General features: G+C 54.4%; 37 protein-coding genes and 1 tRNA gene. 16 read left to right on the top strand and 22 right to left on the bottom strand.

Annotation, left to right across the window (positions count from 1 at the left end; genetic code table 11):
- Window positions 1–270: 270 nt before the first annotated feature.
- From AC2LB6_RS20715 to msrP, 14 genes are all read right to left on the bottom strand, one after another.
- A complete protein-coding gene (locus AC2LB6_RS20715) occupies window positions 271–1,032 on the bottom strand; it encodes an amino acid ABC transporter ATP-binding protein (protein ID WP_090966293.1) in 762 nt (253 codons plus the stop codon).
- A gap of 8 nt (window positions 1,033–1,040) precedes the next feature.
- A complete protein-coding gene (locus AC2LB6_RS20710) occupies window positions 1,041–2,141 on the bottom strand; it encodes an amino acid ABC transporter permease (protein WP_490094939.1) in 1,101 nt (366 codons plus the stop codon).
- A gap of 15 nt (window positions 2,142–2,156) precedes the next feature.
- A complete protein-coding gene (locus AC2LB6_RS20705) occupies window positions 2,157–3,335 on the bottom strand; it encodes an amino acid ABC transporter permease (protein WP_490094938.1) in 1,179 nt (392 codons plus the stop codon).
- Between the two features lie 67 nt (window positions 3,336–3,402).
- Window positions 3,403–4,428 (bottom strand): amino acid ABC transporter substrate-binding protein, encoded by a 1,026-nt coding sequence (locus AC2LB6_RS20700; RefSeq protein WP_419140007.1) that lies wholly within the window; start codon window positions 4,426–4,428, stop codon window positions 3,403–3,405.
- Window positions 4,429–4,972: 544 nt separating this feature from the next.
- A complete protein-coding gene (fis, locus tag AC2LB6_RS20695) occupies window positions 4,973–5,269 on the bottom strand; it encodes a DNA-binding transcriptional regulator Fis (protein WP_003855228.1) in 297 nt (98 codons plus the stop codon).
- Between the two features lie 23 nt (window positions 5,270–5,292).
- Window positions 5,293–6,258 (bottom strand): tRNA dihydrouridine synthase DusB, encoded by a 966-nt coding sequence (gene dusB / locus AC2LB6_RS20690; RefSeq protein ID WP_031592707.1) that lies wholly within the window; start codon window positions 6,256–6,258, stop codon window positions 5,293–5,295.
- A gap of 366 nt (window positions 6,259–6,624) precedes the next feature.
- Window positions 6,625–7,506 carry a 50S ribosomal protein L11 methyltransferase gene (gene prmA, locus AC2LB6_RS20685; RefSeq protein ID WP_490094937.1) on the bottom strand — a complete coding sequence of 294 codons (882 nt, stop codon included), beginning with the start codon at window positions 7,504–7,506 and terminating at the stop codon, window positions 6,625–6,627.
- Window positions 7,507–7,526: 20 nt separating this feature from the next.
- Window positions 7,527–8,972, bottom strand: coding sequence for a sodium/pantothenate symporter (gene panF / locus AC2LB6_RS20680; protein ID WP_490094936.1), 1,446 nt, complete (start codon window positions 8,970–8,972; stop codon window positions 7,527–7,529).
- On the bottom strand, window positions 8,962–9,204 hold the full coding sequence (locus tag AC2LB6_RS20675; protein WP_490094935.1) for a YhdT family protein: 243 nt from the start codon (window positions 9,202–9,204) through the stop codon (window positions 8,962–8,964). The genes panF and AC2LB6_RS20675 overlap by 11 nt, the downstream gene beginning before the upstream one ends.
- Before the next feature lie 71 nt (window positions 9,205–9,275).
- Window positions 9,276–10,625, bottom strand: coding sequence for an acetyl-CoA carboxylase biotin carboxylase subunit (gene accC, locus AC2LB6_RS20670; RefSeq protein WP_136196658.1), 1,350 nt, complete (start codon window positions 10,623–10,625; stop codon window positions 9,276–9,278).
- A gap of 11 nt (window positions 10,626–10,636) precedes the next feature.
- Window positions 10,637–11,098, bottom strand: a complete 462-nt coding sequence (accB, locus tag AC2LB6_RS20665) for an acetyl-CoA carboxylase biotin carboxyl carrier protein (RefSeq protein ID WP_090966277.1) — start codon at window positions 11,096–11,098, stop codon at window positions 10,637–10,639.
- 25 nt (window positions 11,099–11,123) lie between these two features.
- On the bottom strand, window positions 11,124–11,576 hold the full coding sequence (aroQ, locus tag AC2LB6_RS20660; protein ID WP_490094940.1) for a type II 3-dehydroquinate dehydratase: 453 nt from the start codon (window positions 11,574–11,576) through the stop codon (window positions 11,124–11,126).
- A 232-nt stretch (window positions 11,577–11,808) separates the two neighbouring features.
- Entirely contained in the window at window positions 11,809–12,414 is a 606-nt protein-coding gene (gene msrQ, locus AC2LB6_RS20655) for a protein-methionine-sulfoxide reductase heme-binding subunit MsrQ (RefSeq protein ID WP_283546960.1), read from the bottom strand.
- On the bottom strand, window positions 12,415–13,419 hold the full coding sequence (msrP, locus tag AC2LB6_RS20650; protein WP_136196656.1) for a protein-methionine-sulfoxide reductase catalytic subunit MsrP: 1,005 nt from the start codon (window positions 13,417–13,419) through the stop codon (window positions 12,415–12,417).
- A 284-nt stretch (window positions 13,420–13,703) separates the two neighbouring features.
- Between msrP and csrD the strand changes: the two genes are divergently transcribed.
- The 8 genes from csrD to tldD all read left to right on the top strand — a co-directional run bounded on the left by csrD (window position 13,704) and on the right by tldD (window position 26,212).
- Window positions 13,704–15,653, top strand: a complete 1,950-nt coding sequence (gene csrD / locus AC2LB6_RS20645; protein WP_490094934.1) for an RNase E specificity factor CsrD — start codon at window positions 13,704–13,706, stop codon at window positions 15,651–15,653.
- Between the two features lie 310 nt (window positions 15,654–15,963).
- Window positions 15,964–17,007, top strand: coding sequence for a rod shape-determining protein MreB (mreB, locus tag AC2LB6_RS20640; RefSeq protein WP_004385136.1), 1,044 nt, complete (start codon window positions 15,964–15,966; stop codon window positions 17,005–17,007).
- Between the two features lie 148 nt (window positions 17,008–17,155).
- The gene (gene mreC / locus AC2LB6_RS20635; RefSeq protein WP_090966270.1) at window positions 17,156–18,178 is read left to right on the top strand and encodes a rod shape-determining protein MreC; all 1,023 of its coding nucleotides are present in this window, start codon (window positions 17,156–17,158) and stop codon (window positions 18,176–18,178) included.
- A complete protein-coding gene (gene mreD / locus AC2LB6_RS20630; RefSeq protein WP_090966267.1) occupies window positions 18,175–18,663 on the top strand; it encodes a rod shape-determining protein MreD in 489 nt (162 codons plus the stop codon). The genes mreC and mreD overlap by 4 nt, the downstream gene beginning before the upstream one ends.
- A gap of 8 nt (window positions 18,664–18,671) precedes the next feature.
- On the top strand, window positions 18,672–19,265 hold the full coding sequence (locus AC2LB6_RS20625; RefSeq protein WP_490094933.1) for a Maf family protein: 594 nt from the start codon (window positions 18,672–18,674) through the stop codon (window positions 19,263–19,265).
- Entirely contained in the window at window positions 19,255–20,724 is a 1,470-nt protein-coding gene (rng, locus tag AC2LB6_RS20620) for a ribonuclease G (protein WP_003855268.1), read from the top strand. The genes AC2LB6_RS20625 and rng overlap by 11 nt, the downstream gene beginning before the upstream one ends.
- 147 nt (window positions 20,725–20,871) lie before the next feature.
- Window positions 20,872–24,702: an AsmA2 domain-containing protein YhdP gene (yhdP, locus tag AC2LB6_RS20615; RefSeq protein ID WP_490094932.1), complete on the top strand. Its 3,831-nt coding sequence runs from the start codon at window positions 20,872–20,874 to the stop codon at window positions 24,700–24,702.
- 64 nt (window positions 24,703–24,766) lie between these two features.
- Window positions 24,767–26,212: a metalloprotease TldD gene (gene tldD, locus AC2LB6_RS20610; protein WP_136196652.1), complete on the top strand. Its 1,446-nt coding sequence runs from the start codon at window positions 24,767–24,769 to the stop codon at window positions 26,210–26,212.
- A 33-nt stretch (window positions 26,213–26,245) separates the two neighbouring features.
- Here tldD and aaeR read toward each other — a convergent pair whose 3' ends face one another.
- Window positions 26,246–27,163 (bottom strand): HTH-type transcriptional activator AaeR, encoded by a 918-nt coding sequence (gene aaeR / locus AC2LB6_RS20605; RefSeq protein WP_031592720.1) that lies wholly within the window; start codon window positions 27,161–27,163, stop codon window positions 26,246–26,248.
- A gap of 232 nt (window positions 27,164–27,395) precedes the next feature.
- On the opposite strand from aaeR, the gene aaeX reads away from it, so the two are divergent.
- The 5 genes from aaeX (at window position 27,396) to AC2LB6_RS20580 (ending at window position 32,391) form a co-directional block, all read left to right on the top strand.
- Complete coding sequence (gene aaeX, locus AC2LB6_RS20600; protein ID WP_003855277.1) at window positions 27,396–27,599, top strand: p-hydroxybenzoic acid efflux pump operon protein AaeX; 204 nt, start codon at window positions 27,396–27,398, stop codon at window positions 27,597–27,599.
- A 7-nt stretch (window positions 27,600–27,606) separates the two neighbouring features.
- A complete protein-coding gene (gene aaeA, locus AC2LB6_RS20595; protein WP_490094931.1) occupies window positions 27,607–28,539 on the top strand; it encodes a p-hydroxybenzoic acid efflux pump subunit AaeA in 933 nt (310 codons plus the stop codon).
- A 9-nt stretch (window positions 28,540–28,548) separates the two neighbouring features.
- A complete protein-coding gene (gene aaeB / locus AC2LB6_RS20590; RefSeq protein ID WP_490094930.1) occupies window positions 28,549–30,501 on the top strand; it encodes a p-hydroxybenzoic acid efflux pump subunit AaeB in 1,953 nt (650 codons plus the stop codon).
- 113 nt (window positions 30,502–30,614) lie between these two features.
- Window positions 30,615–32,066, top strand: coding sequence for an NAD-dependent succinate-semialdehyde dehydrogenase (locus AC2LB6_RS20585; protein ID WP_490094929.1), 1,452 nt, complete (start codon window positions 30,615–30,617; stop codon window positions 32,064–32,066).
- Window positions 32,067–32,121: 55 nt separating this feature from the next.
- Complete coding sequence (locus tag AC2LB6_RS20580) at window positions 32,122–32,391, top strand: barstar family protein (RefSeq protein WP_090966317.1); 270 nt, start codon at window positions 32,122–32,124, stop codon at window positions 32,389–32,391.
- A 65-nt stretch (window positions 32,392–32,456) separates the two neighbouring features.
- Here AC2LB6_RS20580 and yhcN (AC2LB6_RS20575) read toward each other — a convergent pair whose 3' ends face one another.
- From yhcN (AC2LB6_RS20575) to argR, 4 genes are all read right to left on the bottom strand, one after another.
- A complete protein-coding gene (yhcN, locus tag AC2LB6_RS20575; protein WP_090966252.1) occupies window positions 32,457–32,720 on the bottom strand; it encodes a peroxide/acid stress response protein YhcN in 264 nt (87 codons plus the stop codon).
- 93 nt (window positions 32,721–32,813) lie between these two features.
- On the bottom strand, window positions 32,814–33,080 hold the full coding sequence (locus tag AC2LB6_RS20570; RefSeq protein ID WP_490094928.1) for a YdgH/BhsA/McbA-like domain containing protein: 267 nt from the start codon (window positions 33,078–33,080) through the stop codon (window positions 32,814–32,816).
- Window positions 33,081–33,168: 88 nt separating this feature from the next.
- Window positions 33,169–33,432 (bottom strand): peroxide/acid stress response protein YhcN, encoded by a 264-nt coding sequence (gene yhcN / locus AC2LB6_RS20565; protein WP_090966248.1) that lies wholly within the window; start codon window positions 33,430–33,432, stop codon window positions 33,169–33,171.
- Window positions 33,433–33,907: 475 nt separating this feature from the next.
- Window positions 33,908–34,378 carry a transcriptional regulator ArgR gene (gene argR / locus AC2LB6_RS20560; RefSeq protein WP_009087485.1) on the bottom strand — a complete coding sequence of 157 codons (471 nt, stop codon included), beginning with the start codon at window positions 34,376–34,378 and terminating at the stop codon, window positions 33,908–33,910.
- Window positions 34,379–34,806: 428 nt separating this feature from the next.
- Here argR and mdh point away from each other — a divergent pair, with 428 nt between their 5' ends.
- Window positions 34,807–35,745, top strand: a complete 939-nt coding sequence (gene mdh, locus AC2LB6_RS20555) for a malate dehydrogenase (protein ID WP_490094927.1) — start codon at window positions 34,807–34,809, stop codon at window positions 35,743–35,745.
- A 48-nt stretch (window positions 35,746–35,793) separates the two neighbouring features.
- On the opposite strand, the gene mscM is transcribed toward mdh, so the two are convergent.
- From mscM to rsgA, 3 genes are all read right to left on the bottom strand, one after another.
- Window positions 35,794–39,123, bottom strand: coding sequence for a miniconductance mechanosensitive channel MscM (mscM, locus tag AC2LB6_RS20550; RefSeq protein ID WP_490094926.1), 3,330 nt, complete (start codon window positions 39,121–39,123; stop codon window positions 35,794–35,796).
- A 14-nt stretch (window positions 39,124–39,137) separates the two neighbouring features.
- The gene (gene asd / locus AC2LB6_RS20545) at window positions 39,138–40,037 is read right to left on the bottom strand and encodes an archaetidylserine decarboxylase (protein ID WP_090966242.1); all 900 of its coding nucleotides are present in this window, start codon (window positions 40,035–40,037) and stop codon (window positions 39,138–39,140) included.
- Window positions 40,038–40,207: 170 nt separating this feature from the next.
- The gene (gene rsgA, locus AC2LB6_RS20540) at window positions 40,208–41,257 is read right to left on the bottom strand and encodes a small ribosomal subunit biogenesis GTPase RsgA (protein ID WP_490094925.1); all 1,050 of its coding nucleotides are present in this window, start codon (window positions 41,255–41,257) and stop codon (window positions 40,208–40,210) included.
- A 101-nt stretch (window positions 41,258–41,358) separates the two neighbouring features.
- Here rsgA and orn point away from each other — a divergent pair, with 101 nt between their 5' ends.
- Both orn and AC2LB6_RS20530 read left to right on the top strand, forming a co-directional pair.
- On the top strand, window positions 41,359–41,907 hold the full coding sequence (gene orn / locus AC2LB6_RS20535; RefSeq protein WP_090966237.1) for an oligoribonuclease: 549 nt from the start codon (window positions 41,359–41,361) through the stop codon (window positions 41,905–41,907).
- A gap of 154 nt (window positions 41,908–42,061) precedes the next feature.
- Window positions 42,062–42,137: transfer RNA gene (locus tag AC2LB6_RS20530), tRNA-Gly, on the top strand.
- The last annotated feature ends 1 nt before the right edge of the window (window position 42,138 follow it).

The raw sequence follows: 42,138 nt of genomic DNA, 5'->3' as shown, positions 1-42,138 counted from the left end.
CAGAAGTGAAACGCCGTAGCGCCGATGGTAGTGTGGGGTCTCCCCATGCGAGAGTAGGGAACTGCCAGGCATCAAATAAGAGAGAGCCCTTCGCGTATGCGAAGGGCTTTTTTCGTTACGGCAATCCGATAATCGGCCATAAGATCCCCTCATATCAGCCCGGTTTCCTGTGCATTTATTCGTACGTCAGTCAGTTAGCTGATTGGACCTGCTTTTAAAGCCATAAAAAACCCGGCTCCAGGCCGGGTAGTAAGATAACTGAGCCGGTAATCAGTGAATAACCTGCGATAAAAACGCCCGGGTACGCTCCGATTTAGGATTCGCAAAGAACTCCTGCGGTGGCGCAACTTCGACGATCTCACCCCGATCCATAAAGATCACCCTGTCAGCCACCGTTCGGGCAAAGCCCATCTCGTGGGTCACGCATAGCATGGTCATCCCATCCTCTGCCAGACCAATCATCGTATCCAGTACCTCTTTAACCATCTCAGGATCCAACGCTGACGTTGGCTCATCAAACAACATAATTTTGGGCTTCATACAGAGTGAGCGGGCGATGGCTACACGTTGCTGCTGTCCGCCAGAGAGCTGACCCGGAAACTTATGCGCATGCTCGGCAATTCGCACGCGTTCAAGATAGTGCATAGCCAGCTCATCTGCTTCTTTCTTAGGGATCTTTCTCACCCAGGAAGGTGCCAGCGTACAGTTCTGCAATACGGTCAGATGCGGGAAGAGATTGAAGTGCTGGAATACCATGCCGACTTCAGTGCGAACGCGTTCAATGTTACGAACGTCATCGTTGAGGTGGATACCATCAACGACAATGCGGCCCTGCTGATGCTCTTCCAGATGGTTGATACAGCGGATCGTCGTCGATTTGCCGGAGCCGGAAGGTCCGCACAACACGATGCGTTCACGGGGTTTAACCTGCAGGTTGATGTCTTTCAGTACATGAAACTGGCCGTACCATTTATTCACGTTCTCAAGGGAGATCATCAACGCGTCGGAAGAGTGTGTCATAGAGTCAGTCATGTAAAACCTCAGTGCGATGTACGCCCGGTGTGAAAGCGCTTTTCCAGATACTGGCTGTAGCGCGACATGCTAAAACAGAAGATCCAATAGACCAGTGCAGCGAAGACATAACCTTCAGTCGACATACCCAGCCAGGTCGGATCGACCGTTGCCTGCTGGACGCTGCTGAACAGATCGAAAAGACCAATGATGATGACCAGGCTGGTATCTTTGAATAGTGCAATGATGGTGTTAACCAGGCCGGGGATGGTGAGCTTCAGCGCCTGCGGCAGGATTACCAGCATCTGCGTCTTCCAGTAGCCCAGCGCCAGAGACTCAGCCGCTTCATACTGACCTTTCGGCAGTGCCTGCAGGCCACCGCGAACCACCTCAGCCACATAGGCTGACTGGAACAGGATCACGCCCACCAGTGCGCGCACCAGTTTGTCGATGTTAGTGCCTTCAGACATAAACAGCGGCAGCATCACTGATGACATGAACAGCACGGTAATCAGCGGCACACCACGCCAGAATTCGATAAAGATAATCGACAGGGTACGGACCACCGGCATACGTGAGCGACGGCCAAGCGCCAGCAAAATACCCAACGGCAGCGCACCGGCAATACCGACCGACGCAATTATCAGCGTCAGCGTTAATCCGCCCCACTGACGTGTTTCGACACGCTCCAGCCCCAGATACCCGCCATAGAGCAGAAACCAGACAATCACCGGATAGATGACGGCCCATGCCGCAATGTAGCGTCCACGATACGGCAGGCTCTTGAGAAACATCGGCACAATCGACAGCAGGCCAATCACCAACGCCAGGTTAATACGCCAGCGCAGCTCATGCGGATAAAGCCCATACATGAACTGGCCGAAACGCGCATGGATAAAGACCCAACAGGCACCCTCTTTGGTGCAATCGGTACGCGTGGTGCCAATCCAGTTTGCCTGAAAGACCAGCCAGTTCAGCGCGGGCGGAATGACGTGCCAGATTACCCAGATGCAAAACAGCGTCAGTAACGTGTTAAACCAGCTGGAAAACAGATTTTTACGGGCCCAAAGCCAGGCGCGACTGACAGGAGTCGTCGGGACGGGGGGCGTTTCATGCGTAGTCACAGACATAGTTATCCCGTTCTCTTAACGCTCAACCAGCGCAATTTTGCGGTTGTAGAAGTTCATAAGCATCGATATCAGCAGGCTGATAATCAGGTAAACGCCCATCGTAATAGCAATCGTCTCGATCGCCTGACCGGTCTGATTCAGTACCGAGCCGGCAAACAGCGACACCATATCGGGATAACCGATAGCGGCGGCCAGTGAGGAGTTCTTCACGATGTTCAGATATTGGCTGGTCAGCGGCGGAATAATAACGCGCATGGCCTGAGGAATAATGACCTGACGCAGCGTAACCGGATTAGGCAAACCCAGCGATCGAGCGGCTTCGTGCTGACCATGCGGCACCGACTGAATCCCGGAACGGATTACTTCAGCGATAAACGACGAGGTATAGATCGACAGTGCCAGCGTCAGTGCCGCCAGCTCCGGTATCATCACCGAGCCGCCACGGAAATTGAATCCATGTAGTTGCGGTACATCCCAGTGCATAGCTGCGCCAAACCCAAGATGCGCCAGCAAAGAAAAGAGAATCAGCATCCCAATGGCAGCAGGCCAGGTGCGACGTAACTCGCCGGTTTTCAGCTGGTGCTGGCGGTTAAAGCGGTACAGTCCATAGCTCATAGCCACGGCCAGAAGCAGCGCGATAACAAACGGCCAGCTGCCAGGTGCATAGGTCGGCCACGGTACATAGAGCCCGCGGTTGCTGACATAAGCGAGATCGAATGCATTCAGCGCCTGACGAGGTCCCGGCAGATTGCGTAATACCGCGAAGTACCAGAAGAAGATCTGAAGCAGTGGCGGGATATTACGGAAGGTTTCGATATAGATGTTCGAGAGCTTCCGCAGCAGCCAGTTGTCAGAAAGGCGGGCAAGACCGACCGCGAATCCGAGAATCGACGCGAAAACAATACAGAGTGCAGAGACCAGCAGCGTGTTAGTTAATCCGACCAGAAATACGCGCGCGTAGGTATCTCCCTCTGTGTACTCAATAAGATGCTGAACGATGCCGAAACCGGCAGTGCGTTCCAGAAATCCAAACCCCGATGTAATACCGCGATTGGCAAGATTGATAATGGTGTTATGCACCAGATAACCCACCACACCAAGCACAGCGACGACGGCTATGAGCTGATAAATCCAGGCGCGAACCGTGGGATTACCAAATGAAAAATCCCTTTTCACGGTTGGGCGTTGTGACATGTTGAAACCTCAATACGAAAGCTGGAGTAGGGCACCGCAGAATACGGTGCCCGATTGGTGAGGTCTGTTAACGTACTGGTGGTGCGTACTGAATCCCGCCCTGGTTCCACAACGCATTCTGACCACGTGCGATCTTCAGTGCGCTGTCTTTACCGACGTTACGGTCAAAGCTTTCCTGATAGTTACCCACCTGCTTGACGATGTTGTAGGCCCACTTGTTATCCAGCTTCAGATCTTTACCAAAATCACCTTCGGCGCCCAGGAAGTGTGCCATGTCTGGATTGGTTGGCTTGGCTGTCATCTGGTCAACGTTCTTCGAGTTGATACCCATCTCTTCCGCATTCAGCATGGCGTAGAGCGACCATTTGACGATGGTGAACCAGTCGTCATCACCACGACGTACCAGCGGCCCCAGCGGCTCTTTGGAGATCACTTCTGGCAGGACGATAAACTCGTCAGGTTTGCCGAGCTTAATGCGCAATGCGTAGAGCTGAGACTGATCAGATGCCAGCGTATCGCAGCGGCCACTATCCAGGGCCTTAGCGGATTCATCAGAACGGTCGAAGGTCACCGGCGTATATTGCATTTTGTTGGCTTTGAAGAAGTCCGCCACGTTCAGCTCGGTATCAGTACCAGCCTGGATACAGACGGTGGCACCATCCAGTTCTTTCGCACTTTTCAGACCGGCTTTCTGGTGAGTCAGGAAGCCGATACCGTCGTAATAGTTCACGCCCGCAAACAGGAAGCCCATGCCGCCATCGCGCGATGAGGTCCAGGTGGTATTACGTGAAAGCACATCCACTTCGCCTGACTGCAGTGCGGTAAAACGCTCTTTCGCGGTCAGCGGGGTATATTTCACTTTGGTCGCATCGCCAAACACAGCCGCAGCTGTCGCACGACACACATCCACATCGATACCGGTAAACTTGCCGGCAGCATCTGCATAGGAGAAGCCCGGCAGGCCATCACTGATACCACATTGAACAAAACCTTTTTTCTTTATCGCATCCAGTGTGGTGCCTGCGTGTGCTTGCTGAGCAATGCCAACCAGCGAGGCGGCGGCGATCAGCGTAGAGAGCATCATCTTTTTCATAAAGCATCCTGTGTGGCGGGATCATGTTGTTATGTTTGCGCACTTTAATGTGCGTTTTTTCCTGTCTGTGGCGGTCAGCCATCCACGACTTTGCAAAGCTGATGCCAGGTTTGCAGAATCCTGAATTCGTATGAAAGAACGGTTAATAATCGGAAGCACCTAGAAAGTTCCGCTAATATGGCGCACCAAAAGGAAGCAAAGCGAGTCGACCCGATCACATTTAGTGCAAATAGTTTCACTATATAGGAGCAGTGTGAGCATCCGCTCAGGCAGGAATGTATGAAGAGATTGCGTTACTATTTAATGCGCAGAAAGTCACATACCCAGCAGTGATGGGATGTGCAGCGAGGCGAGAGAGAGAATAAGTACTAAGTCAAATCTGAGCGGACTAAAGCGAGAGGGCGAAATATCACTTCAGCGATTGCAACTATAGTTACCATATAGAAGGGAACTGTTTCACTATTTTTGCCGTTACTTTGTGCGACGTTGCACAAATAAAAACGCCAGCCCGAAGGCTGGCGTAATTAACAGACAGAACTAAAAATCAGTTCATGCCGTATTTTTTCAATTTCTTACGCAGCGTACCGCGGTTGATACCCATCATCAGGGCAGCACGGGTCTGATTGCCACGGGTATACTGCATCACCATGTCCAACAGAGGCTGCTCGACTTCAGCCAAAACCAGCTCATACAGGTCGCTCACATCCTGACCATTCAGTTGAGCAAAATAGTTCTTCAGTGCCTGTTTAACCGAATCACGCAAAGGTTTTTGAGTTACCTGATCCTGTGAGTTAACGGTAGAAACGGTCAGTACGTCAGAATTTACGCGTTGTTCGAACATAGTTCTTTCAGCTCTTTATTTCGTTACGCAAGATTTTCGAAGTATGCCTCCAACGCCTCCAGCTGTTCGCTGGCATCCTCAATGGCGTTGAATGTGCGCCGAAACTGGTCATTCGGGGCGTGCTCCTGCAGGTACCAGGAGACGTGCTTTCGCGCTATACGGTATCCCTTGCCTGAACCGTAAAAGTCGTGCAGCTCACGTATATGCGAAACAAGCAAGCGCTTGACCTCTGCCATCGGCAGCGGCGCAAGCAACTCCCCAGTGTCCAGATAATGCTGGATTTCCCGGAAGATCCACGGTCTTCCCTGAGCAGCGCGTCCTATCATCAGAGCATCGGCCCCTGTATAGTCGAGCACCGCTCTGGCTTTATGCGGGTCAGTTATGTCTCCATTCGCGATAATCGGAATGGAGACACTCTGCTTAACTGTCCGAATGCTGTCATATTCAGCTTCTCCGTTGAACAGGCAGGCACGAGTGCGACCATGTATCGTCAGAGCCTGTATACCGCAGCGTTCAGCCAATTGGGCAATCGCGACACAGTTCCTGTTTTCAGGATCCCAGCCAGTACGAATTTTCAGCGTAACCGGCACATTCACTGCATTAACCACTGCGGAGAGAATGGACTCCACCACGGTGGGATATTGCAGCAAGGCGGAACCCGCCATCTTGCGGTTAACCTTCTTGGCAGGGCATCCCATATTAATGTCGATGACCTGTGCACCAGCCTCAACATTAATGCGTGCAGCTTGCGCCATTTCACTAGGATCGCAACCGGCAATTTGCACGGCGCGAATGCCTGGCTCATCACTGTGAACCATGCGTAATCGGGATTTGTCGCTAGCCCAGACTTCCGGGTTAGAAGACAACATCTCAGAAACTGCCATGCCTGCACCCATTTCGTGACACAGCGTCCTGAACGGCCTGTCGGTAATACCGGCCATCGGTGCTGCAATCAGTCGATTTCTCAGCTGGAGGTTTCCAATACGCATGAAGTCAGAATAGCCATACTGTGTCTGCAAGGCGGCGTATATTACGCATTTTTGCTGGAAGATGAAAGGCCAAACTTTGAACAATCAGCAAGAAAGATCAATGAAATCCGGGTGATGATTGTGGGTCTTTATTATTACCCTTATATATCAATGAATTAATAATTTATGCTGAAATTGTGAACAAAAGTTTTTCCAGAAAAGTACGTCGATTAGCCACATAAAAAACGTCACATGCCGTGATTAACGATACAAGCATCCATTTCATATCGTGAAAGCCCGCAGCTTACGCTACGGGCTGGCTTAATGTTCTGTGAAGGCACTTTGTACCGGCGAGAGCGATATCAGAAGGGCAGGCAGGCGCTAAATTCAGGATTTAATCCCGGTAATCCGGCACCACTCCTCTTTAACCGCCACCGGGTCGAGTGTGAACTCGCTGGCATACGCTTCGCAGACGCTCTCCGCCTGGCTCTCTAACACACCGGAAAGGCCCAGGTGACCACCAGACTTTGGCAGTACGCTGATCAGAGGAGCCAGTTCACGAAGCGGACCGGCCAGAATATTAGCAACCACCACATCAGCCTGCAGATTGTCCGGTTGCTGGTGGGGCAGGTAGAGCGACAGGCGATCGGAGACACCATTGCGCTCAGCATTATCCCGGCTGGCCTGAATGGCCTGCGGATCGATATCAATGCCGATCGCCTGCGATGCGCCGAGTTTAAGCGCGGCGATCGCCAGAATCCCCGAGCCACAGCCGAAATCGATCACCGTTTTGCCTTCCAGATCCAGCCCGTCGAGCCAGGTGAGGCAGAGTGAGGTGGTGGGATGGGTGCCGGTTCCAAACGCCAGGCCCGGATCAAGCATCACGTTGACGGCATCGGGCTCCGGCACATCACGCCAGCTCGGACAGATCCAGAGACGCTCACCGAAGCGCATCGGGTGGAAGTTTTCCATCCATTCGCGCTCCCAGTCTTTATCTTCGATCTGTTCGATCCGGTGACGAAAACCAACGCCCAGCAGCGGATGCTGCTCCAGTTCGGCGGTAATGACGGCCATGTCAGTTTCTGCATCGAACAGGCCGATGACATCGGTATCGCCCCACAGGCGAGTTTCACCTGGCAGCGGCTCATACACCGGCGTGTCGTTGGTATCCTGAAAGGTCACTGAAACCGCACCGATGTCCGTTAGCGCATCGCTCAGCGTCTCCGCATGTGCACCTGAGCTGTTAATTTTGATTTGAATCCACGGCATAACGTCTCTCTTTCTTTCCGTCAGTGTTGCGGCGCGTCGACCGCTTGCGGCGCGCGTCCAAACAGGTTGCCTACTAAAAATGCCAGCAGGCTCAAAAGCAGTGAGGGCACGATGGGGTGAAAACCCAGAATCTGCAGGTTAAGGCTCGCCATAAAAGCGTAGCAGCCTCCACCCACCACCATGCCGGTGATGGCCCCTGCGGCATTGGCGCGTTCCCAGTAGAGGCCCAGTACCAGCGGCCAGAGGAAAACCGCCTCAAGGCCGCCAAATGCCAGCAGGTTGAGCCAGATAATCATATCGGGCGGATTCCATGCCGCAATCAGCAGCAGGATACCCAGTGCGAAGGTAATGGTCCCAGATAACAGCCGCAGTCGCGTCTCATTTTCCAGCTGTTGCGGGGCGACTCGCAGATAGAGATCTTTGATTAGCGTAGCCGAAGCCTGTAACAGCTGGGCATTGATGGTCGACATAATCGCGGCCATCGGGGCCGCCAGGAACAGTCCGGCAGCTAACGGTGGCAGAACAGTAATCATCAGGGTCGGAATAACGCTATCCGGCACGGTCAGATTCGGTAGTATCGCCCGGCCCAGCGCTCCGGCCAGATGCATGCCCAGCATCAGAAACACCACCACGATGGTGCCCAGAATGATGGCCCGATGAACGGCTTTGCTGTCTTTATAGGAGATGCAGCGCACCGCAGTATGTGGCAAGCCTATTACCCCAAAGCAGACCAGTACGACAAACGAACTGAGGAAGGTCGGCGTAATAATCTCGCCCGGCCCCTGAGGCGACAGCAAGGCAGGGTCAATGTCATGCAGTTTCTGCACAGCTGTGCTCAGGCCGCCAGCCTGATGAATCACCGCGAACAGCAGCAGAAAGGTGCCAATCAGCATCACGATGCCCTGCATCGCGTCATTGAGCACGCTGGCACGGAATCCACCGAAAGCGGTGTAGAGCGCGATAGTGCCGCCAAAAATCAGCAGACCGGTGTCATAGGGGATACCTGCGGCAGTTTCGAGCAGCCGCGCACCGCCAATAAACTGTACCGTCATGGCACCGATAAAGGCAATCAGCAGGCTCAGACTCGCCAGCCAAATCAGCAGCGGGCTCTGATAACGGGCATAGAGCATGTCATTCAGCGTCACCGCATTATGCTTACGCGCCAGAATGGCAAACTTTTTCCCCAGCACACCCAGCGAGAGCCAGACGGCGGGCACCTGCACCATCGCCAGCAACACCCATCCCAGCCCATATTTGTAGGCGGCACCGGGGCCACCGATAAACGAGCTGGCGCTGATATAGGTGGTAGTGAGCGTCATCGCCAGCACAAACCCGCCCATGGAGCGGCTGCCAAGGAAATATTCAGTCAGGAAGCTGCCTTCACGCCTTTTACGGACGGCAAATACCGACAGTGCGGCAATCACCACCAGATAAATCAGCAACGGCAGGATAATTTCACTGTTCACTTTTATCCTCCAGCGGCATATCGCGGAAAATGACACGCACCATCATCCAGCACAGGAAAATGAACAACAGGGGAGCAAACAGGCAGGAGAGTTCAAACCAGTGCGGCAAGCCGGTAATACCAATTTCACTGCCACCCAGCCAGGCGGAAAGCCCCCAGGCAGCAAGCCAGAGCAGGGTGAGATAGAGCGACCAGCGCGCTTCTTTATGAGCCTGTATAAAACGAGCGTCCATGATTCAACCTTAACGCCAGCGGCAAAAGAAAAAGGCCGGATTAACCGGCCTCTGACTACTCAGCGTTGCGATTACTTCTCGTGCAAGCCGAGTTTTTTCTCCAGATAGTGGATATTGGTTCCACCATGCTGGAAGTTTTCATCGGACATGATTTTCATCTGCAGTTCAACGTTGGTTTTGATACCGTCGATGATCAGTTCCGCCAGCGCATTTTTCATGCGGGCGATAGCCACGTCGCGCGATTCGCCATAGGTGATCAGTTTACCGATCATGGAATCATAATAAGGCGGCACGGTGTAGCCTGAGTAAATGTGCGACTCCCAGCGCACGCCAAAACCGCCAGGCGCGTGGAAGCGGGTGATTTTACCCGGGCTTGGCAGGAAGGTCACCGGATCTTCGGCGTTGATACGGCACTCGACCGCGTGTCCGCGGATGATCACATCTTCCTGTTTGATCGACAGAGGCTGGCCCGCAGCAATGCGCAGCTGCTCTTTGATCAGGTCGACACCGGTGATCATCTCGGTCACTGGGTGTTCTACCTGAATACGGGTGTTCATCTCAATGAAGTAGAACTCACCGTTTTCATACAGGAACTCAAAGGTGCCTGCGCCGCGATAGCCAATTTCAATACAGGCCTGGGAACAGCGATTGCCGATAAAGCGACGCTGCTCTTCGGTGATGCCTGGGCCTGGCGCTTCTTCGACAACTTTCTGGTGACGACGCTGCATGGAGCAGTCACGTTCGCCCAGATAGATAGCGTTGCCCTGACCGTCAGCCAGTACCTGAATCTCGATGTGGCGCGGATTCTCCAGATACTTCTCCATGTACACCATGTCGTTGTTGAAAGCCGCTTTGGCTTCCGCTTTCGTCATGTTGATGGATTCTTCCAAATCTTTGTCGCCGCGCACCACGCGCATACCACGACCGCCGCCGCCGCCAGACGCTTTGATGATGACCGGATAACCAATGCGCTTAGCAAAGGCACGGTTTTTTTCCATATCATCAGTCAGCGAACCGTCAGAACCCGGTACGGTCGGAACGCCTGCTTTCTTCATCGCATTGATTGCTGAAACCTTGTCGCCCATCAGGCGAATGGTATCTGCTTTCGGGCCGATGAAGATAAAACCAGAGCGTTCAACCTGCTCAGCAAAATCGGCATTCTCAGAGAGGAAGCCGTAGCCAGGGTGAATCGCCACCGCGCCGGTGATCTCTGCAGCAGAGATCAGCGCCGGGATATTAAGGTAACTTTTAACTGACTGCGCCGGGCCGATGCAGACGGTTTCGTCTGCCAGCAGCACGTGCTTCAGGTCACGATCCGCGCTTGAGTGTACCGCGACAGTCTTGATGCCCAGTTCTTTACAGGCACGCAGAATGCGCAGTGCGATCTCACCACGGTTAGCAATAACAATTTTATCCAGCATGATCTGCCCCGTTACTCGATGATAACCAGTGGCTCGTCAAATTCGACCGGCTGACCGCTTTCAACCAGGATAGCTTTCACCACGCCTGATTTGTCCGCTTCGATCTGGTTCATCATTTTCATGGCTTCGACGATGCACAGTGTATCGCCAGCATTCACTTTCTGGCCGACTTCCACAAAGGCTTTCGCATCCGGGCTCGGCGTACGGTAGAAGGTACCTACCATCGGTGAACGCACGATGTGACCGCTGATCTCAGCCGGTGCCGCTTCGGCAACCGCTGCTACAGGGGCAACCGCTGTCGCCAGAGCGGGCTGTGGAGCTGGCGCAGCGTAAGCCTGCTGCATCATCGGGTAACCTGTATTTACAGGTGCACGGCTGATGCGAACGGACTCTTCACCTTCGGAGATTTCCAGCTCAGAAATGCCAGATTCTTCAACCAGTTCGATCAGTTTTTTAATTTTACGAATATCCATGAGTGGGGTTCCGTACTCAGTTTGATTAATTAGATTGAGACAGGCGTTTTACTGCCGTTTGTAAAGCCCATGTGTAGCCGTCAGCGCCAAGCCCACAGATCACGCCAGCAGAAACATCAGAAAGATAGGAGTGATGGCGGAAGGGCTCGCGGGCATGCACATTAGAGAGATGAACCTCGATAAACGGTATTTCTACCGCCAGCAGGGCATCACGTAGTGCGACACTGGTATGGGTAAACGCGGCAGGATTAATGATGATGTAATCCACATTGCCTTTGGCCTCATGAATGCGATCAATCAGCTGAAATTCAGCATTGGTCTGCAGGTGGCTCAACTCCACATTCAACTGGTCTGCCTGACGCGTCAAATCGTCCACGATCTGACGCAGCGTGGTATGACCATACTTCTCAGGTTCACGTATTCCCAACAGGTTAAGGTTGGGCCCGTTTAAAAGCAGAATATGTAATTTATGCGCCATCTTGCTGCCATCTCCCGCAATCATTGAGGCATCGCGTAAAATACCTTGCGAATCTTGATTTGTCACCTTTCAGGATGAAAAAGAAGACCCGACGAGCAATAAAGCCGGGCATTATATCCGTTTCGTGTCATTTCGCAGCAAAATACTGGTCTTATCTGCGAAGATGATCGGATGTGGCCTGCGGGCCACATCTTTTATCAGAAAACAGCAGAAGAAAACAACGGGCGAAGCGCTAGCGGGGCCACCATTTAAGAAATTTTTTGTAACGCCAGGCTAACAGTATCGCAGCAAGTAGTGCATAGATAAGTGGCTGGGGTGACAGGATTTTCACTGACCAGATATAGTGAATCGGCACCAGGATCGCGACAAGATAGACCGCGTTGTGCAGGGTTTGCCAGCGCTTACCGAGCTTACGCTGAGCGCGCTGGAAAGAGGTTACCGCCAGGGCCAGTAATATCAGCCAGCTGATAATCCCCAGCGTCAGATAGGGACGGGAGATCAGCTCGCTGCCCAGCAGACGCAGGTTATCAGCACCCAGCTCCAGCAGGTAATAGCTCAGAAGATGAATGGAAGCCCAGACAAACGTCCAGACACCGAGCAGACGACGGGTGCGGATGAGAAGCGGCTGCCTGCCGTAACGTGCCAGCGGTGAGACCAGCAGAGTACCCAGCAGCAGTTTCAGCGCCATACGGCCGGTAAAGTGCTGAATATCTTTTGCCGGATCCGCACTCAGGCCACCCTGCATCGCGGCAAGAATCAGATAAACCAGCGGCAACAGGGCCGCCAGATGCAGAATCACCTTGAGCCAGGTGATCTGTTTTATCGACAGGCGGACCACTTAGTAATTCTCCCGTAAATCCATGCCACGGTAGAGCGACGCCACCTGTTCTGCATAGCCGTTAAATAGCAGCGTTGGCTGACGTTCAACCTTAAGAGTGCCGCCAGGGCCAATAAACCGCTCTGTCGCCTGCGACCAGCGTGGGTGATTGACGTGCGGATTCACATTGGCATAAAAGCCATACTCGTCGGCAGCAATCTGGTTCCAGGTGGTTGGCGGCTGTTTATCGGTCAGCGTGATTTTGACGATCGACTTAATGCCTTTGAAGCCATATTTCCACGGCACGGTCAGACGAATCGGCGCACCATTCTGCGGCGGCAGCGCTTTACCATAGACGCCGGTAGTCAGTATCGTCAGCGGATGCATCGCTTCATCCATACGCAGACCTTCTACATAGGGATAGTTGAGTCCGCCGCCAATAAAGCGATCCTTCTGCCCCGGCATCTGCTCCGGATCGTACAGCGTCTGGAAGGCGACAAAGCGCGCTTTGCTGGTGGGTTCCGCCAGCGAGAGAAGCTTATTCAGCTCAAAGCCTATCCAGGGTACCACCATTGACCAGGCTTCCACGCAGCGCATGCGATAGATCCGCTGCTCCATGGCAAACCGTTTAAAGATGTCATCCATATCCAGCGTCACGGGCTTAGCCACTTCACCATCAATGGTCAGTTTCCAGGGTTCGGTTTTTAACGTACCCGCATTGGCAGCCGGATCGGCCTTATCCAGTCCGAACTCATAGAAGTTGTTATAGCCGGAGACTTTATCCTCAGGCGTTAAGGTCAGATCGGCCTGATATTGCGCCGGTTTGGTAAAGTCCAGCGCCCGGCCTGCTGGCGCGGGTGGGCGGTCGTTGCCTTTGAACCAGCTGAGAATATCGGCATTGGCCACGCCCGGCATACCCATCGCCGCAGCGCTCAGTCCCAGCGTTTTCAGCACCTGGCGGCGCTTCATATTAAAGATGCTTTCCGGCGTTACGTCGGCTTCGGTCAGGTAGGGTATGCGTTTCATTGGGCTTCTCCAGACAGGATGTCATCATCCAGCATGATGACTATCGCTGATATCAGCCAGTTTCGCCGTGAAAATGTGAAATTTCCTGGCTGCTCGGTGCGATGAGAATGCACCGAAAAGTGCCGGGATCAGCGTCAGCGATGATATCTCAGGGATATACTTCGGCTTCATAAGTCCGGGCGCTGTCGGCAGCGGCAAATTATGCTATTTTGCTCGTGTTTTCGTCAGGCTGACGGTACAAGGTTGGGTGATCCGGTTATCACCGCAGTAATACAGGCACAGGGATGCGATTAACCACAAAATTATCTGCGTTTATTACCTTTTTAAGCTTGCTGGCAATGTCATTGATGCTGGCTGGCTGCGCATTCAGTGTTTTCTGGTTCAGTCATCAGCGGGTTGAACATCGGGCGCAGGTACTGGCGACTGAGGTCGATCAGGCGATGTTTACCGAGACGCCGGCAGAGCTGCATAACTGGCTCACGCGTATAATGCCGGTCATGAATGCTGAGCAGATTTCCCTTCACAACGGCAGACAGACTTTCCTTACCCTCTCCCGACACGAAAATCAGATGCTGGAAGACGAGCCCAATCGTTATCTCCAGGTCGATGTGCCTTTGATGCATCAGACCGGTTTGCAACTGCGGGTCGTTACCCTGGATCCTGCCAAAACCTGGCTGCGGTCCATCACCGGAACCTACACGCTGGGCATCCTTTTTACCGTCATGCTGGTAATGAATCTGGTGTTGCTGATGATGCATCGCTGGCTCAGTCGTCAGTGGCGTGGCATGGAACACCTTGAAGTTCGGGCAGAGGCGATTATCAACGGTGAGCGTGGAGTCGTGCCGAAACGGGGTGTGGATGAGTGGCCACCCAGGGCGAGCCGCGCGATGGATGTGTTGCTGGAGGATTTGCAGGCAGCGGGCGAACAGCGTCTGCGAATCGACACCCTGATCCGCACCTTTGCCGCGCAGGATGGCCGCACTGGCCTCAATAACCGGCTCTTCTTTGATAACCAGCTCGCCACCTTGCTGGAGGATCAGGAGGATGTCGGCACTCACGGTGTGGTGATGATGGTGCGCCTGCCCGATCTGGACACGCTGAAGGATTCGCTGGAGCCGGGGCTGGTGGAGGAATATCTGTTTAATTTCGTCAACATGCTCTCCACCTTTGTGCTGCGCTATCCCGGCGCCTTGCTGGCACGCTACTTCCGCAGCGATTTTGCCGTGTTGCTGCCGCATCGCAGCCTCAAAGAGGCAAACAGCATTGCCGATCAGCTGATTAATGCCGTCGATTCTCTGCCGCCGATGCGCATGGTGAATCGCGATGATCTAATCCATATTGGTATCAGCGCCTGGCACAGCGGACAGACCGTGCCGCAGGTGATGGACAATGCCGAAATGGCCACCCGACGTGCAGCACTGCTGGGTGGCAACAACTGGACCAATGGTGCCGGAAATCCTCAGGACGCCGGGCGGGGAAGTGTGCGCTGGCGAACCCTGCTGGAGAACACGCTCAGCCGGGGCGGTCCCCGGCTCTACCATAAACCCACCGTCAATATTGAGGGTAAGGTACAGCACCGGGTGATGCTGACCCGCATCTTCGATGGCGACAAAGAGGTGCTGGCGGCAGAGTACATGCCGCTGGTTCAGCAACTCGGTATGGCGGATGCCTGGGACCGCCAACTGATGACACGGATTGCCGCACTTTCTGAGCTCTGGCCGGAAGAGACGCTGGTCATCCCGGTGACAATGACCTCGCTTCTGAAGCGTTCATTTGTACTCTGGCTGCAAAACATGCTTCTGCAGTGCCCTAAATCACAAAGAAAACGATTTTTATTTGAACTTGCCGAGGCAGATGTTTGTCAACACATCAACCGTTTAGCGCCAGTATTCCGCGCTCTTAAAGCGTTTGGCTGTCGGGTTGCGGTAAATCAGGCTGGTCTGACTGTGGTCAGCAGTGCCTATATACGACAGTTACCGCTGGAACTAATCAAACTTGATGCCGGTCTGGTGCGCAACATTGAGCGTCGGACCGAAAATCAGCTGTTCGTGCAGAGTCTGCTGGAAGTCTGTAAGTGCACAGGCATTCAGGTGTTTGCTACCGGAGTCCGCACAAAAGCGGAGTGGCAGACATTAGTCGCGCTGGGTGTCGCAGGTGGGCAGGGCGATTTTTTTGCCCCTTCGCTTCCGGTTAACAGTAACGTGAAGAAGTATTCACAACGTTACCGTATTTAATGAATTGCCGTCGGACTGACGGAAATTTGCGGTTTTTTTTAATGTTTAGCCGCATCTGAACCACTAAGTCTGCTGCCGGAAATGTTAGATTTTATGTCGGGCAGGGCGAAGGGAAATCGCATGAAATGCAGTGCTGATGGCGTCTGGTCGCCATTCTGCCGTTGCGGATTGCCGGTTCAGATGACTTAAACGCAATCAGGCGTCTTTTTTCACCGAAGCAGAACGTTTTTGCGCCTTGTGGCAGCTTCGTGTGGTTGGTAAAGTAAGCGGATTTTATTTTCCGCCCCCAGCTTGCAGGATTATCCCTTAGATGTTTAAAAAATTTCGTGGCATGTTTTCCAACGACTTGTCCATTGACCTGGGTACCGCGAATACCCTGATTTACGTAAAAGGACAGGGCATCGTGCTGAACGAGCCTTCCGTGGTTGCTATTCGTCAGGACCGTGCCGGTTCGCCGAAAAGTGTCGCGGCCGTGGGTCATGAAGCCAAACAGATGCTCGGCCGTACGCCAGGCAACATTGCAGCTATCCGTCCGATGAAAGATGGCGTTATCGCTGACTTCTTCGTGACCGAAAAGATGCTGCAACACTTCATTAAGCAGGTTCACAGCAACAGCTTTATGCGTCCCAGCCCACGAGTGCTGGTCTGCGTACCCGTCGGGGCTACGCAGGTAGAACGCCGTGCGATTCGTGAATCCGCTCAGGGCGCAGGCGCGCGTGAAGTCTTCCTGATTGAAGAGCCGATGGCTGCTGCCATTGGTGCAGGCCTGCCTGTTTCTGAAGCGACCGGTTCCATGGTCGTCGATATCGGTGGCGGTACGACAGAAGTGGCCGTGATCTCCCTTAACGGTGTGGTCTACTCTTCATCTGTACGTATTGGTGGCGATCGCTTTGATGAAGCTATTATTAATTATGTGCGTCGTAACTACGGTTCACTGATTGGTGAAGCGACTGCAGAACGTATCAAGCATGAGATCGGTTCAGCCTATCCGGGTGACGAAGTCCGTGAAATTGAAGTCCGTGGCCGTAACCTGGCGGAAGGTGTACCGCGTGGCTTCACGCTGAACTCCAACGAAATTCTGGAAGCGCTGCAGGAGCCGTTAACCGGCATCGTTAGCGCGGTGATGGTTGCCCTTGAGCAGTGTCCGCCAGAGCTGGCTTCTGATATCTCAGAGCGCGGCATGGTGCTGACCGGTGGGGGTGCGTTACTGCGCAACCTGGATCGCCTGCTGATGGAAGAGACAGGTATTCCTGTTGTGGTTGCTGAAGATCCACTGACCTGTGTGGCTCGCGGTGGCGGTAAGGCGCTGGAAATGATCGACATGCATGGCGGCGATTTGTTCAGCGAAGAATAATTGCCTCAACCGGCTGAGAGCGCAATGATCATGCGAGGCAGTGGCATGTGAACCGGCGATATCTGTGCCGGTACAGTGCGTTCAGCCCAGGGAAGCACGGTGTTTTGCCGTCGCTTCCTCTCCTGTTGTCGAGGATCACGCAGATTATATGAAGCCGATTTTTAGCAGGGGGCCTTCCCTGCAGTTGCGTCTTTTTCTGGCGGTAATTGTGGCGATAGCCATCATCATTGCCGACAGCCGTGTGGGTTCTTTTACCCAAATACGCAACTATCTGGATACGTCGGTCAGCCCGTTTTACTTCCTGGCCAATGGGCCACGTCAGCTGCTGGATGGCGTGTCTGAGTCGCTGGCGTCGCGTCAGCAACTGGAGCTGGAAAACAAAGCGTTACGTCGTGAACTCTTCCTGAAAAACAGTAACCTGCTAATGCTGGGGCAATATAAGCAGGAAAACGCACGTCTGCGTGAACTGCTGGGTTCACCGCTGCGTCAGGATGAGCAAAAGATGGTGACACAGGTGATCTCCACCGGCACCGATCCTTACACCGACCAGGTTGTGATCGACAAAGGCAGCGTTAACGGTGTCTATGAAGGTCAGCCGGTCATCAGTGATAAAGGTGTGGTGGGTCAGGTCATCGCCGTCGGACAACTCACCAGCCGCGTTCTGCTGATCTGTGATGCGTCACATGCCCTGCCGATTCAGGTGCTGCGTAATGACATTCGTGTGATTGCCGCAGGTAACGGCTGTACTGAAGATCTCCAGCTTGAGCATCTGCCGGGTAATACGGATATTCGTGTCGGCGATGTGCTGGTGACCTCTGGTATTGGTGGTCGTTTCCCTGAAGGCTATCCGGTGGGCGTGGTCTCCTCTGTGAAAGTGGATACCCAGCGCGCGTACACGGTGATTCAGGCGCATCCGACCGCCGGTCTGCAGCGTCTGCGTTACCTGCTGCTGCTTTGGGGTGCCGATCGCAATGGTGATATGCCACTGCCGCAGGATGAAGTCCACCGCGTCGCGAACGAGCGTCTGATGCAGATGATGCCGCAGGTCTTACCGCCTGCCGGTGAAATGGGCCCGCCAGCGCCTGCCGCTCAGATGGGACCGCCTGCACCGTCAGCCAGTAGCAGTAGCGGACAGAGCAGCACCTCGCGTTCACGCGGGGGCCAGCCTTGAGTCGATATCGTAGCCAGGGACGTTGGGTCATCTGGCTCTCTTTCCTGGTTGCGTTAGTCCTGCAGATCATGCCCTGGCCGGAAGAAATTTATATGTTCCGGCCCTCGTGGCTTCTGCTGATCCTTATCTATTGGGTGCTCGCACTACCGCATCGGGTAAATGTCGGTACCGGATTCGTGCTGGGTGCCATCATGGATCTGATCGCCGGTTCCACACTTGGCGTACGTGCACTGGCGCTCAGTATTATTGCCTACCTGATTGCCTTTAAGTTCCAGTTATTCCGCAACTTAGCGTTGTGGCAGCAAGCGTTAATGGTTATGGTGCTGTCACTGGCGATGGATGTGATTGTCTTCTGGGCAGAATTCCTGGTAATCAACGTTTCATTCCGACCTGAAATTTTCTGGAGCAGTGTCGTCGACGGTATTCTCTGGCCCTGGCTATTCTTATTAATGAGAAAAATTCGTCGTCAGTTCGCTGTTCAATAAGGAAATTTATGGTAACCCTCTATCTTGCTTCCGGTTCACCGCGTCGCCGTGAGCTGTTAACTCAACTTGGCCTGACCTTTGAGCGCATCGTGACTGACGTTGAAGAGCAACGTCAGCCGAATGAAGCGGCGGAGAGCTATGTCCGCCGTCTGGCGAATGACAAAGCGCAGGCGGGTGTCAAACTGGCCTTGCATGATCTGCCGGTGCTGGGCGCAGATACTATTGTGGTGCTGAATGGCGAAGTGCTGGAAAAACCACGCGATGCCGCCCACGCCCACGCGATGCTGCGCAAACTCTCCGGTCATACACATCAGGTAATGACAGCGGTGGCGCTGGCCGACAACCAGCAGGCGCTGGATTGCGTCGTGACCACTGATGTGACATTCCGCACCTTAACTGAGACCGACATCGACGACTATATCGCTACCGGCGAACCGATGGATAAAGCGGGTGCATATGGTATTCAGGGCAGGGGAGGAAACTTTGTCCGCAAAATTAATGGAAGCTACCATGCAGTGGTCGGATTACCTCTGGTTGAGACAGCGGAGCTGATCAGCCACTTCCAGTCACTGCGTGCTGTAAGAGGTCAACATGACGGCTGAATTACTGGTTAACGTCACGCCTTCTGAAACCCGTGTTGCCTATATCGACGGCGGCATCCTTCAGGAAATACATATTGAGCGTGAAGCGCGGCGCGGCATTGTTGGCAATATTTACAAAGGGCGGGTTAGCCGTGTTCTGCCCGGCATGCAGGCCGCCTTCGTCGATATTGGTCTGGAAAAAGCGGCCTTTCTGCACGCTTCTGACATCATGCCGCATACTGAATGTGTGGCGGGTGACGAAAAGAAAAACTTCATCGTGCGCGATATCGCCGAGCTGGTGCGTCAGGGACAGGATCTGGTCGTTCAGGTTGTCAAGGATCCGCTGGGCACCAAAGGCGCCCGACTGACCACGGACATTACCCTGCCTTCACGTTACCTGGTCTTTATGCCTGGCGCATCGCACGTCGGTGTCTCACAGCGTATCGAGAGTGAGAAAGAGCGCGATCGGCTTAAAGCGGTGGTGGCTGACTACTGCGACGACCTCGGTGGCTTTATTATCCGCACCGCCGCAGAAGGGATCGGAGAAGAGGAGCTGGCGCAGGACGCTGCTTTTCTCAAACGTCTCTGGACCAAAGTCAGCGAACGTAAAAAGCGTAACCAGACCCGCTGCCTGCTCTACGGCGAGCTGGCGCTGGCCCAGCGTATTCTGCGTGATTTTGCGGGTGCCGCACTGGATCGTATCCGGGTCGACTCGCGTCTGACCTGCGATATGCTGGTGGAATTTACCGGTGAATACATCCCGGAAATGGCCGGTAAGCTGGAGCTTTACAACGGCAAACAGCCTATTTTCGACCTGTTTGACGTCGAAAATGAGATTCAGCGCTCGCTGGATCGCAAAGTTGAACTAAAGTCAGGCGGATATCTGATCATCGATCAGACCGAAGCGATGACCACCATTGATATCAACACCGGTGCGTTTGTCGGTCATCGCAATCTGGATGAGACGATCTTTAATACCAATGTTGAGGCCACTCAGGCGATTGCACGTCAGCTGCGACTGCGTAATCTGGGGGGCATCATCATCATCGACTTCATCGATATGAGCAATGAAGATCATCGGCGTCGCGTGCTGCATTCGCTGGAAAGCGCGCTCAGTAAAGATCGGGTCAAAACCGGTATTAATGGTTTCTCGGCGCTGGGTCTGGTGGAGATGACGCGTAAGCGTACCCGTGAAAGCATTGAGCACGTACTGTGTCAGGATTGCCCGGTCTGCAAAGGGCGCGGCACGCTAAAAACGGTTGAAACGGTCTGCTATGAAATCATGCGCGAGATTGTCCGGGTTCACCACGCCTATGATTCTGACCGTTTTCTGGTCTATGTTTCACCGACGGTCGGTGAGGCGTTAAAAACCGATGAGTCTCATGCCCTGGCTGAAGTAGAAATCTTTGTCGGCAAGCAGGTTAAAGTTCATGTCGAAGCGCTCTACACTCAGGAGCAGTTCGACGTGGTGATGATGTAACGCCAGCCCGTCACCGGTTTCTTCGGATATCGGGCTGAAAAATCGCCCTTGTTTGGGATAAAATGCGCGTTTTAACGCTTTTATCTGAAGACGGTCGGGTATAAGAACCAACTATCCGTCGTTTACGGAACACAAGGAGAGGCGTGAGTGAGGCAGTTGCCGAGGGTTTTGTTACTGCTGGTCGCGGCAATCATCGTGATTGTCGCGCTGCTGGTCAGCGGATTGCGTCTGGTGATGCCGCATCTCGACAGCTATCGCAGCAACCTTCTGCAATTCATCTCCGATCGCAGCGGAGTGCCGGTCAACGCCAGCCAGTTAGAGGGCAAATGGGAGAATTTTGGCCCAACCCTGCAGGTTCGCGATCTCAGCGTCGATCTGCATGAGAGCGGCAAACTCACGATCAATCGCATCAATCTGGCGCTCGACGTCTGGCAATCCCTGCTTCACTGGCGCTGGCAGTTCCGCGACCTGACATTCTGGCAGCTGCATCTCGACACTAATCGTCCTTTACTCGACAACGACAAAGAGAAAAACAGCTTCCGTCCGGCGCAGATTAACGAACTCTTCCTGCGGCAGTTTGACCACTTCGACCTGCGTGACAGCACCATCCGTTTCCGCACCCCATCCGGCCAGCATGCTGAGCTGGCGATACCGCGACTCACCTGGGTCAATGAAGATAACCGGCACAGGGCCGAAGGCGAAGTCAGTCTGTCGAGCTTTACCGGCCAGCACGGCGTAGTACAGGTACGACTCGATCTCAACGACAGCAACGGTTTACTCAATGATGGCCGCATCTGGATGCAGGCCGACGACGTCGACATGCGTCCGTGGCTGGGCCGTTGGGTGCGCGACAATACCCGTCTGGACAGCGCCCGCTTCAGCCTGGCAGCCTGGGTCAACCTGCGTGATGGCGACATCTATGCCGGTGATCTGCTGCTGCGCAAGGGCGGAGCCAGTTGGCAGGGTGAGACCGGACGACATCGCATCGAGGTCGATGGACTGACCGCGCACCTCTCACGTTTCCAGAATGGCTGGGTGGTCAATGTGCCGCAGACCCGGCTCAGCACCGACGGCCAGTCCTGGCCCGCCGGTCACTTCTCTCTGTTATGGCGCCCTGAAGATAAGCAGATGCTGGGACCGGATGGTCAGCAGGAAGTGCGGGTTCGCGCCACACAGCTGGTGCTGAGTCATATTGCGCCGATCATTCCGCTGTTTGCGCCGCTCTCTCCGGCGCTGTTTGAAAACTGGCAGACGCTGCAGCCACAGGGCACCATCGATGGCCTGGCGCTGGATATTCCCTTACAGCAGCCTGAAAAAACCCGCGTACAGGTGAAGTGGCGTGATTTCAGCTGGCAGCACTGGAAACTGTTGCCCGGCATCAGCCATTTAAGCGGGGAAGCGCGCGGCAGCCTGAGCAATGGTCAGGTTAGTGTGGATATGGGCGCGGCGACCGTTCCCTATGGCGATATGTTCCAGGCTCCGTTAGAGATTAAGCGGGTGACTGGTGCGATGCGCTGGCTGAATGATGAACATGGCCTCACGCTGGCAGGCGAAAATCTTGACCTCGAAGCTCGCTCGCTCTGGGCGCGCGGCGACTTCAGCTACCAGCAGAATAGTGGCGGTGAACCCCGTCTGGATATTCTGGCCGGTATCCGGCTTACCGATGCGGGCGATGCCTGGCGCTACTTCCCTGTGCCGCTGATGGGTAACAGCCTGACGCACTATCTGAGTGGGGCAGTGAAGGGTGGCAAGGTGGACAACGCCACGCTGCTGTTTGCCGGTAACCCGGCGCTGTTCCCGTTCAAGCACAATGATGGCATGTTCCAGGTCTGGGTGCCGCTTCGCCAGGCGACTTATGAGTTTCAGCCCAAGTGGCCGGCGTTAAGCAATCTCGATATCGACCTCAACTTCCTGAACGACGGTCTGTGGATGAAAGCGCCAATCGCCCGACTGGGCGAGGTGGACGCGCGTAACGTCACGGCGGTGATCCCGGACTACCTGAAAGAAAAATTGATTATCGATGGCGATATCAGTGGTGAAGGCCAGCAGATCGCAGACTATTTCGACCAGTCGCCGCTGAAACCTTCACTGGGTGCAGCGCTGGAGCAGCTGGAAATCAAAGGCCGCGTCGGTGGTCACCTGAATCTGGATATTCCGCTGGATGGTCAGCAGGTACATGCCCGTGGCAATGTCGACCTGAACAATAATTCGCTGTTTATCAAACCGTTAAAAACCACGATCAACAACCTCTCAGGCCGCTTCCGTTACGACAACGGCAATCTGGCCAGTGAGGATCTGCGGGCGAACTGGTTCGGTCAGCCGATGGGCGTCCGTTTCAGCACCAAAGAGAATCCGGACAACTTTGGCGTTAACGTCAAACTTCAGGGCGACTGGCAACCCGCGAAAATCAGCGAGGTCCCGGCAGCCGTCAGCAAACAGCTGGGCGGGCATTTTCCCTGGCAGGGTGATGTTAATCTCACGCTGCCCCATCATGGCGGGGCGCGTTATGACGTAGTGCTGAACGGCAATGCCAAAGAAGTAAGTAGTCACTTACCTTCGCCGCTCGACAAGAAAGCCGGTGAGGCGATGCCAGTCGCCATTCAGGCCAGCGGCGACCTTAACCATTTCGATCTCAGTGGAAGCGTCGATGCAAACCATCGGTTTAACAGCCGCTGGTTGCTGGAGCCAACATTGCGTGTTGACCGCGGCATCTGGCTTAATGATGCCCGGAAAACACCTGCTCTGCCTGATCATCCCGGCATGGTGCTGAACCTGCCAGCGCTGGATGGCGAAGCCTGGATGGCGATGATGGCTGCCGGCGGTTCTGCGGGCGCGCGTGAGTCAGGCGGCGGCAGAGACTTCCAGACGGGTGGCGTCACGCTGCCGGGTAACATCACTCTTCGCAGCCCTGCGGTCACGCTGGCCGGGCAGCAATGGCATGAGGTTGAAGCAACACTGGCTCAGAGTTCAGGCGGCAATAGCCAGGTCAGCGTCAATGCGAAAGAGCTGCGTGGTGCGCTGGCAATGGCGCCCAAAGCGCCGTGGCAGGTGAACCTGGATTACCTCTACTACAATCCTCAGTGGGATAACGATGCAGGTAAAGGCGGCAAAGCGCCTCCTCAGCAAGCCACAAACATTAACTTCAGCAAGTGGCCCGCCCTGCAATTACGCTGTAAAGAATGCTGGGTACTGGGTCAGAAATATGGTCAGGTATCCGCGACGCTGCAACCTAAAGGCGATACGTTAGCGCTTACTAACGGGAAAGTGGATACCGGCAGTTCGCAGCTGAAAATCAACGGTGAGTGGGTCAACCGTCCGGAAGATCAGCGCACCTCGCTAAAGGGCACGCTCAAGGGTCCGAATATTAATAATGCGACCAACTGGTTTGGCGTCAACACGCCGCTGCGCGATGCGCCATTTGATATTGCTTATGACCTGCACTGGCGCTCTGCGCCCTGGCAGCCCTCCGCAGAGACGCTGAGCGGTACCCTGAAGACCCACTTTGGCAAAGGCCAGATTGCGGATGTGAATACCGGCACAGCGGGGAAAATCCTGCGGCTGGTGAGCTTTGATGCGCTACTGCGCAAGCTGCGCTTCGACTTCAGCGACACCTTTACCAATTCGTTCTATTTCGATTCGATTAACGGCACCGCCTGGATCGAAAACGGCATGATGCGCACTGACAACCTGCTGGTGGATGGGCTGGAAGCGGACATCGCGATGCAGGGTAATCTCGACCTGGTGAAGCGTCAGATTGACATGGAAGCAGTTGTTGCCCCTGAAATATCCGCCTCGGTCGGTGTGGCTACTGCTTTCGCCATCAATCCGGTGATTGGCGCGGCGGTATTTGCCGCCAGTAAAGTTCTGGGACCTCTGTGGAACAAGATATCGCTGCTGCGTTATCACATCAGTGGCCCGCTGGATAAACCGGAAATCAATGAAGTGCTGCGTAAACCGCGTGAAACAGACAACAAGTGAATTTGACGCCGTACCGGAATTACCGCAGGCTATGATTATCTGAGCACATAATGAGTGAGAAACGATGACTCTGAACCTGGTAAGTGAGCAGTTACTGACTGCTAACGGCATTAATCAGCAGGACCTATTTTCCCTGTTAGGGCAGCTTTCAGAACGTCGTCTGGATTATGCCGATCTCTATTTTCAGTCCAGCTTTCACGAATCCTGGGTACTGGAAGACAAAATCATTAAAGATGGCTCATACCATATCGATCAGGGTGTAGGCGTGCGCGCGGTCAGTGGTGAGAAAACCGGCTTCGCCTATGCAGACCAGATCACATTGAATGCGCTGCGTCTCTCTTCTGAAGCAGCGCGCAGCATCGTCCGCGAGCAGGGAAATGGCAAGGCACATACCCTTTCTGCCGTGATGAACCGTTCGCTCTATTCGGCGGTCGATCCGCTGAGCAGCCTGACGCGTGAAGATAAAATTGCCCTGCTGCATCGCGTTGATAAAGTCGCCCGTGCGGCTGACCCGCGTGTACAGGAAGTGAATGCCAGCCTGACCGGCGTTTATGAGCAGGTGCTGGTTGCCGCCACTGACGGCACGCTGGCGGCAGACGTTCGTCCGCTGGTTCGCCTCTCTATCAGCGTTCAGGTTGAAGATCAGGGCAAGCGTGAACGCGGCGCAAGCGGCGGCGGTGCACGTACCGGTTATGCATTCTTCCTTGAAGATGAAAATGGCGAAGTGCGCGCTGACGCCTGGGCGCGTGAAGCAGTGCGTATGGCGCTGGTTAATCTCTCTGCCGTGGCGGCACCTGCTGGCGCATTGCCGGTGGTGCTGGGCGCGGGCTGGCCTGGCGTACTGCTGCATGAAGCGGTGGGACACGGTCTGGAAGGTGACTTCAACCGCCGTGGCACCTCGGTGTTCAGCGGTAAAATCGGTCAGCAGGTTGCGTCTGAACTCTGTACCGTGGTGGATGACGGCACCCTTGAAGGGCTGCGCGGTTCACTGGCGGTGGATGATGAAGGTGTTCCCGGTCAGTACAATATGCTAATTGAGAATGGTGTGCTGAAAGGCTACATGCAGGACAAGCTGAACGCGCGCCTGATGGGCGTCAGCCCGACCGGTAACGGACGTCGTGAATCCTATGCGCATCTGCCGATGCCGCGCATGACTAACACCTATATGCTGGCAGGCAAATCATCGCCGCAGGATATAATTGAAAGCGTTGAGTACGGCATCTATGCGCCGAACTTTGGTGGCGGTCAGGTGGATATCACCTCCGGCAAATTTGTCTTCTCAACCTCAGAGGCTTATCTGATTGAGAACGGCAAAATCACCAAACCGGTTAAAGGCGCCACGCTGATTGGCTCCGGCATTGAAGCAATGCAGCAGATCTCAATGGTGGGTAATGACCTGGCGCTGGATAAAGGCGTGGGCGTCTGCGGTAAAGAGGGCCAGAGTCTGCCGGTCGGTGTCGGTCAGCCTACCCTGAAGCTGGACAAACTGACCATCGGCGGCACCGCCTGATGTGACACCAACAACCCGCCGCCTGGCGGGTTGTTAGCTTTTACGGTGCTGCTGATACTGCTCGGCCACCTGTTCAAAATAGCCGGTCAGATAATCGATACAGACCTGCACCTTGAGCGGCAACTTATCCTTCTCGGTATAGAGCGCATAGACCGGACGCGGATCGGATTGATATTGCGGAAAAAGAATATCGATCTCGCCAGCGGTGATCTCATCAATTACCCACATCATCGGCACATAGGCGATACCATTGCCCGACTTCAGCCAGCGGATCAACGTCAGCGAATCATTGGTCACGAAACGTCCCTGCGGTGCCAGGCGGGTCACCAAGCCTTCCGGCGCAATCAGCTCGAAATTATTGTCGGGCCGAACGCTATATTCCAGCCAGGAAAAATTATCAATGTCACCCGGCTTCTCCGGCGTGCCGTGCTGCGCCAGATAGCTTTTTGCGGCGCATACCACCATCGGCATCGCGCCAAGACGACGCGAAAAGAGGCTGGAGTCTTTTAATGCACCCACCCGAATCACCAGATCCAGACCATCCGCAATCAGATCCGGAGCCGGAACGCCGGTGACCAGATTCACACTCAGTCCCGGATATTCCCGCAGCATATCGCTGGTCATGCCGGCCAATACGTTCTGTGCCATGGTCGAGGAGCTGCCAATTCGCAGTACACCAATCGGCGTATTGTTAAACGCGTACAGCTGCTCATGCACCTGCGTCGCTTCCGCCAGCATACGACGGCAGCCCTGATAATAGATTTTACCCGCTTCGGTCAGCCCGATACTGCGGGTACTGCGATTCAGCAGCTTAACCTGCAATGCATCTTCCAGTTTCGCGACGATCTGGCTAATCGATGAGACGCTCAGATGAAGCTGACGCGCCGCAGCGGTAAACGAGCCCAGTTCAACTACTCTGGCAAAGACAGACATGCCTTTCAGTCGTTCCATTGTTTACTCTGACTTAAAAGTGATTTAGATCACATTCTGTAGAAAACTTATAGTCAGGCGCGTTATTATAAGCGCGCCGGGGTATTTCCCGGTGATTCTTCATTGCCTGATACTCTTCGATGATACGCTATTATTAAGCCAGCTGCGGTTCGGATAGCGCTGCCAGAGGATTTTCCTGCAACATCTGAAAAGGCAACGAAGTATCCCGGCAAGGTCGAACTAAGGATTTGTGATGAGTGTGCTTCCGGTATTTGTCATGTTTGGGCTCTCTTTTCCGCCCGTTTTCATTGAACTTATTATTTCACTGATGCTGTTCTGGTTAGTGAAACGTGTGCTGACGCCGAGCGGTATCTACGATCTTGTCTGGCATCCGGCACTTTTTAATACAGCGCTTTACTGCTGTGTGTTTTACCTTGTCTCCCGTTTATTAGTCTGAGGTTGAAGTGAAAGCACTCATAAGAAAAATCGCGCGCTACGCGATCACTATCCTGCTGGTCATCATCGCCGTGGTAATCATCTTCCGCGCCTGGGTGTTCTATACCGAATCACCCTGGACGCGTGATGCGCGTTTCGCTGCTGACGTGGTGGCGATTTCGCCTGACGTTACCGGCCTGATTACCGAGGTTCCGGTACACGACAACCAGCTGGTGAAGAAGGGCGATACGCTGTTTGTGGTTGACCGGCCTCGCTATCAGAAAGCGCTCGATCAGGCACAGGCGGATGTTGAATATTACCAGGCGCTGGTGAGTGAGAAACGTCGCGAAGCCGGACGCCGTAATCAGCTTGGTACCTCAGCGATGTCCCGCGAGGCGATCGAGCAATCCAACAACGATCTGCAAACCAGTGAGCATCAGCTGGCAAAATCGGTGGCGACACGCGATCTGGCCGCGATCGACCTTGAGCGCACCACGGTGAAAGCGCCTTCCGACGGCTGGGTCACTAACCTCAATGTTTACCAGGGCGAGTTTATTACCCGTGGTTCTGTGGCGGTGGCGCTGGTGCAGCAGCACTCTTTCTATGTGCTGGCTTACCTGGAAGAGACCAAACTGCACGGCGTGGAGAAGGGCTTCCGTGCGGAAGTGACCCCACTCGGCAGCAACATTGTGTTGCGTGGCACCGTTGACAGCGTGGCGGCGGGTGTGACCAACAGCAGCAGCTCAGTCGACAACAAAGGGATGGCAACGGTAGATTCCAACCTGGAATGGGTTCGTCTGGCGCAGCGTGTGCCGGTCCGCATCCGGCTTGATCAGCAGCCCGGCAATCGCTTCCCGGCGGGAACCACGGCAACGGTGGTCATTACAGGTCAGGCCGATCGTCAGCCTGAGCATGTTTCACCGATGATGCGACTGTTTAATCGCCTGCGTGAGTTTGGTTAAGAGGGCGATATGATTCAGTTCCTGCGGTTCCCGGTAAAGCTCACCTTTGCGCTGGTGTTAGCGCTGATGGTCGGCTTTCATCTCAACCTTGAAACGCCACGCTGGGCGGTGATGACTGCCGGGATCGTGGCGGGCGGTACCGCGTTTGCAGCAGGTGGCGATCCCTATTCAGGGGCGCTGCGCTATCGCGGTGTTTTGCGTATTATCGGGACATTTATCGGCTGTATCGCCGCGCTGACTATCATGATTGCCACCGTTCGTGCGCCTGTCGTGATGCTGCTGCTGTGCTGCATCTGGGCAGGACTCTGCGTCTGGCTCTCTTCGCTGATCAAAGTAGAAAACTCCTACGCGCTGGGACTGGCAGGTTACACCGCGCTAATTATTGTGGTGACGGCCAATGCCAGCGGTGGTCTGACTCTGGTGCCACAATATGCGGTAGAACGCTGCAGTGAAATCGTACTCGGTATTCTGTGCGCCATTCTGGCCGACATGATCTTCTCACCCCGTTCGATTAAAAAAGTGATCGACGCGGAAGTCGATTCACTGCTGGTGGCCCACTATCATCTGCTGCAGCTCTGTGTCGCTCATGGCGACAAAGAAGAGGTCGATAAAGCCTGGAGCGCCCTGGTACGCCGCACCACAGCACTGAACAGCATGCGCAGCCAGCTGATGATGGAATCGTCACGCTGGAAGAACAGCAACCGCCGTTTGCAGATGCTCAATACCCTGTCGCTGACGCTGATTACGCAGGCTGCCGAAACCTTTCTGATCCAGAATTCCCGTCCTGATTACATTCCGCCCCAGTATCGGTTGATGGTTGAAAAGCCAGCCTCGACCATTGAAGAGGTGCATAAGCGGATGAAGGTGATGCGGCGGGTGATTGGTGCCACTGGCAAAACAACGCCGGTCACGCTGGCCAGCTGGGTTGGCACCGCTACTGAATATCTGGTGTTGCTCAAAGGGATCAAAAGCAACAGCCGAATCACCTCGCTGGAAGAGGAGATTCTGCAGCGTGAAGTAGTGATTCAGGCGCGTTCCGCTGAAACCCATCATGCGATGATCAACGGAATCCGTACCTTTGTTGCGACCGCACTGGGTTCACTGTTCTGGCTCTATACCGGCTGGACTTCAGGCAGCGGCTGCATGGTCATGCTGGCTGTCATCACCGCGCTGGCGATGCGTATGCCCAACCCGCTGATGATGGCGAAGGATTTTCTCTACGGCATGACCGTTGCGGTTCCGTTGGGCGCACTCTACTTTATGTATGTTCTCCCCGGCACGCAGCAGAGCGCACTGCTGCTCTGTATCGCAATCGGCCTGCTGGGTTTTATCGGTGGGATCTTTATTCAGCGGCGTCAGCTCGGCACGCTCGGGGCGTTAATTGGCACGCTCAACGTGCTGGTTCTCGATAACCCGATGCAGTTCCGTTTTAACGTCTTTCTCGACAACGTGCTTGGCCAGGTTATCGGCTGCTTTGTGGCGATGATGGTCATCCTGCTGATTCGTGATAAATCAAAGGCGCGCACCGGTCGCAAACTGCTGAACCGCTTTATGTATGCAGCCGTCTCGGCCATGACTACCAATCAGGCGCGTCGGCGTGAAAACCATCTGCCAGCGCTCTATCAGCAACTGTTTCTGCTCCTGAATCTGTTCCCAGGCGACATCAATAAATATCGCATCGCCCTGACGCTGATCATCGGCCATCAGCGATTACGCGATGCGGAAGTGCCGGTTAATGCCGATCTCTCTGCTTATCATCGGCAGCTGCGTTACACCGCCGACCGGGTTATCTCCGCCAGCAGCGATGACAAGCGGCGTTACTACTTTGAGCGTCTGCTGAAAGAGCTGGATGTCTATCAGGAAAAACTGGCCCAATACGAGGCGCCTGTCAGCGTAACGGAACCGGTAAAACGACTGGCGATGATGCTGGATAAGTACCAGAACACGCTCATCCAAATCTGAATCTGGCCGCTGCGACCTGCAGCGGCCTGCGCAATCCCCGCCCATCATAAAATCTGTCGCTTTTGCCAACTATACTCTCCAGACGGAAGAGTAAAACTGACAGGAGCGAATCAATGAAATCACTGCAAGAGAGCGAACTGTTCCAGACTGGCTATTTAGCCAACGGCCAGTGGCATCAGGCTGCCTCTACCTTTGACGTGACCAATCCGGCGACCGGCGAGATGATTGCGCAGGTGGCAAAAGCCGGTAAAGCTGAAACAGAACAGGCTATCGCCGCCGCAGAGCGTGCCTTTCCTGCCTGGCGGGCGCAGACCGCAAAAGCGCGCGCTGAAATTCTCACTCGCTGGTACCAGCTGATCATTGAAAACAAGCGCTGGCTGGGACAGCTGATGACGACCGAACAGGGCAAGCCCCTGAAAGAGGCGGAAGGGGAAGTTGAGTACGCCGCCAGTTTCATTCAGTGGTTTGCCGAGCAGGCGAAACGGGCCAATGGTGAGATCATTCCGCCAGCAAAACCGGGTTCCCGTATTCTGGCAACCCGTGAACCGATTGGCGTGGTGGCTGCCATCACGCCGTGGAATTTTCCGATGGCGATGCTGACCCGCAAACTGGGGCCAGCCCTGGCGGCGGGCTGCACCGGCATTATTAAACCTGCCAATAACACGCCACTCTCCGCTTTTGCCCTGCTGGCGCTGGCAAAGCAGGCGGGCGTGCCGGATGGTGTACTGAACGCGGTGGCGGGTGATACCCATGCCATCAGCGATGCGATCATGGCCAGCAAAGCAGTGCGTAAAATCTCGTTCACCGGCTCCACCCAGGTAGGCAAGCTACTGATGCGTAATGCTGCCGAAACCATGAAAAAAGTGTCGATGGAGTTAGGGGGGAATGCCCCGTACATCGTGTTCGACGATGCCGACATTGATGCCGCTGTGCAGGGGGCGATTGCCAACAAATTCCGTAATGCGGGCCAGGTGTGCGTCAGCGTTAACCGTTTCTACATCCACAATGCCGTCTATGACCGTTTCACTCAGCAACTGGCTGCCGAAGTGAACAAGCTTAAGGTGGGAAACGGCATGGACGAAGGCGTGATTGTTGGACCATTGATTGAAGCGTCGGCGGTGGAGAAGGTTGAGCAGCACGTAAAAGATGCGGTAGCCAAAGGCGGCAAATTACTGGCGGGTGGCGAGCGACATGCGCTGGGCGGCAACTTCTGGCAGCCGACCGTAATTACCGAGGCGCACGAAGGTATGCAACTCGCGCAGGAAGAGACTTTTGGTCCGGTAGCCGCCTGCTTCCGCTTCGATGATGAAGAGGACGTGGTTCACCGCGCCAACGATACGCCATTCGGCCTCGCCGCTTACTTTTACACTCAGAATCTGCAACGGGTGTTCCGTGTTTCAGCCGCGCTGGAAAGCGGCATGATCGGCATTAACGAATGTGCAGTTTCAACCGAGCTGGCACCATTTGGTGGTGTGAAAGAGTCGGGGCTGGGCCGTGAAGGTTCGGTGCTCGGCATGGAAGAGTATCTGGAGGTCAAAGCGCTGCATCTGGGCGGTTTGAGCTAGCGGACACAGTCGGGCGGCTAAGGCCGTCCGCAGACGGAGCATGGGAGCCGTCAGCATGAAAATCGAGCGTTTTGATTTTAATGAAATTGTCGACCAGGCCCATTTCTTCCGCCAGTTTGCCGAGCGATTTGCGCTGGAGGAACGCCGCATCTGCGATCTGGATGGATTATGGGATGTGGTGACGGGCGATCTGTTACCCATGCCGCTGGAGATTGAGTTCGTCAATCTGGGCAGGGGACAGCGACGGCGCTATGGCGCGCTTATCCTGTTATTTGATGAAGCTGAAGAGGAGCTGGAAGGTCGGCTGCACTTTAACGTCAGATAAAACGTCAGATGAAAAAAGGCCCCGGCGAGCGGGGCCAAAGGGTTCGTCATAGATCTGACGAGGAATTACTTATAAAGCTGTGCGGTGATGTGATAGTTATCACCGGTGCGCGCTTCAATAACTTTATAGGCGCTGGCACCCTGTTCATCCGCTTTCTGTGAAAGCTCAGCGCGGTAATCCATTGGTGCACCCGCGGTTCCACTGATGCTTACGGTGCCCGCAGGCTGCAGGTTCTGAGTCTGATCGCCGGTTACCAGCTGTGCGGCTGATGCGCCGAACGCCATAACAGAAAGCAGACTGACTGTAGCGATGGTTGTTTTGATATTCATGATTATATCCTCAATACAATCAACAACCTGCGGTTACTCGTAAAGGCGGGTCGTCGATATTTTCTGACGCTATTCAGGCGTCATCACGGTTAATTATTTATAAAGCTCAGCGGTAACATGCCAGGTGTTGTCCTGGTTGTTTTCGATGATGCGATAGTGGCTTGCGCCCTGGGCATCGGCTTTCTCTGACAGCACCTGACGGATGTGCGTCTGGTCGCCGTTACGGCCACCAATGCTGATGGTCTGATTCATTGGCTGCAGGCCCTGTGCCTGTTCATTAGATACCAGGCTTGCAGCACTGGCGCTTACTGAAAACAGGGATGCCAGACTCAATGCGGCAATCACTAATTTCATTTTCATGGGCAATTCTCCTGAAGGTTTTGCTTCAGCTCTCCGGAGCGCAAAAGGCGCGTCAGACAGAGAGCTGATGGCATTATTAGGTTACGCCTTAGTTGTACAGTGCAGCGGTAGCGTGATAATTGCCGTTGTTATAGGCCTCAATCACGCGATAGGCTTTTGCGCCCTGCTGATCGGCTTTGTCGCTCAGTTTCTGCTTAATATCCATGGGTGAACCAGATACGCCGCTGACACTGATGGTGCCAACAGCCTGCAGATCCTGTGCCTGAGAAGCATCGATAGATTCTGCTGCCACAGCACCAAATGAGAGGGCAGAGAGAATACTCAGGGCAGCGATGGTAGTTTTAACGTTCATAGATATTTCCTCGTCGTCTATTTTTATCTTTTTAGTTAGTGTGATTTGCATCACGAAAAGAAGTATAGAACTAATAACGACAGAAATTAATACCCGGCTAATAATGTTTTTTTGTGATTCTTTATCCTTATGGCTATTTTTAATAACTTAACGTTATAAAAAACGGATAAAAAATAGCCTTTTGTCTGTTTTTAATCACAAAAACAGTGAGATAGATCACTTTAACGTTTAGTGCGAAAGTAGAGGGGGTATCGGACTGGAGTTTGATCTGGATCCGGGCAATGGTGCCGGATCAGTGATGTAAAGCAGTGTAAAATAGCGCAAAAGGTGAAGCAGAGTAAGCGATCTGACCAATGGACAGGTGCATGAAAGCTGGCTTATTACTCATCAAGCAGCGGAGCAGTGTGACGCAAGGCGGCGGGAAGAGAGAACAAACTGACGACCTGGCGCGGGAGTGCAGGCCGTCAGTCAGCGATTAGAGTTCCTGTTCAAACAGGTTTAGGATTGCGCTGTGCAGCTGCTTAACCGTGAAGTCGCGCGCACGGGTGATAAAGATCGTGTCATCACCAGCAATGGTGCCAAGAATCCCTTCCGACTTACCCAGTGAATCCAGCAGGCGTGCAATCAGCTGTGCTGCGCCCGGGCTGGTATGAATCACGACCAGCGCATCGTTGTAGTCGATATCCAGTACTAGGTTTTTTAACGGACTTGTGGTTGTCGGCACACCCAGCTCAGCGGGCAGGCAATAGACCATCTCCATCTTGGCATTGCGGGTGCGCACTGCGCCAAACTTGGTCAGCATTCGCGACACTTTGGACTGATTGATATTTTCAAAGCCCTCATCCTGAAGCGCCTGAACAATTTCGCCCTGGGAACTGAATTTTTCTTCTTTTAATAAGGCTTTGAAAGCCTTGATCAGATCGTCTTGTTTCGATGGGTTTCGCATAGGTTACCAATAAATAGAGAGAATAACCGCGCAGCCGCCTGCGGCAGAGTGGTGATTATGCATTTAAATGCATTTTTATGCAATCGGTCGATTGATGAGCAGGGTTCGGGCGGCTAGCGGGCGGCGATAATAGCAAATAAATCTGCTCAGACCAAAACCCCCGTCACAGCCCCGGAAGGCGAAGGTTGCAAAGTTGTTATATTATTGGTGGTGTAGTAACAGAAAACGCTCGTAGCCGTTCTCTGTCTGACGACGGCAAAGTTGTCGGTCATTCAGGTGCAATGATAAGTAACTTTTGAATCCGGCGATTAAGTGTGAAAACACGTAGAATTAACAGCGGATATTTATCATAGCCTGAGCAGTTGATTAAGGTCTGACACAGATAGAATTTCGGCCCATCTCTGCCCCACCTTAATAAGGAGTTAAGAATGAAAGTTGCCGTTCTCGGTGCCGCTGGCGGCATAGGCCAGGCGCTCGCACTTCTGCTCAAAACCCAGCTTCCCGCAGGTTCAGAACTTTCACTGTATGACATCGCGCCGGTTACGCCTGGCGTTGCCGTTGATCTCAGCCATATTCCTACTGCAGTGGCTATTGAGGGGTTTAGTGGAGAAGACGCAACACCCGCTTTGCAGGGTGCCGATGTGGTACTGATTTCCGCAGGTGTTGCACGTAAACCGGGTATGGATCGTGCTGACCTGTTTAACGTTAACGCGGGTATCGTGCGTAACCTGATTGAACAGGTTGCCACTACGGCGCCTAAAGCATTGATTGGCGTGATCACCAATCCGGTCAATACCACTGTTGCCATTGCAGCAGAAGTGCTGAAAAAGCACGGCGTCTACGACAAAAATCGTCTGTTCGGCGTGACCACGCTGGATATCATCCGCGCCAATACCTTTGTGGCGGCGTTGAAAGGAAAGCAGCCTGATCAGGTAGAAGTTCCGGTGATTGGCGGCCACTCTGGCGTGACCATTCTGCCGCTGCTGTCGCAGGTTAAAGGCGTCAGCTTCAGCGAGCAGGAAGTTGCGGATCTGACCAAACGTATTCAGAACGCCGGTACCGAAGTGGTGGAAGCCAAAGCGGGTGGCGGATCGGCCACGCTGTCGATGGGCCAGGCGGCCGCACGTTTCGGCCTGTCACTGGTTCGTGCTCTGAAGGGTGAGGCGAATGTGGTGGAGTGTGCTTACGTGGAAGGTGAGGGTGAACATGCCCGTTTCTTCTCACAGCCGCTTCTTCTGGGTAAAAACGGGATTGCTGAGCACAAGCCGATTGGAACCCTCAGCGCTTTCGAACAGCAGGCGCTGTCAGGCATGCTGGATACGCTGAAGAAAGATATCGCTCAGGGCGAAGAGTTCGTTAAGCAGTAACTGATGGCTCAGACTTGAAATAACGCCCGGCTTAGCCGGGCGTTTTCATTACAGTCCGCCAGATTTGTAGGCGCGGGCTGCGGGCGTACCGTTGCTGGCAGGCAGCTTCTTGCCCAGCGTTTCCATACGCATCTGGAACGGCGGGAACGGCATCTCGATACCATGCTGAGCAAATCCGCTCAGAATCAACTGATGCAGCTCATGACGCAGCGGCATACGGTGTCCCATCTCAGCAGCATGCACACGGAGTTCAAACAACTGAATCCCCTGCTGCAGATCGACCAGGAAGGCTTCAGGTTGCGGCGTGTCCAGGACATAGCTGCAACGTTCAGCTGCCTGAATCAGAATGGTGGTTACCTGTTCACTGCTCACTTTCGCGGGAGCCGGAATGGTCAGTACCACTCGGGTCACTGAATCGGACAGCGACCAGTTAATAAACTGCTCGGTGATGAAGGCCTTGTTCGGCACGATGATCTCTTTGCGGTCCCAGTCCGTAATGGTGGTCGCTCGGGTGTTAATCCGCGTAATGCTGCCGGTCAGGTCGCGGATCGTCACGGTATCGCCGATACGAATCGGCTTTTCGAACAGGATAATCAGACCCGAGATAAAGTTAGCAAAAATCTCCTGCAAACCAAACCCCAATCCCACACCCAGCGCGGCAACCAGCCACTGCAGCTTCGACCATTCAATACCAATCATTGAAAAACCAATCAGCCCGCCAATCAGCAGCAGCAGATATTTGGTCAGGGTCGTGATGGCATAACCGGTTCCGGGCGTCAGATTAAGATGCTGCAACAGCGCCAGCTCAAGCAGAGCAGGCATATTACGCACCAGTTGAGTGGTGATGATAAATACCAGAATGGCGATCAGCACCGAGCCCAGGGTGATGGGCTGAATCGACTCTACGCCCTGCACAGACGTACTGACGTCCCACAGCTGAATATTCTCCAGGAAGCCAAAAGCCGAATGGATTTCTGACCACAGCACAATCACGGAGACCAGGGCGATCAGCATCAGGATAGAGCGCACCAGCCGTAGCGACTGTGCACTGATCGCATCAAGATCAATCACCGGCTCTTCAATTTCAATCGCGTCAGTGTTCAGAGAGCCTTGCTCTTTCTCTTCTTCACTGCGCGCACGGTTAGCCAGCATGTCGGCACGGCGCTGACGGGCGCGATCAAAGCCGAGACGGCGACGCTGAATCAGCATCCAGCGCCGGATAATGTGATAGATAACCAGCAGCAGGAACCAGATGGCGACGGAGGTCTCCAGTCGCGCCAGCAGCGCCTGCGCAGTAGCCAGATAACCCACGGCGGAGGCGAGGGCAGCCATTAGCGGCATGGCGATCATCAGGTTCCACAGCATCCGGTTCACCATATTCTCGCCATTCCCCTCTTTATCGAGGTAGAGCGGAATCCCGGAACGCTTCAGGCTCACGGTAACAATGCTTATTGCCCCGCAGATCAGGATGAAACAGAGACGGCCCAGCGATGAGGAGAACTGCCGATCTTCCAGATTGCCAAAGGCAATCAGCAACATAATCAGCGGTACAATCAATCCGATGCTCAGCGAGTAGTAGCGCATAGCGCGCGCCACCCGATTCTGCGGCCAGCGGAAATGCACAATGAACAGTCCGTTAGGACGGGCAAAGGCGGCGCTGATCATAAATGCCCACAGCAGCGGCAGCGTGGCGGTAATGCCATCACCAATGGCTACGGCGATAGGGTAGGGCCAGGCGTTCTGCAGGCCATAACCCAGCGCACCCCACAACACCGGTAGCGGCAGCGCCACCAGAATCGACCAGAACAGGGTACGGATGGTCAGGCGGAAACGATCCTGGGTGACCTTGCCGACTTTGCTTGCGGAGCGTTCGAGGAAAGCATTGAAGTGGCGGCGCGAACTGATGCTGAAGCCGACCAGCAGCAACGCACCAATTATCGGCAGCACCGAGTTACGGCTGGTGAACATCATTGCCATCGCTTTGCCGAGTTGTCCCAGCGTATCCAGCGACAGCAGACGGGAAAGATCCTTGGCCAGATCCAGCGGATAACTTAAACCAATCGGGTTGACGTCGGCGGTCCAGAACAGATAGCGGTGCGTTGCCTCTTTGACTTCCGTCAGCGCATCCTGCAACTGCGTGTTGCCGACCTTGAGCTTGGTGATCTCCAGAATCAGCGTGTCACAACCGGAGATCAAAGAATTGAGCAGTTCGCGCTGCGTGCGTAGCTGCGCATCAAGAATACGTTTCTGATCTGCGGATAGGGGCTGACCATCAGCCTGCCGACCCTTACGCAGTGCATCCTGGCGCTCCAGCAAATCCTCATAATAGAGACGCTGCACGCGAAGTTGTGCCATCTCATTATCAATCTGCTGTGACTTCGGCATCTCTGGCAGACGCGCAACCTGCGCCCGCAGCGCTTCGCCCAACAGATTAGAGGCACCCAGCCACTGCGACTGCTCACGCAGGGTAGAGAGTGCCTGACGGACCTGAATAATCTGGTTGGTGGCCAGTCGCTGCTGCGACGCCACCAGATCCATGCGCTGCGCCTGTTGATTCAGGGCAACCGAGAGTTCGCGGTTAACCCGAAACTGATCGCTGATCTCTGGCGGCAGATCGCCACTATTTTCCGCCAGTTGCTCGGTGCGGGCCAGTGCGACTTCCGCTTCACGTTGCCGCTGATCGTTGAGCTGGTTGCGCAGCGCCTGCAGATAGTTATCGAGCTGAGTCGCTTTACGCTGGTGGGCTTCAGCCCGCATCCGCGCCAGTTCCTGACGATTGTTGGCGGAGAGTTGTGCCAGCTCAAGTTCATCGACCAGCGCTTTATTTGCGGCGCTTTCTGCCTGACGCGCCGCCAGTTGCAGCTGACCCTGCGGCGAACTGCTGCTGACGCTCTGCAGTCGGCGTTCACTCTCCGTCATCGCCCGGCGTGCTTCAGTCTGCTGCTGTGGCAGCTGCGACAGCGAATCACTGATTTCCCGCGCCCGATCCTGCTCCTGCCGTGCCTGGCGACCCTCTTCCAGCAACTGGCTGCTGACCTGCAGGATCTCTTGATCCAGCTCGGCGCTGCTCATGTTGTTGCGCACGGTTTTCCCGCTTTCACTCAGTGCAGCAATCTGCTGACGCAGTTCGCGCGCCAGACGCGGGAAGTCATCAATGACCTGCTGATATTGCGCCGCGCGCTCCAGCGATTCATCGCGTTCAGAGAGGAAGTTCAGGGCGGCTTCAATCGTCTGGATCTGCTCCGTCTGAGACGGTGAGCTTTTGGCCGATTTTACCTCTTCCAGCTGCTGTTTGAGCTGGCTGGCGTCAGGAAGGCTGGCCGCGAAGGCCGGGCTGCTGAGCCACAAGCTCAGCAGCAGGAGGAGAATCGAACGCACAGAGGACACTCAATTTAATCGACGATGACGTCGGAAATGTCTGTCGCGACCGGCAGCGCAATCGCCAGCGGTTGACCCAGACGGGTTTTGCTTTCTGCTTCCAGGCTTTCAGCCAGTTTGACGCGGCCCGGAGCAAACAGGTTGATGACGGTAGAGCCGAGTTTAAAGCGTCCCATTTCCTGACCTTTCAGCAGCACTACGGCGCCTTCATCATCCGCAGCCGGATAGTGCCAGCGTTTGATTACACCTTCACGCGGTGGCGTGATGGTGCCAGCCCAGACGGTTTCAATGCTGCCGACAATAGTAGCGCCGACAAGGATCTGTACCATCGGCCCGATGTCGGTTTCGAAGTAACAGATAACGCGCTCGTTACGGGCGAACAGGTTAGGAATATTACGCGCGGTCAGCGGATTGACGGAGTAGAGGTCGCCAGGCACATAAATCATTTCACGCAGGATGCCGTTGCACGGCATATGGACGCGGTGATAGTCACGCGGTGCCAGATAGGTGGTGACGAACTCGCCATCAACAAAACGGGCTGCCATCTGCTCATCACCCGCCAGCAGGGCATCGATAGTGTAGTGATGACCTTTAGCCTGGAAAATCTGATCGCCTTCAATGTGGCCGAGCTGGCTGATAGCACCATCTGCGGGCAGGGCGATGAGGCTGGCGTCGGCATCCACCGGACGTGCATCGTCTTTCAGCGGACGGACAAAAAAGTCATTAAAGGTGCGATAGCTGGCAGTATCGGGCTTACGCGCTTCCGCCATGTCGACTTTGTAAAACCAGACAAAGATGTCAATGACCAGTTTGGTCAACCAACCACCGCGGCGACTGGCGCCCCAACCGGCAAGTTCAGTCAGCCATTTCTTCGGGAGAATATGATTCAAGCCGAGTTTTAAACGATCAAACACCTTAGCCTCCTGGCTATTTTAGGACGTTGTAAAAAAGGGGCGGATTGTAGCAGCGCCCCGTTCAGATGGCGACTATACCCGATTTCCGGCACGCTGCACGGTCTGGACGCACGACTGGAACGCACTTCGCAAAATGCGCCGGCTTATCTGTTCAGACGCGGTTATACCGATTAACTTTCACCATCAGGGAAATTTTTACGCGTTTTTACCTGCGCCATGCTCTCCAGGATACGGTGGTAGTTATCGAAACGGGAACGGTTGATTTTCCCCTGTTCGACCGCTTCACGAATGGCACAGCCAGGATCGCTGCCGTGTTTACAATCGCGGAATTTGCAATCGCCCAGGTATGCACGGAATTCGACAAACCCGCGGGTAACCTGTTCCGGCTCCAGATGCCACAAACCGAACTCACGCACGCCAGGAGAATCGATCACGTCACCGCCGTCCGGGAAGTGATACATGCGCGATGCGGTGGTAGTGTGCTGGCCTAAGCCTGAGCCATCCGAAACTTCGTTGGTCAGAATCGCGACCTGCTCTTCTTTGTCGAAGCCGAGCAGGGCATTCAGCAGACTCGACTTACCAACCCCCGACTGACCGGCAAAAATACTCACACGGTCGGTTAAGGCCGCTTTCAGATCGTCCAGGCCGTTTTTCGCTCGGCTGGAGACCATCACCACGCGATAGCCAATATCGCGATAGATATCCATCTGCTGATCGACAAAGGCGCGCGCCTTGTCATCCAGCAGATCGGTTTTGTTCAGTACCAGCAACGGTTCGATATCCAGCGTTTCGCTGGCAACCAGATAGCGATCGATGATGTTCAGCGACAGTTCCGGCAGGATCGCTGAAACGACGATGATCTGATCGATATTCGCCGCCATCGGCTTCACGCCGTCGTAAAAATCGGGGCGGGTTAATACACTGGTGCGCTCATGCACCGCTTCAACAATGCCTTTGCCGCCGCTGGTGGCGGGGCGCCACATCACCCGGTCGCCAGTCACCAGCGAGCGGATAGTGCGGCGGATATTGCAGCGGTGGGCGACGCCTGCGCTATCCTCAACATCAGCATGCATGCCAAAACGACTGACAACGACCCCATCTGCAGCTTCACCAAACAGGTTGTCATCCGCTTCCGGACGCTCTCTGCGTTGGTTGAGACGGCGATCGTGGTTAGCGCTTACGCGACGTTGTTGGCCTTTCGACAGTTTATTTTTACTCACTCACCCTCACAACATTAGCCAGATTTCGCCCGGCTGGGCAAAACGTCTATGATACACCTTATTCATCGTGAATGACGACTACAGCAACCGCAGGAAACAGCATGGCTACTGGAAATGAACAGAATCTGATCTGGATTGATCTTGAGATGACCGGACTTGATCCGACGCACGATCGCATTATTGAGATTGCGACCCTGGTGACTGACGCCAACCTGAACATTCTGGCGGAAGGGCCAGTCATGGCCGTTCATCAGTCCGATGCGCAGCTGGCGCTGATGGATGAGTGGAACGTCCGCACCCATACCAACAGCGGTCTGGTTGCGCGGGTGAAGGAGAGTAAGATTGACGACCGCGCAGCAGAGCTGGCGACCATTGAGTTTCTGAAACAGTGGGTTCCGGCCAACACTTCGCCTATCTGTGGCAATAGCATCGGGCAGGATCGCCGCTTCCTGTTTAAGTACATGCCTGAGCTGGAAGCGTATTTCCACTATCGTTACCTGGATGTGAGCACCCTGAAAGAGCTGGCGCGTCGCTGGAAACCGGATATCCTTCCTGGCTTCAAAAAAGGCGGCACGCACCAGGCGCTGGATGATATTCGTGAGTCTGTGGCAGAGCTGGCTTACTACCGCGAGCACTTTTTGCAGCTTTAGTGGGCTGTGGGTGCGCATGATATCACCAGTTTGCTGATTTAATCAGCAAACGCGCTGAAAGCGAAAATTTTTGCTTTCAGACGCTTGCAGCAGCAACGATTTCTCGTATAATGCGCACCCCGTACCGGTGAAGAATTTATTAACGGTACAAGGCGCGGGAATAGCTCAGTTGGTAGAGCACGACCTTGCCAAGGTCGGGGTCGCGAGTTCGAGTCTCGTTTCCCGCTCCAG

Source organism: Pantoea sp. RCC30.1 (assembly GCF_058148845.1).
The sequence above is the reverse complement of the archived record's forward strand: the minus strand, read 5'-3'. Positions and strand labels throughout refer to the sequence as shown.

What these genes read in the sequence shown, in the direction of transcription:
- AC2LB6_RS20715 (WP_090966293.1), bottom strand. Translation starts at nt 1,032, where the DNA reads ATGACTGACTCTATGACACACTCTTCCGACGCGTTGATGATCTCCCTT.
- AC2LB6_RS20710 (WP_490094939.1), bottom strand. Translation starts at nt 2,141, where the DNA reads ATGTCTGTGACTACGCATGAAACGCCCCCCGTCCCGACGACTCCTGTC.
- AC2LB6_RS20705 (WP_490094938.1), bottom strand. Translation starts at nt 3,335, where the DNA reads ATGTCACAACGCCCAACCGTGAAAAGGGATTTTTCATTTGGTAATCCC.
- AC2LB6_RS20700 (WP_419140007.1), bottom strand. Translation starts at nt 4,428, where the DNA reads ATGAAAAAGATGATGCTCTCTACGCTGATCGCCGCCGCCTCGCTGGTT.
- fis (WP_003855228.1), bottom strand. Translation starts at nt 5,269, where the DNA reads ATGTTCGAACAACGCGTAAATTCTGACGTACTGACCGTTTCTACCGTT.
- dusB (WP_031592707.1), bottom strand. Translation starts at nt 6,258, where the DNA reads ATGCGTATTGGAAACCTCCAGCTGAGAAATCGACTGATTGCAGCACCG.
- prmA (WP_490094937.1), bottom strand. Translation starts at nt 7,506, where the DNA reads ATGCCGTGGATTCAAATCAAAATTAACAGCTCAGGTGCACATGCGGAG.
- AC2LB6_RS20675 (WP_490094935.1), bottom strand. Translation starts at nt 9,204, where the DNA reads ATGGACGCTCGTTTTATACAGGCTCATAAAGAAGCGCGCTGGTCGCTC.
- accC (WP_136196658.1), bottom strand. Translation starts at nt 10,625, where the DNA reads ATGCTGGATAAAATTGTTATTGCTAACCGTGGTGAGATCGCACTGCGC.
- accB (WP_090966277.1), bottom strand. Translation starts at nt 11,098, where the DNA reads ATGGATATTCGTAAAATTAAAAAACTGATCGAACTGGTTGAAGAATCT.
- aroQ (WP_490094940.1), bottom strand. Translation starts at nt 11,576, where the DNA reads ATGGCGCATAAATTACATATTCTGCTTTTAAACGGGCCCAACCTTAAC.
- msrP (WP_136196656.1), bottom strand. Translation starts at nt 13,419, where the DNA reads ATGAAACGCATACCCTACCTGACCGAAGCCGACGTAACGCCGGAAAGC.
- csrD (WP_490094934.1), top strand. Translation starts at nt 13,704, where the DNA reads ATGCGATTAACCACAAAATTATCTGCGTTTATTACCTTTTTAAGCTTG.
- mreB (WP_004385136.1), top strand. Translation starts at nt 15,964, where the DNA reads ATGTTTAAAAAATTTCGTGGCATGTTTTCCAACGACTTGTCCATTGAC.
- mreC (WP_090966270.1), top strand. Translation starts at nt 17,156, where the DNA reads ATGAAGCCGATTTTTAGCAGGGGGCCTTCCCTGCAGTTGCGTCTTTTT.
- AC2LB6_RS20625 (WP_490094933.1), top strand. Translation starts at nt 18,672, where the DNA reads ATGGTAACCCTCTATCTTGCTTCCGGTTCACCGCGTCGCCGTGAGCTG.
- rng (WP_003855268.1), top strand. Translation starts at nt 19,255, where the DNA reads ATGACGGCTGAATTACTGGTTAACGTCACGCCTTCTGAAACCCGTGTT.
- tldD (WP_136196652.1), top strand. Translation starts at nt 24,767, where the DNA reads ATGACTCTGAACCTGGTAAGTGAGCAGTTACTGACTGCTAACGGCATT.
- aaeR (WP_031592720.1), bottom strand. Translation starts at nt 27,163, where the DNA reads ATGGAACGACTGAAAGGCATGTCTGTCTTTGCCAGAGTAGTTGAACTG.
- aaeX (WP_003855277.1), top strand. Translation starts at nt 27,396, where the DNA reads ATGAGTGTGCTTCCGGTATTTGTCATGTTTGGGCTCTCTTTTCCGCCC.
- aaeB (WP_490094930.1), top strand. Translation starts at nt 28,549, where the DNA reads ATGATTCAGTTCCTGCGGTTCCCGGTAAAGCTCACCTTTGCGCTGGTG.
- AC2LB6_RS20585 (WP_490094929.1), top strand. Translation starts at nt 30,615, where the DNA reads ATGAAATCACTGCAAGAGAGCGAACTGTTCCAGACTGGCTATTTAGCC.
- AC2LB6_RS20580 (WP_090966317.1), top strand. Translation starts at nt 32,122, where the DNA reads ATGAAAATCGAGCGTTTTGATTTTAATGAAATTGTCGACCAGGCCCAT.
- yhcN (WP_090966252.1), bottom strand. Translation starts at nt 32,720, where the DNA reads ATGAATATCAAAACAACCATCGCTACAGTCAGTCTGCTTTCTGTTATG.
- AC2LB6_RS20570 (WP_490094928.1), bottom strand. Translation starts at nt 33,080, where the DNA reads ATGAAAATGAAATTAGTGATTGCCGCATTGAGTCTGGCATCCCTGTTT.
- yhcN (WP_090966248.1), bottom strand. Translation starts at nt 33,432, where the DNA reads ATGAACGTTAAAACTACCATCGCTGCCCTGAGTATTCTCTCTGCCCTC.
- argR (WP_009087485.1), bottom strand. Translation starts at nt 34,378, where the DNA reads ATGCGAAACCCATCGAAACAAGACGATCTGATCAAGGCTTTCAAAGCC.
- mdh (WP_490094927.1), top strand. Translation starts at nt 34,807, where the DNA reads ATGAAAGTTGCCGTTCTCGGTGCCGCTGGCGGCATAGGCCAGGCGCTC.
- orn (WP_090966237.1), top strand. Translation starts at nt 41,359, where the DNA reads ATGGCTACTGGAAATGAACAGAATCTGATCTGGATTGATCTTGAGATG.